This window comes from Mesobacillus zeae (genome assembly GCF_003570705.1).
Classification (GTDB): domain Bacteria; phylum Bacillota; class Bacilli; order Bacillales; family Cytobacillaceae; genus Mesobacillus_C; species Mesobacillus_C zeae.
Genome location: NZ_QWVT01000039.1, coordinates 1 through 45,107 on the forward strand (window position 1 = coordinate 1; position 45,107 = coordinate 45,107).

Sequence of the window (45,107 nt, forward strand, 5' to 3'; positions counted from 1 at the left end):
ATATTCTGGATGACCTTATAATACGATAGGGCGCAAGAATTGAACATTAATGGACTGTTTTAGCAGTCCATTTTCTTGTCCTTAATGACGTTAAAGGGCTGTTGAAAGGAGGAGACGCTGTGGAGCTAATATTTATTAGACATGGGCAAGGCGAACACACCTTGGATTTACCAGCAAGTTTACAACTTATGGACCCTGGTTTGACTAAAGATGGTGTTTCTCAAGCAAAATCACTACAAACTCAATTTACCTTAGCTGAAAGTGATATAGTGATCGTAAGTCCTATTAGACGGACTTTACAGACTGCTTACATTTGGAGCAATGACATTAATTGCAAAAAAATAGTTAGCCCTCTAGTATCACCAAGAATGTTTCCACAAAACCCAAAATGGAAAACACTTCCTTGTGATAGGATTTTAAACAAGAAAGTGATTAAAGGAGCCTATCCTACATTCACTATTGATGAAGGGTTGCCAGAAGAGCTTTGGTCTTCTGGAATAAATACTATGCCTGAACAAGAGTTTAATGTATTGGCAGAAAGTTTTCTTGAATGGTGCAGAAGCCAAAGTGTTGAACGGATATATGTGGTGTCACACGATGGAACGATCACATCATACAGGCAATTCATTAGCGGGAAAAGACTAACTAGAAAAGACTTCCCAAAAGAAACTGGCTGGTTTAAACAATTATGTTAGTCCTCCATTATAGGGCGCTTTCCTGCAGGAGGGAGTGCCTTTTTATTTTTTTTGTTAGATTATTGAACAAGGATCATAGAACTAAATGGAAGATTAGTTGAATATGTGAATACTTTTATATTAATCCATATGGATTTTTTGAATAATTACGAACAAAACTAGTGAGTTTTGCTACAATTATTTGTAGCACCTTAAACAGAGGGATGAACAGTAGGAAGAGGTAAAATTAATGACAAAATTTATGTACATATTTTGCTTGATTGTATGGGGACTTAATTTTATTGCGGTAAAAATTCAAGGAACACCAGTAAGCTTGGAATTATCCTTAACTTATCGTTTAGTAATAACAGCCTTTTTATTTTTGGTTCTTGTTTGGTTCCTTCGCCCAAAGGGGAGACCGACAAGAAAAGATATCCCATTTGTAATGGTGTTTGGTATATGTAACTTTGCATTAAGCTACTTGTGCCTATATTACGCCACAATTTTGAGTTCTGCAGCAATCGTAACACTGGTTTTTTCGTTAAAAGTGATTTTGACCCCGATAGCTCTCCGAATTTTTTTAAAAGAAAAATTACATTCACGGGTTTTAATTGGGGGGACTCTAGGTGTATCGGGCGTATGTATTCTTATCTATCCGACTATGGAAAATTTTCAAGGGTTCAATGACATAAAAGGAATTATGATCGCTTTCCTAGGTACACTTCTGACATCAGTTGGTGACGCCAGCTCGGCAAGAAATGCAAATCGAAAAGTTGATCCAATTTATGCAAATGCAATTGGATTTACAGTGGGCAGTATATTGATGGGGGCAATTGTATTGTTCCAAGGACAAGAATTTATAATTCCAACATCTGTTTCATACTTATCTGCGTTGCTATATTTAACTCTGGTTGCTTCATTTGCGGCATGGTTATTTTATTTGAAGCTTGTAGAAAAAATTGGAGGAGCCCAAAGCGGCTATATGGTCGCTCTTTTCCCAGCTATTGGTGGAGTGGCCTCTGTTTTAATCGGTGAGTCAGATCCATCAGTGTATTTGTTTGTTGGTTGCCTATCTAGCTGTATTGGCGCTGCAATTGCTTTAGGGTTTGGAATAAGAAATCAGAATGTGAAGCTATCCGTGTAGGATTAATTAAGAAGGAATTTACTTATGAATTTAAAAATAGCACTCATTTAATGAATGGGTTCTCAGGTTATTGACAAAGAATTCAGAAGAAAATCTAGCTATTTAACTTAATAAGCTTATTGAGCTAACCAGCTAATAGAAGCTATAGTAATCTTCCACAATCGGGAGCTATTATGAATTAACTAAAGCCTAATTTCTCGGTGTTAAAAGCGAGAAATTAGGCTTTTTGATTTTCTTGGCAGGAAGTGTGAGAAACATCCTTCTTAATAAATAATAACAGGATCGTATTTACTAAGATTATCATACACGGTTTTCATAATACTAGGGGGCGTGTTGACACAGCCGGCTGATCCAGCCGTAAGATAGGCATTACTTGCCCAGTCCTTCCGCCAGCTGGCATCGTGGAATCCTTGTCCATCATTCGTAAAGGGAGCCCAATAAGATACTTTAACGGAATAATTAGGATTACCTACTGCACTGCCCCTAAGAGTATGTGGTGATTGTTTATAAAGAATATACCAAACACCGGGATGTGTATCTTCCATGGTACTGTGTTTGCCTGTAACCACATTAGTTGTGACTACTAATTGTCCATTTTTATAAATCCATATTCGCTGTTGTGCAATGGACACTTCAGCATACGTGTCACCGATGCCATTATTCGTGGTATTTTCGTAACCGATGCCTTCATTGTTCCAGCCCTTTCCGTAAATATTAGAAGCAGAAATTGATTTCTCTCCTTTTTCAAAAGCTTCCTGAATTCTCGATGATTCTTTATCAGTATTTATTGCCCAGCCATAGCCTTGACCTTTTACCGAAATGACCGAGCCTGAATGGCTCTTAAATGTAAAATTCTTATTTAATGTTGATTGGGAACGATTAATTTCATCTATCTTGTTCTTAATGTCATTCGCTGTGATTGTAACCTTCAAATCTTTTGACACAGAGGCATTTTTAATTAATTCACTGGCTTTTAAAGTATGCACTTTGTCCTGTATTGTATAATCTACTGTTTGTTGAAGAAAATCCTGTAGTGTTTTCTCTTCATTTTTTACAATTGGATTGTCTTCTTTAATCGGTTGTAAATATACAGGGTTCAGATGGATGTCACTTTTATAATCCTGTTTATCGTAATCCTTCAATAGACTGGTGACATCATACTGTTCACCATTAATACTATTGGAGATGACAATTTTACCCTGTTCCAATTTCGCCTCCGCATCTTGGGGTGCTTTTAAGCTCTTATTCATGGATAGGAGCTTTTCTTCTACTTGCTTTTTCATCGTTTGACTGCGAAACTGATCCGCCTCTTTGGGTATCAATGAATAATTTTTTCCCTTTGAGGATGGAAAAAATGTCCACTGGCTTTTCAATAATTTCTTAACCTCAGGCAGATCTTTATCCGTAAATACCATCTGCGTATCTTTTTCATCTAAAATTTGTTGGTTTCCGACATAGACTCTGTTTTTTAATTCAGCTGTTTTTAATTTATTTATTACCTGATTAGCAGTCAGTCCACCGACTTTTGTATCATTAATCGTAATTTGCGAATTGAACCTGGTTGCCTGATAATAGCTAATTCCCGCAAATAGGAGTGCAATAATAATGATAATTCCAATTACAATAAAATTACGGTTTGCACGCCGTTTGAATCGGTTACTCCGTTTTGTATTAATTTCTTCAACTGTTTCATTTACCGTATTCATAAATATTCCCTCCGCTACCTGGTAACCCAGATATCAACGTTCTCCAACTTTAAACTTGTGGAATTTCACCAAAGACTTTTAATTAGTTTACCTTACTATAAAGTTTATTACTATTATATTACTAAATGTTACGGTGTGGAATTTGTCACAATTTGTATAAAAGAGGAAATTTTATAGTTGTATCTAATACAGCATACGAAGAAGAACTATTTATAAAATGTCAATATTGAAGAAAAAGAGAATTAAGGATAAGGGGTATTAATTTGAAACATTAAAGAGGATGATAAGCTTTCTTCAACTAAAGGATACAAGAGTTGAAGATCAATTTCGTCGACATACCCTATCGATCTTCCACAATCGGGCGCGATTGTGGAGTAACACAAGTAGAAAATGATTAAACTTTTTTATAAAACCGAAACATAAATCTGCTGGATTCTTTTTATTTACCGTAGAATACGGGTTAACACGATATTATTAATAAAATTTTATTTTAAAGCTACAAAAGAAAAAAGCGCAGATGGCATTAAAGTGCTTTTATACTACGGTGTCGATCAGTCAGTTGAAATTAATGACCAAAAGAAAGCATTCATCGAACGGGTAGGCAGTGAATGTTTGGGAGAAGGACTCCCATTTTTTCTTGAAATCCTGACATCCGACGAAAAAGTAGAAGATACAAAAAGTATCGATTTCGCCAAGGTTAAACCGGAAAGCTCTTAATCCAGTTGGCTTAGGTGATTCTGTCATTGCCGGTTTTGCGGCTGGAATGGGCAGAGGGTATACCTATTCCCAAATGATAAAATATGCATTTGCAATGGGAGCGTCGAATGCTGCAGAGAAAGAAACAGGAAAAATAAGCTTACAATATGTGGAGAAATTGTTGTCCGAAATTGAAATAGAAACTTTTATTCAACTTAATGAAGAGAAAATACAATAACAAAAATTGATTTCCATGCTATCCTCCTGAAGGCGAGTAGTTATTAAAACAACCTGTAAAAGAAGTTCAATAAAAGGACGTAATTATTAACAGAAAGTGGTTGCGAACTATTGTACAGGATGGTAGAGTAAAGCTTCACCGAGTTGACCGGTTAACCGATTAATAAGGGAGGCGAGAAAGGAGGAGTAGCATGGAAATTCCAAAGTACCTGGAAATTAAGAATGATATTAAGGATAAAATCATTAATGGCGTCTTTGTACCTGGAGAGAAGATTTACTCAGAAAATGAATTAAAGAAACAATATGGAGTTAGCAGCACAACAGTTGTAAAAGCAATTCAGGAATTGGTGAACGAAGGATATCTGACAAGACGGCAAGGAACCGGAACGTTCGTCAGAAGGTCAATGATGAATAAGGAAGTCATCCTGGATGAAAATACACATCATCCCAAAGGGGAAAACAGGCTGGAAGAGAGCATCCAGGTCAAATCCATCACTGAAATAACCAGTGAGGAGGTAGCGGAAAAGCTAGGGATTGACAAAGCTGATAAAATCATCCACTTTGTTCGTGTACGGTATATAAACAAAGAACCGTGGAATATCCAAAATACGTATATTGCAAAAAAAAATCTAAAGGATATTGACCTGGACAATCACAAACAGTTTAATTCCATTTCAAATACAGTTAAATCGCTTCTGAAAATTGATACTCTGAATGAGTCAATGAAGGAACGGATTTCGATTGCATATCCTCCTCCGGGTATAGTGAAACAACATTTCGGTCTCGAAAAGGACCTACCGGTTTATCATATTAAGAGAATCACGTACTATCCGGAGAAAACACCTTTTGAGTATGTTGAAACCTTCATTCATTATGAATATTATTCTTTAGGCATCACGAGAAATAAAAAATAAGAAAGGACCTGAGACATTGATTAAAACGGAACAGCTTCAATAGTTACATCTATTCAGCAAAATTGATAGACTCACAAAGGAAGAGGTGAAAACAGCGCTTGATGAGGCGATAAACAAAATCGATAGAAACACGGAGATTCTTGGAGAGGAGTTCCCAGTACCCGCAACCAGAAACAATCTCTATGCTGCCATGGACAATACCGAATGGACAAATGGCTTCTGGACAGGTGTCCAATTTGTCATTAAAGAAAATTGAATCTGTTGAAAGTGTCAAATTCCACAAGAATCAAATGGAATTAATGGTGGGAGAAACTAGGCAGCTAGAATTTGACATTGTTCCTACCGATTCAACAGAAATGATTTAGTCTGGGAATCCAACAATGAACAGGCAGTTTCGGTAGACAAAGGTATCGTTCAGGAGACGAAGCCAGGGACGGCAGTAATCACGGTCAATTCTCCCGACAGAAAAGTGAGCGCAAGCATGACTGCTACAGTACAACCTAACGAAAACCAGATATCTGTCCTTCCAGGTTATGAAAAAGACTAGCAAGTAAAAAAAGGTGAAATCCACTTGCTGTTCAACCGGACATTACTCGATGATTTCACAACAATGTCGGATATAATGACGATATTGCTTACTATAAAAATGGCGTTTTAGTTGGGCAATCACCGGGTGCAACAACTATCAGGATTTTTGATTCAAACTGCAGTCCAGCAGGGGAAATTCATGTCCAGGTGTAGGAAGCGGAAGAAGATCAGTACGATATAATGCGTCATCGATGGGAACAGTTGCTAACCGGGAATACGTATTTTAATAATAATAATCCAGTGAGGGTTTCCCTTCAACAGGATAAAGACAAAATCGCTGAAAGAGGTCTTTCAGAGGACAGCCTATAACCGGTTCCATAGATGCTAAGGAAGAATTGTGCGTTGTAAAGCAACATTTCTCCTGTTATGGGATATGTTCTTTCTATCTACTTTAACAGTAATTATTTTCTAAATAAGTGCTGGTGGATTCGTATTTTCTGTTTGAATTCGGAGCAATCCTGTCTAGATCTGAATGAAGTACTCTTACATTCTGGTCATTTAGTTTCTCGGAGGGAGAACAGTCTCTTTATATAGGCTCTAGTTCACGCTTGATTTTTTCTTCCTGAGTTTGTACCTCCACCATTACCCAATTTTCTTTCAAAGGAAAAAATGTAAAATTTAGTCCCTGTAGTAAAAAACCTTGTTCTGCTACAACGAAGGAAAGAACGATTGCAAATACCCCAGTAGCTACCAGTATTAATACCCATTGCACTTTCCACAACACCTCCTTTTTTGTTTTAAGATAAAATGAAGTAACATTAAAGATATATTTACGAGAAGTAATCCATCATCCGAGAGGGGGAGATTTTTGAAAAAACCATTTAACCGGTGTGAACACACATCGTTCAAAATGGAAGGGGACTTTTGCGCCGATCCTTTTTGGTGCAGGGATTGCGGGGAAAATCTTGACTTGGAAGATTTCCCTTTTTCGAGGGAGCTTCACGAGGAACTGGATTCTTGGAGTTCTGCATACGGCCAATGGATGGATATGGAAAGAGAAACATTAAAAAAAATGGTCTTGAACTAGAGGAGAATTACAATAAAAGGGGATTGCAGCTTTTTGAAGAAGTGAAGAAGCAGTTTGGCAATGATTGCATCATCACTTTTCAGCCTTCTCAATCAGGACAATGGTACAAGTTAAAATAATAGAACTATAAAAGCCCCTCTTGATTCCAGCTTTGGAGGGGCTTTTTGTGTTTAGTTAGCGCACGATCTTCTCATGCTTCTTGGTTGCATCAATTGGGGCAGGGGCCGTGCTTTGGTCATTGGCAGTCAAGTCGATGCCGTAATCCTTGGCGAACACCATATGGGTCTCAACAAGGACGTTTTCTGTATTCTCATCAAGGTTAAATACTCGGGCTCCCCGCAGTCTGTTGCGGTCGGCACCCGGGAGGCCGTACGCGCCGAATCCGGTACTCCCTGCGTATCCCAGCAGTACACCGTAATAGTTGCCCGAATACGTATTTACATGGTCATGTCCGCAAAAGACTCCCTTTACATCGCCCCTGTCCAGTATGGCAGAGAACATGCCGCTATTCACCGGTCCAAGACATTCATCTTCGTTTCTTTCGCCAGTGATTCCATGCTTCTTCACTGCGTTTTCATGGTGGGCAGCAGTCCGGCCGTCAACGCTTCCAAACCACATGTAGCGATGCTCCCAAAGGGGAATATGGACATACATGAGTGAAGGAATTTTCCTGCCGAATTGTTTTTCAATCTTCTTTGAAGTTTCGGCGTACCAGTTCACCTGATTGAAGCGCAGCCAGTCCCACGTAGGATAACCCTTGAAATCTTGTCCGCCAATCGTTTGCGGTGCATATCGTCCGCCGTCCATGAGCCATAGGTTGAAAGCTGCATCGTTGCCTTTTGAGTTTCTAATCAATAGATTCATATTGCCCGTTCCCGTTACACCCTTTGAGCTTGGCTGGTTCATATTATACTTGTACGACATATAAAGCTTAAGCATGTCCTCTTCATTAAGTCCGCTTTTCGGAGTGGAATCCTCATCATGGTTTCCGTATGTAATCGCCCACTTGATGCTCCTTTTCTCCATAGGCTGAGCCACATTATTAATTGCTTGCTTCATTTCATTTGGCGTATCGCAGCCGCCGGTAATATTATCGCCGTTCAGGACAACAAAGTCCGGCTTTTCAGTATCCAGTACTTTTTCCATCAATTGGACTGTCCGTCTGTCAATATTCTCGTCATCCTGTGTGTCATTGAACTGGACAATCTTAAACTTTCCGTCTTTCTTAAATTGAAGCTTCATATCCATGTTTTCAAATGCATGCGCCTCCTTGCTTAGAAAATCAACCGGGAGTCCGGCTGATCCCAACGTTAATGCCAGTGTACTCATACCGCCGATTTTAATAAATTTACGCCTATTAATTGATGGGGAAACTTCTTTATTGTCCAAAATGCCTCGCCTCCATAATTGTTTAATCTTTAATAGATTAGCAAAGCAAATTTAACGGGCTGTTGAACTTTTGTAAATAAACGATAATCTATCATTAAGTTTTCAAGTTTTAGATACGCTTGAAAGGTAGGAAAAGTTAATGACGGCAAAAGTGTAGTATAACCTGCAGAAAACTGCCAAGACAAAAAAATCGCCGTTACCAAGTTTAGTAATGACGATCTTTACCAAAATTTGCTCGTTAAGCCACTTCGGATTCTTTGGAGTGCACCCGCTTCATAAATTCATTGACGTCCGCAGGTACTTTCCGGTCAAGCTTTGAAACGATATAGACTGACAGGAAGCCGATTGGAACGGTAATCAGGCCAGGAACCCGGAACTGCAGGAATTCCGGAAGGGTGGTTGGCAGGAAAATCATGTACATGGATGCAAGCAGCCCTAAGACCAGACCGGCAATTGCGCCTTTTTCCGTCATCCCTCTCCACCAGATACCCAGGATGAAAATCGGGGTAAAAGTACTCGCAGCAACCGTAAAGGCGAGCGCAACGAGATGCCCAATCGACGCTTCTTTTACCATCAGTCCCAAAACTCCGTAAAGGATGCCGAGAATCAGAATAGAAATCTTACCGGCAATGACCCGTTGCTTCTGGGTGATATTCTTCTTGAAAAATGACGCATATAAATCATGGGCAAGCGCCCCTGAACTTGCAATGAACAACCCTGAAAGATTGGAGAAAATAGCCGCAAAGGCACCTGCGATGACAAGTCCCAGCAGCCATTCGCCGCCAAGCGCCTGGGCAGTTGACGGTACTACCATGTTATTTCCGCCAGCAACAAGATCCTTCACTACCTGCGGATCAGCTGATCCTGCAAGGAAAATAGATCTGCCCACAGCGCCAAGGTATACAGCGAATAAGAAGAACACGCTGGCAATCGCAATCGCCATTAAAGCCGATTTTCTCGCCGCTTTGGCACTCGGATTTGTGTAAAACCTTAACAGAATGTGTGGAAGCCCGATGGTTCCAAGGGACAATCCGATTGTCATGGATATAGTCTGCCAGAAGGATGGGAAGTAGTTGCCTGTTCCTGTCCAGGAATTTCCGTCGAACGGTACATCCTTTCCGTCGGGAGCAAATTGGGCAGTATTCGCAATCGTTCCGGAAAACTCGTTAATGGCCGCAAGGATTTTATGATAGTGAAGGCCCCCATAAACTGCTGCTACAACCATTAAGATAAAAGCACCGAGACGGATCCACAGCTCAAGTGCTTGGTTAATAGTAGTGCCTTTCATTCCGCCAATCCCCACATAGAAAATCATGACGGTACAGGTAAAAATGATTCCAAACTCATAGCTCGTTCCAAAAAACATGCTTAAAATCTGCGCAGCGCCTAAAAGCTGGGGAGCGGCATAAAAACCGGAAATGGCGAGGACGACAATGACCGCCACAATCCTTGCTCTTTTACTATGGAAGCGATAGGCCAGAAAGTCTGCAACCGTGAATGCTCCAAAGCGACGAAGCGGTCCGGCGACGAAGATGGCCAGCAGCGTCAGTCCAATCGAAAAGCAGAAAGCATAATACGCACCGTCATATCCAAGCTGGAAGGTTAGGCCAGCAATCCCGAGGAAGGTGGCGGCACTAAGATAATCTCCGCCAATAGCCGAACCGTTTGTGAACCATCCGAAGCTTCGTCCGCCGACAAAGTAATCGGATGCTGTTGCACTTCTTTTTGTTAAATACGTAATATACACAATTGTGCCCATCAGGAAGATGGTCATTAACATTTTCGGTTCAAGTAATGTTTGCATCATCCAGCACTCCTTCCGTCTACCGAACCGTCCGGTTTAATGGTATGACCCGTTTCATATTTTGCCAGACGCTTCTCATAACGGTTTGTATGGATGTATGCGATAATAAATGCTATTGCCATGGCAACTATGCCTGTTAAGAACCAGGCGTAGGTCATGCCTCCGAACATACTTGAAAACATAAACTCAGGTGCGAACCAATTTAGTACAGGAATGGTAAAAATGAATAAATAATACAGTATGCTGAGTTTAAAACCTGTGCTAAACTCGCCTTTCATGATCTTTTCCGTTTCAGAATCCAGTGGCGGCAAATCCTTCACGTCAATCTTTCCGGCTTCTACATATTCATAATCTGAATACTCTCCTGCCATTTTTTTATTCCCCCTTTTTTGCGTTTAACCATGAAACAATGGTTGATATTAATTTTACTTTATAAAAATACAGGATACCTTGCAGTAAATTGTCCGAAATATACAAATATTTGTTATTTTCAGTTTAGTATATGGTAAAATAGTAGTTAGGAACTCTTAGGTGAATGTTTTGGGGGGATAGCTTTGTATAGCATTCAGCTAATCATAGATAAAGAAGAAAAAGAAAAGCTTTCAGAATGGATAGAAGATGAATTCCATGCTACCTGCAAAATCGTATCCGATTTAGGCGGCAATGACCGTCAGGTTCTTTTTGTTGAAATTAACCGGCTGCTGGACTGGATGATCATTCATCGGATGAGAAAACAGAATAAAGATATTGTGGTATTCCCGGTGATAGACAAAGAAATGCTCCATACCGCGCCGATTGCCATGCAGTTGAATGCAAGCTACCTTTTTGTTAAGCCGCTAAAGAAAAACTGCTTTGTCCGGAATGTAAAACGGGTGCTGGCTTACGAGAAAAATGTGGCTTCCGGGACAGAGGACAGCCTCGTCCCGTTGCAGGAAGTTTTTTTGCGAAGTGTTCTCCGTGGGGAAGTAATCTCCGAGAGGGAATTTACCGAAACAAATCTGTTTCCTGATGGCAATGCCATTCCAAATACCGTTTTTTTCATTCAAGGCTTCGTAAAGGATGAGGAGCGTGAGGAGCGGGATGGCTGGCAGGCACCACAGCTCATTCAGCAAGCATTGAAACGACAACTATTGAATGAAGCGGGGCAAGTTTTTTTTGTCCCTTATCGGAAGCATCTGCTTATGCTGCTTCGTCTGCCGTCCGTTTATGTTTCTCCCCGGTTCTGGAAACAGGGGGAGACTGCAATCCTCAAAGTCATTGGGGAACTGGAGGAAAAGTACGGGATTCACCTTTACATTGGTGCGGGGTCCATCTACAGTGAACCGCAAATGCTTCACCATTCTTACAAAGAAGCGGGAAGCGCGAGAAGGACGCCTCCTTACCAAAGACTCCAGCTTCGTTATTTCGAGGAAACAGCGAAAGATCCGCAAATTCAAAAAAGCATCGAGTACATTACAAAGTATTATGGAGAAGGATTAACGGCCACAGAAGTGGCAGCGCATATTAACTTTAGCCCGACCTATTTCAGCAGACTGTTTAAAAAGGAGACAGGCAGAAGCTTTGTTGAATATGTCACCTTTGTCCGCCTGCAGCGGGCCATTTACCGACTTCGGCATACCGACCTCACCATCGAACAAATTGCGGACGAAACCGGCTTTAATACACCTAATTACTTTAGCAATATTTTTAAAAGATACGCAGGGCTAGCGCCAACAGAGTATCGGGCAACGAAGGAAATATTGTTTGTTTGAGCAGGAGAACAAGTAAATTCCGCTTTTTTTCTCTTGAAATCCCGTACCTGCTCTCCTGTTCTCTCGATTCATACCGAATCGTCTTTTTCAAAGACGGCTGTACCCTCGTCCATGGAACAAATGAACCAGCAAAAGAATTTATGACAGGATTGTTAGATAAGATATTGATGAGTTAATAAAGCACATTTATCCAAGTACTCTTCACTGGGTACCTGGATAATGTTTTTTTTTCACTATATATCGCCACCCACATCTTTGTTGAATTACGCTGGAATGATCTGCTCTGTGAATTCTAGATTCATTGAAGATCTAGTTAAAAGGTTAAAGGGAAATACGATATTGCGGATTGAAGTGCACTTTAGTGTATTTCGTACTTTTCTAATAGCTTGTAATAGAATATACCGGGTATTCCTCTGTTTTTTCAAAACCTAATTTAGCCGCAACTCTTTGAGATGGTAAATTATTATTGGTAGTCTCCCATAAAGGCAATAACCCTTTTCTTAGTAGATTACTGATTAAGCTATATGAAACAAGCGTCCCATAACCTTTATTTCTTTCCTCATTAGTAAAGGTATCAAGATCAATGAAGTAGTTATTTTTATAAACAAATCCATTGTTTACGCATTGAGATACAATTTCACCATTTTTCTTTATTGCTATACCAAAGGTTTTCTTCTCATATTGATTAGATTCAACGAATCGTCGGTAATCTTTGGGAATAATAGGGTAAGCATTCTCACAAATTTCAATGTCTTTTTGGATTTCTATATTAGAAGAAAGTGTCTTGAATTTTTCTTGGTTCAAAACAAATGTGTTTTCATAGTGCTTATCAAGTTTGTACTCGCTAAATGATTCATTTAACATTCGGTCCCATTCAATATTATGATCAGTGTATATTTCGAAGTGCTTTTCACCAGTAGACAGTAGTATAGGGAGAATCTTGCTATTAAAGACACTTTCCATAAAGCTTTTATGTTTTGGTAATAGTTTTTTAAAGGAAATATACGACCATCTGGAAATAGCCCAAACAAGAGCAATTTCTGGTTTCTCCTTATTGTCTACAAATACCTTTCCAGGAAAATTCCTATTTAAAACTGCGAGTGCGGGAATTTGATATCTATTTTTATTGAAAAGAGTTTCTACAATGCTAAACTCGTCATACTTTAATTCAACAAACATCTTTATCACCCTGCTTTCTTTTGTTTAATACTTCCTAATGACTTTCATCTTTTTTATATATGATAGTCCATCGGAGAATCATTTACAATTATTTCTGGTAGGATTTGAAAAGCATCCCTAACTTTTTATACCGGCATGTCGGTTGAAAAGGGAATAGCTCTGTCAGCTGGCAACTTATACAGAAGTGTTGGTTTCAGCGATCGAATGGTACATCGGACACCGAATGGATATCATCAATCAAAGCCTTGGTGTGAAAAAAGACCTTACAGGTTTGCGGGAAATTTGCGATGAGGCCACCAATCGCGGTATCATCATCGTATCTTCGCATGATGAAAATCGCGGCTTATTATGGCCCGGCCACTATCCATCCGTCTTTGCCTCAGCGTCAGTGGAAAACGGTAGCCCGGACCAGCTCTACTATAACAAGGATGGAGAAATCAATTTCAAAGCCTGCGGGCTGTCACGCCACCTTGAAGGACCGATGCAAAAATTCAACCTCCAAGGTCACAGCTTCGCAGCAGCATATGTCACAAGCTTCATCGCCCAGCTCATGGAAATGCACCAGGAGAAAGGATACGAGGAAGTATGTAAACTCCTTTTGAAAAAAGCATCGTAAAAAAGAAACAGGAATTTCTAGGAAAAGAGAGATTCCTGTTTTTGTATCTAAAAATACATAGCAGAAAAATATGTATAGACATGAATCCTGTCTCGTTAAACCGAGATAGATCTATTATACTGGAAATAGGTGGATTACATACTGACAAAACTTAGCAGAGATTGACAGGATTCCAGAATCGGTCCTTGATAATATGGCATTAAGGGAGTGGAGTATATGAAGTGGATAGAATCAATGCAGAGAGCAATTGACTACATGGAGGACCATCTATTGGAGGATATCACAATTGACGATATCTCAGCTGTTGCGAATTCATCTCCTTTCCATTTTCAGCGTATCTTTACGGTTTTGACGGAAATGCCGGTCGGTGAATATCTTAGACGTCGGCGGTTGACACTGGCAGCACACGAACTGAGCAGGACTAACGACAAAATCATCGAGATTGCGATGAAGTATGGGTACGACACTCCTGAGGCTTTCTCAAAAGCTTTCCGCAGACAGCACGGAATTTCGCCAAGTGAAGCACGAAAGTATACGGGAAAGCTGAAGTCATATAACCACCTGGTGATCCAGGTGAGTCTGAAGGGAGCGGAACCAATGCAATATAAAGTAGTAGAGCTTGAAGGCTTTCACGTAGTAGGAGTAAAACGGGAATTTTCACTAGTAAACGAGGAGAATATGTTGGGCATCCCAAAAATGTGGGAAGAAGTTAACGGCGGTGGGACGAGTGACCTATTAGTACGTTTTAACAATGGACAGGTAAAGGGTTTGCTTGGTGTATGCGTGGATAAAAGTAATGATCAATCTAAAACCATGGAGTATTGGATTGCGGCCGCACATGAAGGGGAAACGCCAGAAAATTTATTAAAGCTAGATATCCCCGCATCCAAATGGGCAATCTTTGAAGTACACGGTCCCATGCCAACTGCAATGACAAAAATGTGGAAACAAATTTTTACTGAATGGTTTCCGTCCAGCGGCTATGAACCCGCCGGAACACCCGAATTGGAACTATATACGGGAAGTAACGTGTCAGCGTCCGACTATTACTCCGAGATTTGGATTCCGGTAAAATAAGAGGTGATTTTTTCATAAGGGATGGTTCTCGTGTGTTGAGAACCATCTTATTCGTTGATGCATAGATGCTTTTTTAGCAACGAAAAAGTATTTAGTCAAGGGAACCTATTATTAATTCACTTAACCTTAAGAATCCAAATCAACTTTTTTCGCTTTGCTGATCCCATAAGAATAGTACTTACAATCAAACCGATAAAAAGAGAAATCGGAATGGCTGCAATAAATCCATAGACAATCAAAAAACCTATTCCATCCGCTTCTGAGGGGTCATCAATCGGAATAGTCTGTGACCATATTATTAAAGCTGACATTAGGACAATAATAGTGACGGCTGTTGGAGCAATTAGTATTAACAAACTTTTTAGCATTGGCAATTATTCTCCTTTTTCGTTAACTTTACCATAAATTGTAATATAGGGAGTTGAAAGTTAATCGCAAAAGGTTGTTTCTATAAATCAACAGGATATTTAAATAAAAGGAGACTGACTGAGGTATCTTTCTTTCGGTCTTTTTTTCTGTTATTTTGGGCGTGTTCTTTTCTTCAGTCTTTTTTGTGATCAATTCTCAGACTCTTTGGTAAATCTTTAGGCTATTAGTAAGATAATTTCGTTTTAGTGGAAACTTTATACTGATATGATATGTAATATGAATGATGAAGCAAAATAATTTAAGTGGGGGAGCTCCTAGTTCCATACAGGTTGATAATAGGCTTCCGCGTAGCAAATTTATCTCGTATTCCGGAAAAACAGAAGGGAGTGAACGAAATGCATATATTCCGCAGGTTGATTACAAAAATAACGAAGCTGAATAATGTATATTTGCTTGTTGGTACAGTTCTTATCGTTTCATTAAGTATGTTTATCATGCGGAAAATTGAACCAGAAACATTTCCAACAGCTTTTGACTCGTTGTGGTGGGTGATGACAACGATGGCAACTGTGGGGTATGGAGATTTTTATCCAGTAACGGTACTGGGCAGAAGCTTTGCGATGGTTTTGTACATATTAGGTATTGGTGTCTTAGGTGTCGTGATCGGGAAACTGGTAGATTCATTCGGCAACTTCAGAAGGATGAAGGAGGAAGGCAGATTGAAATACAAAGGACAGAACCACATTACCATTATTGGCTGGTCCAAAAAAGCGGAATATGCGATAAAAGAACTTTTAAAAGACGGGAAAACTCATATTGTTCTCATCGACCGGCTTGAAAAACAACCGCTGGTTCACGATCGGTTCCATTTTGTATCGGGAGATGCAGCTGCAAGTGAGACAATGGAGGCAGCCAATATAAAAAAAGCGAAGTCAGTCATCATCTTCGCAGATGATAAAATTGATGATCCGTTGCTGGTTGACGGCAAAACGCTGCTCCTTACAGCTTCTGTAGAGCAATACGCGCCAAAGGTTAAAACTATCATTGAAGTGATTAAAGAAGAACACCTCAGAAGCTTTGCTCATGTGAAGGTTGATGAGTACATACTATCAAATGAAGTGGTGTCAAAAATCGCGGTGGGACATACGTTGTAGATGGTATTTTAGAGCATGAGTCTTAACATTTCTTAAACAGCTTTTTACGTTAATCAAACGGGAATCATATATTCATCTCGTACTATTTAATAGAAATAGTAACTTAAAGGGGATGGATCTAAGATGAAAAGCAGCAGAGCGAGAAGTTTAAAAACACTAAGCCTGTCCGTAGGATTCTGCATTCTTTCCTTTGCTGGGGCCCAAACAAGCGCCATGGCAGATGAAGTGGTAAATGGACGTGGTCAACCTGTTGATGTTGAGGTGATGTCCTATAACATTCATCATGCAGAAGGAATCGATGGCTCACTAGATGTTGAGCGAATCGCTAAGGTAATAGCAGATTCAGGAGCAGATATTATCGGACTGCAGGAAGTGGATAACCACTGGTCAACCCGGAGTGACTTTCAGGACCAGGCTAGGCTCCTCGCCATGCGCCTCGGAATGTTTTACGAGTATGCAGCAAATCTTGACCTCGACCCAGCTAATTCAGGTGAGCCGCGCCGCCAATACGGTACAGCAGTTTTGAGCAAATACCCGATACTGGATGCTGACAACCATTCCCTAGCAAAAATCGGCACTACGGAACAGCGGGGCCTGCTTGAGGCAACCATCAATGTAAAAGGAAATCAACTACACTTTTATAATACTCATCTTGCTTTAACTACAGCAGAACGGACACTTCAGATTCAGGAAATCCTGAACATATCAGGGAAGTCAGAAGGTCCCAAGGTCATTATGGGCGATCTAAATGCATTGCCTGAGAGCGTTGAGATGGTTCCTTTGAATGAAATGTATTACGACGTATTCGCCGGCCAGCCGGGTGACTATACTTATCCTGCGACCAATCCAACAAAGCGAATCGACTATATATTCACTTCGGACGATATCGAAATAGAAAAAACTGAAGTAATCCGATCCCTTGCCTCAGATCACCTGCCATTAACCGCAGAGCTGGAATTGGATCGAGATGATCCTTTCCATAACGGAGAGGAATGAAGATATAAATCAAAACCTGCTGATGGAAAACAATCGGCGGGTTTTGATTTTTACCTTTTACTGAAATTTCAAATAATTTTTACCTCTACGTGATAAAATGGAAATATTACGGAGGAGGGGGATTTGTGAAAAAAGTTTCATTCTTCATCATTGTATTCAGTATGTTGTTTGGGATGGCTGCATGCACATCAAGTAAAGCAGCAAAAGAGAAATTAATCCTGCCTGACAATGTTCCTACGTTTGTACAAGAAAAGGAATTTGAAAAGGTTAATTGGGAGAGAAAAGCTGTTGAATTTGGGGAAAGAGGCATCGTCGGGAATAAAAACAAGTCAGGTGTCATCGCACCGGAAGAAATGAAAAGTGAACGAACTGAAAAATGGATGTGGCATTTTTGGGGAGTGGAAAAACCAGAAGACACCAGCTTAACAGTAGTTGGTTACCATAAAGAAACGGAGACAGTCCACCAGATTGTCACAGAAGGTTGGACAAGAGGGATTGGTGGAGGATCGGTAAACGGAGCCGATTCACATGCTGTTTCTCATGTAGTAATTCCTAAGCCAGGAGAATGGGCAATACTGCTGTACACCAATGAAAAGTTGTTTGATACGCTGGTTTTTGATATTAAGAAATGAAGATATAGCCTAATTCCATAGACATTAATTTGTCGATTGTTCAAAGATGCCAATTAGAAAAACGCGGATTTTTATCAAAGGTCAATAGAGGATATTCTGTAAAGTGAATGATCTGAATTTCCTCTTATTTTAAAATTAGGCAGGTAAAAATAAATATCGAGAGGGATGGGGACAGAATGAGCAAAGCTAAAATCAAAGTAATATTCCGGTTCGGGGTAGTGGAGGTAGAAAAAGATCCTGAAGTAAAAGAAATGATGAAAGACCTGAACCTCGATGGTTTTGTCAGCGAAATCGAAAGTACCATTAATGATGTTATCGGTACAACAGAGGATAATAAAAAGAAATAGGAGTTTCTTAAAATAGAATCATGATATAAATAATTTTTTTCGCCAGTGTTCTTTAATACTGAGCCCGACCATACCGGAACTTTTTTCGGTTTGATTTTATGTGCACTGTCATGATGAATCTAATTGAAAAACAAAAGAAATAGAAAGCTAGAAAAGGGAATCCTTTCTAGCTTTAATGACGTATCTTCACCCATAAAACCCAATGGCGTCCAGAACGAGGACACATACGAATGTAAAACTTAGACCAGCTAGTACAGCAATGCCAAGAGTTTTTGGTTTCTTTGTGTTTATACCACACGGTGGCTGCCATAATGATGGTGAAAATAATTCCGAAAAAGGCTGCAGCATAGGGAGTCGTTGGGGTAAGCACGTCATACCAATTTAGAAAGCTCATAAGCGCCCTCCTTAATAAACAATATTTTCTTAATTTTCAACTATTTAGCAAGTGCTGTCAAGGGAATGTATATGACTAATCACTTCAAAATCCAGCGATATCAGCTTGGATTTTTTTATTTCCAGATTTTTTATGTTCAGTTCAATCCTCAGGATGATTTAAGAAATATTTAAGAAATAATTAAGTACGTAATAGTTAAAATCGAGTTTCTATACTAGAACCATAAGCATACAAGAAAGCGGGTTTTTCGATATGAGCGCAATCATTAAAACCACGAATCTCACGAAGATTTATGGTGATCAAAAATCAGTAGACAATCTTAACATTACGGTCAACCAGGGGGATATTTACGGTTTTTTGGGCCGAAACGGTGCAGGAAAAACAACGACGTTCAGGATGCTACTGAGCTTGATCAAATCAACCCATGGAAAGATTGAAATCTTCGAAGAAAACTTATTTAATAACTAAAAAGAAATCTTAAAAAGGATTGGCTCGATCGTTGAGGTACCTGGGTTTTATGGAAACCTCACAGCAAGGGAAAATCTTATGATTAATGCGAAAATAATTGGGATTCAGAAGAAAAATGCCATTGAGGAAGCATTGGAAATCGTTAGGGCTGGAAAATGAAACGAAAAAGCTTGTAGGGAAATATTCTTTAGGTATGAAACAAAGATTGGGAATCGCAAGAGCACTGCTTCAGGGGAATGTAACCGCTATCCTGCAACTGATTTACTGGGATATCAACCAACCTTCTCCATATATCAGTCAACTTTATTAGGATATCGATGATCATTTACGGGGAATCAATTAGCTCCATTATGGCCAAGCGTAGGACATTAGTTTAATAAAAACCAAACACAAAAACAATAATGTCAATAAATTCTACTAATTATCATGCTGTCTATGTTGTTTTTTTCGTTATATTGGAAGTAAGAGAATATAATTGGGGAGATTTTCCGGTATGAAAATGAAATGGTACTTTTTTTTTGTGACGATATTGGCGGTTTCTGTACTGCTGTATGGGCTTTTTGAATTCAGTGATGAAAAGACTCCTGAGATTGGCGTACTGATGGTCGGGGAGAATCGATACCAGAAATTCACCGGGCTGAAAAAAGGGTTGGAAGATCTGGGATTTGAAGATAAAAAGATTCACTTCACAGTAAAAAATGCAAAGGATGACCAAGGGAGACTGAAAAGGCAAATAAAAAGCCTGCTTAAGTCTGAACCGGATATCATTGTGACTCTTGGAGGCATTGAGACCATTGAGCTCAAAAAGGAAATAGACAAAACAAACAAAAGTATACCAGTCGTCTTTGCCGGTCTTGCCGCTCCAAAAGAACTGGGTCTGATTGAGGACTACCGGAACCCTGGCAGTTTATTTACTGGAATTAACAATTACCATACAAGTATTTCCGGTAAGCGTCTTGAAATGCTCAAGAATCTCGTTCCCTCCATTGAACGGGTGTTTGTTATTTATGACAGTACAATTGACACAAGCCGCCTTAGCCTTGAAGAAATTCAAGATGCTTCTGGCAAACTGAAGGTGCCGGTTGTACCAAGCGATGTCAGTTCAAAGGACTTTCATTCTTCCTTGGAAACCAAAATAACAAAAGAAGACGCAATCCTAGTCATGCCAGGTTTTCGGCTGGAATCAATGACAGATGAAATCGCTGAACTTGCGAAGAGAAAGCGTGTTCCTGCGATGGGCATCTATGAATATGAAGCGGAAAAAGGTTTGCTGGCAAGCTATGGGGCAAGCTTCTATTCCCAAGGATACCAAGCATCCAGATTTGTAAGCCTTATTTTACAGGGGAACGAACCTGCAACTTTGCCGGTGGAGCTTCCAGATGAAATGAAGTTTGTGATTAACCAGGAAACAAAGGAAACCTTGAAATTGACTTATAATGAAGACCTTCTTTCAATCGCAGACGTGATCCATCAGGAGGAGGCAGATGAATGAAAACAATGATAGGTATCCTTAGAAGCTGGCTCCTGACACAGCCAATTCGGAACAAAGTCTTGGTGTTCGGTGTCGTCATGTCGTCCATTCCTTTAATTTTGATCAGCTTGTACTATTACTCTTTTGTAAAGTCAGACCTTGAGGAAAGAATCATTGAAAAACAAAGCTTGATATTAAAGAATTTATCACGGGAAATAGAAGTAGACTTTGACCAGACGTGGCGGCTAATCAACGAACGAGCTGGAGTAAACCAGCTATACGATCATACAGAAAGCAATTACTATAATCTTCTCCACGAAAGTGGCTCCATTGAAGAAGTGGTTGTAACAAATGAGCAGGGCTATGTGGAAAAGAGAGTCTCACGCTATGAATTAAACCTCCCTGGAAAAGAAAAGTGGCTTCCCGAGAGCATGATGTTAAAACTTCAAACAAATGACCAGGCGTATGGAAAGGTCGAATTCAACCCGTATGGACAGCCGGTCATAAAGCTGGCAGTGCCTTTTACCGAAAATGGTAGGCAAAAGACGCTCGGTGTCGTGTTACAGCTTCAGAAAATCATTGGTAAAATCTCATCTCTACGGCAAGACCACTCTTCCTATATTTATCTTGTAGACAGCAACGAAAGGATCATCGCCCATCAAGACTACAGCAGACTCTGGAGAAAACAGCCTAATGAAAAGTCTGATGATGTTGTTGGTGTAAAATCTAAATTGGATGACCTCGGGTGGACACTCGTAATGGAGCAGCCAGAGTCAACAGCCTATGCGCCTATTAAACAAATGGTGCAAAACGGAATGAGTGCTGCCGTACTTGTCATCCTGGTTGTCAGCTTGATCAGCGTCTCGGCCGGTTTGTATTTTACTAACCCTATTGTGAAAATTGACCAGGCCATGAATTTGCTCAAACAAGGGAGAGGCAGCACCCGGATTTCAATCAATCGAAAGGACGAACTCGGAAAGCTAGCCAATTCGTTCAATGAGATGAGCAATGAATTAGTTTTGAAATCACGGCAGCTGGAACAGGAAAAAGAAAGGCTTGAGGTTGTGGTGAATGGTAACGGAGCGGGAATGGCGCTTGTCACAAAAGACTATAAAATTACCTGGATGAATCCAGTCCTACGGAATTGGTTCAAAAATGACAGCCTTTCCCTGCCGTGCTATGCATTGATTGGCGGCGAAAGTGCACCATGCGAGGATTGTCCGATTTATGACCCCAACAGTAAAAGCCTGCAGGATAAGCGGTTAAAATTCAAAACAAATAATGATGAAGATAAAACTTTTAGACATCGTGTTTTCCCACTGAACCATGCCATCGAGGGAGAGGGGGAGTTTTTAGTTGTCGTGGAGGATATCACTGAGCAGCAGCTCGTTGAAGAGAAAATGGTACAGACAGACAAGTTATCGGCCTTAGGAATCATGGCTTCAAGCTTTGCACATGAAGTAAACAATCCGCTTGCTACGATCAATGCTTATGCAGAAGATTTGCTTGACAGGATAGATGTGGAAGATGAGACCATGAGTGAAGGAGAAACAGAACATTATCTCCGCGTCATTCAACAAAATATTGAACGGTGCAAGAGAATCACAGGAAACCTGCTCAACTTCTCACGGAAACAGGAATGGAATGCTGAGGTCTTTGACATTCAAGAAATTATCGATAGCAGCATCAGTCTTGTGGACTATCAGTTAAAAAAGAATAAGATACATCTTACACTCAGTATCGAAGAAAATTTGCCCGGGATAAGGGGAGACGGACTTAAGCTGATGCAGGTTATGGTAAACCTTATCAACAATGCTGTTGATGCAATGGAAGAGGAAGAAGAAAGAAAGCTGATAATATCCGCATTAAAAAGTAAAGGTGGAATTTTGCTTAAAGTAGAAGATAGCGGAAATGGCATTTCTCCTGAAATTATACCGAGGTTATTTGATCCCTTCTTTACTACCAAGTCTGCTGGAAAAGGAACCGGTCTTGGGCTGTCTGTTTGCTACGGCATAATCCAGCAGTTTGGCGGCTCGATTGAGGTGGAAAGTAAGTGCGAAGAAGGATCTGTTTTTAAGTTATTCCTGCCTTTATCTGAAGGCAAAGGGAGGTAAAGGTATGGGAAGTGTAAGGCTTTTGGTTGTAGACGATGAAAAGGATCTGCTTGAACTGCTGGGAAAAAGGCTGCAGCGCAAAGGTTTCAAAGTCGATGTTGCCAGTACGGCTGAAGAAGCAATAGGTCTCTTGAACAGTGAGGAATATGACGTTGGGGTCTACGATATCAGGCTGCCTGGCATGGACGGAATCTCATTGTTAAAAGAAACGAAATCAATTCAGGTCGACATGGAAGTCATTATGCTGACAGGACATGGCACCATTGATACGGCTATTGAAGCAATGAAGGTGGGAGCATTTGACTATCTCACTAAACCTTATAATCTATCAGAACTGGAATTGACCATTGCTAAGTCCTCGGAAAACAAACTTTTAAAAGAAAAAAATGAAACAATGAAGAAGATTATCCGGAAACACGATGAATTCAAAATCATTGGAGAAAGCCCCAAATTAAAAGACATGCTTCAAATAACGAGAAGGGTAGCGCCAAGCGAAGTTCCAGTCCTGATTGATGGGGAAAGCGGAACAGGAAAAGAACTGGTTGCCAAAGCGCTTCATTATTGGAGTCAAAGAGCGGGCGAGCCATTTGTCCCTGTCAATTCTGCGGCACTGCCAGAACAACTTTTGGAAAGCGAATTATTTGGCCATATTCAGGGAGCCTTCACGGGTGCAAACAAGGAAAAGAAAGGCCTCGTGGAAGCCGCTAAAGGAGGCACTTTGTTTCTTGACGAAATTGGTGAGATGTCCCTGGCCGTCCAGGTAAAATTGTTAAGGTTCCTTGAAACTGGTGAGTTTCGCCGGATCGGGGATGTCCGAGTCCGGCAAGCAGATGTCAGGGTAGTTGCAGCAACAAACAGGGATATGGAAAAAGAGGTGGCGCAAGGGCGGTTTAGGGAAGATCTTTACTACAGGCTAAATGTGGTGAAAATTACCGTTCCGCCGCTAAGGGAGCGAAAAGAAGATCTTCCTTTATTGGTCCAATACTTTATGGGGAGGACAAAAGCTCCTGAAAAAAAACTATCAGCCGACGCAGCAGCAGCTCTCTCTCGGTATGACTTTCCGGGAAACGTCAGGGAACTCGGCCACCTGCTTGAAAGAGGCGCCCTCTTTTCAAGAGGAGAAATCATAGAACAAGGAGACTTATTTTTACTAGTTGCAGGAAGAGAAGCGGATTTGAAAAATGATGGTGAATCCGCGGACAGCCACAAGACTCTTGAACAGCTGGAAAAAGAACATATAGAGAAAAGCTTGGAGAAACTTAACTGGAATAAAACTAAGACTGCCGAGGTACTGGGGATCAGCCTACGCAATCTTTACCGTAAAATAGAACAGTTTAACCTTCAGAAATGATAGGATAGTGCCATTTTGTCATTGTGCCAAAATGGCACACTGGTTAATATGACAAAATGACAAAAAATGTGATGGACGATGGAGGCACACTCTCTCGTTCATCGCTTTTTTTGTTCACAGAACTGTAAAAACCTCTTGCAAACCTTGCTAGATCTAACTTTGCTCGACTCAGCCAGGAAGAAATGAAGCTGCCCAGTTGGAAAAGAAAAAAAGTGGCACGCAACATGCATCTATAAAAGTATCAAAGCTCAGAAAGGGTGGTAGAGATGTTAACCAATATCGGGATTCCAGGGCTCATTCTTGTACTAGTTCTTGCACTCATTATTTTTGGCCCTAAAAAGCTTCCGGAAATCGGCAAGGCTGTGGGACAGACATTAAAGGAGTTCAAAAAGTCTGCAAGAGAACTTGCAAGCGATCACGAACATGATTCAAAAGCGAACGATCCTGAAAAGGTTTAGGCAGTAAATTGAAAAGATGAGGTGAAAACGCATGGCACTATTTTCGAACAATGAAAACAAACCGAAGGATTATGAGAAAATGTTGGACCACATTTTGCCCGACCCGAAAACGGAACTTGACGATTCACCGTATAGTACTGGGCTTGGGATGAATATGGCAAGGGATGCACGAAAAGTCATCAACGGGAAAATGAAAATTGATGAGTTCCACAAGGTCTATTCAAGCTCCCTGACTAAGGAATTTGGAAACAGCTACGCTGGGGGGGAAACTGAAAATAAGAAAAAAGGAGACGGACCGAAATGGGTGATGGTCATTGACCTTAGGAAATGTGTGGGCTGCGATACATGTACGGTTAGCTGTAAAGCGGAGAACCGGACACCGCCCGGGATATCCTACAATGTAGTGATGGAATCGCTTGAAGGCGATTTCCCTAATATTAAGGCGGTGAACCTTCCGAGGCCATGCATGCAATGTGACAAACCAGCATGCGCACAAGTTTGTCCGACTAGGGCTACTTACAAGATGGAAAATGGTATCGTCGCTGTGGACCATGACCGCTGTATTGGCTGTAGGTATTGCATTGTGGCTTGCCCGTATGGTGCGCGTTCATATGATTTTGGGGATAGCTACGAACAGGAAATGATCGGCTACAACGATGTGACAAGCCCGGAATATGGGAAGGAAAGAGGTCCTCGTGAAAAAGGAAAGACGCCGATCGGAACTGTGCGAAAGTGCAGTTTTTGTTTTCATCGCCTGCAACGGGGCGAAGAGCCGGCGTGTGTGGAAACGTGTATAGGGGATGCACGCTTTTTCGGAGATATCAATGACCCGAACAGTACCGTTTCGAAACTCGCTTCAAGTCCAAGAGCCTTTCGCCTGAAGGAAGAGCTAGGGACGCAGCCAAGTGTCATTTATTTGAGATAGGGAGGGCTATTTTATGGGCAACCTTGCCATGAATGCTAAACATGAGATCAAGCCAGGAACTTCCAGTACCTTGAAGCTATGGATTTTTGCATTACTGGCTGCTTTTATGGTTGGCGGTTATTTTATCATTGAAAGATTATTCACCGGTTTGTCTGCGACAAATCTTTCAAGCATTACACCATGGGGAGCATGGATCGCTTTTTACATCTTTTTCGTAGGCTTAAGCGCAGGTTCCTTTCTATTGTCGACTCTGATCTACGTATTCGGAATGGAAGAATACGAACGGATCGGTAAGGCAGCGCTTTTTACCGCTATTGTCTGCATGATTGTAGCGTTGACTTTCGTGCTCATGGATCTTGGCAGGCCTGAACGTTTGCTGAATGCAATCATTTACTGGAACGTCACATCACCGCTTGCATGGGAGGTCCACTTTTATCTTGTCTATATTGTGTTGCTAACGGCTGAGCTTTATATCGCGATGAGGGAAGATCTCGTCAGGGCCGCTAAAAAAAATTCGATGAAAGGAATTGTAGCAAGGCTTATCACGTTTAAGAATTCCACCATAAATGCTGCAACGAAGAAGCGTGATCACACTTTGATGAAGGTGCTTGGAACACTGGGCATACCGATTGCGATTCTTGGCGTGCATGGAGGTACTGGGACGATTTTCGCTTTGGTTAAAGCGCGACCAGGCTGGAACACTGCGTTGTTTCCAATCATATTTGTTATTTCCGCAATGGTCTCGGGTACCGCACTACTGCTGGCGATGTATATCATCAAGAAAAAAGCCGCAAAGCAGCCGATCGATAAAGAAATGGTCCAGTCACTATCAAAGATGATGGCGGGATTCCTGATCATCGACCTTGGACTACAATTTTATGAATACCTTGTAGGTTGGTACGGGCTTGAGACTGAGCACCTTGATACTCTAGCGACCATGATGGCAAGCGACGTTTCCTGGTCCTTCTGGGGAGTTCAAATGTTTTTTGGAGCGTTCATCCCCCTTATAATCGTCTTCTGGAAAAAAACAAACCAGAATATCAATGCATTGCTTGCTGCCGCAGTGTTAATCGTAATTGGGATCATTGGCGTCCGATTTAATATTGTGGTTCCGCCTTTGGTCGTCCCTGTTTTCCATGAATTGCCGTGGGGGCAATATTTCCCTTCTGTCAAAGAGTGGATGGTCAGCATTGGCGTAGTGGCGATGGGATTGCTGATCTATACGTTTGGTGAAATGATTCTTCCAATTGAAGATATTTCTGACGAGGTGAATGAACATGCAAAATAAACCTATGAAACGGCGTGGATTTTTAAAAGCCCTGGGTACATTGGGGGCAGTCGCGTTTGTGGGTCCTGCTTTTATCGGACCTGTAAAACAGATAATGGATGGTGTCTGGATTGATGTGGCTCATGGGGCAGGTACGGATTATCAGGATTACTCAGCCGAAAATGTGATTTTTACATCGTGTCAGCAATGTAACACCTCTTGTACTATTAAAGCCTATATCACGGCAGGAAGCGCTGCTGGAGCCTATTCCTCCATCGTTAGGAAAATCGCCGGAAACCAGTACAGTCCCATGAACATGATTCCTTATGGACACATCAACTACGATACGCCAGTCGCGGTAGCAGTTAAAGGGACAGGGGATGTGGCCAAAACCGGGCGCGGTAACAGGGGCGGCCGTACTTGCCTAAAAGGACAGGCTGGTATCCAAACAAACTATGATGCTTTTAGGATTCAGCATCCGTTAAGGCGGGTCGGGGAACGGGGAAGCGGAATGTGGAAGACAATTACTTGGGAAGAAGCCTATAAAGAAATCTTAGAAGGAAACTCTACACTCGGCACACCTGGTTTGAAGGCAATTTGGAAGTACGCACCTGAAGCGGCAGTCATGGGAGATTGGGAAAAAGTAAAAGCAGGCGAAATGCCAAAAACGGAATTTAATAAAAAGTATGATGAGGTATTAATTGATACGGATCATCCTGACTTAGGACCGAAAGCCAACCAGATTGCCATCATGGCAGGACACCGCCGTGAATTCATTGAGCGCCTTGCCATGGGAAGTATTGGAACCGCGAACTTTTATGATCACGGAGGCTACTGCGGAATCACTAGTGTGATGGGGAACTCAAGGTCCCATGATTCGGAAAAACCTAAGAAAAGGATGGTCCCAGACTATGACAATGCAGAGTTTGTCATCATCTGGGGCACCAATCCTATGGTGGCAAACCGCGGACCGACAGTATTTGCACCACAAATCACAAACGCTATCGAACGAGGAATGAAAGTCGTGGTTATCGATCCACGCTACAGCAAGACCGCTGAAAAGGCGGATCTTTGGGTGCCAGTCAAGCCTGGTGGGGATGGGGCACTTGCGATGGCGATGTGTCGGTGGATTTTAGAAAACAACCGCCATGACGAGATTTATTTATCCAATCCAAGCAAAAATGCAGCCGAACTTGATGGTGAAACAACATGGAGCGACGCCTCTTTCCTTGTCAACGTTAGTGACAAGAAACGCCCTTTCCTCCGGGCTAGTGACCTAGGCATCGGGAATCAAGAAGAATTCATAGTCCTGGAAAACGGTAAACCAACTGTCAGCGCTAAGGCATTGTCGGGAGAACTTAGTGTAGATACAACGATTAATGGTTTTAAAGTAAAATCCGTTTTTAAGATTTTCCAAGAAAAAGTGATGGAAAAGACAATGGAAGAGTACGCAAAAATGGCTGGTGTTCCTACAGATGTTATGATCAAGATCGCCCGCGACTTCACTTCTCACGGCAAGAAGGTGGGAATTCATGCATACCGGGGCCCCGCAATGCATGCTAACGGCTATTACAGCGTAAGGGCGATCAATATGCTTAACCATCTTGTCGGGAACCATGACTGGAAAGGCGGTGATACGGTACTGAATGCAAAGTTTGCTGCAACAGAGGGTCGGTACGATCTCCTCACAGTCCCGAATGCAAACGTTGCCTGGGGAATTCCGGTTACCCGGCATAAAATTCCATACGAAAAAACCTCTTTCTTTGAAAAAGACGGTTATCCAGCAAAACGTCCGTGGTACCCGCTTGGAAATAAATTAATCAATGATGTGCTGCCAAGCTCAGCCGAAGGTTATCCCTATAAGATCAGGGCACTTCTTATTAACCGGACATCTCCTGTTATGTCAGGTCCTCGTTCAGATATGCAGGCGAAGTTTATTCGTGATCCAAAAGTCGTTGAATTAGTCGTTTCTTCCGATGTGGTGATCGGCGAAACAACAAAGTATGCGGATTTTGTTCTCCCAGATCTTTCTTATCTGGAAAGCTGGAATTCAGAAGACATTTTTCCTATTTTAAAATACAAGTTTGCAGGTGTGATCCAGCCTGTTACCAGGATTGTTCCAGATGCACGCCAGACAGAACAAGTCTACATTGATCTCCTAAAAGAAATGGGGCTTCCAGGTGTCGGTGAAAAGGGATTTATCGACGGTTTTGATTTGAACACACCGGAAGACTACTATTTGAAACGAGTGGCCAATATCGCGTTTGACGGACTGAAGCCTGTTAAAAATGCCAACGCGGAGGAACTCGCGATTTTTGAAAAAGCGAGAAAAAACGCACTGGGAAAATACTTTGACATTGCAAGCCTGAAGAATGCTGTAAAGGAAGAAGAATGGAAAAAGGTTGTATACGTATTAAATCGGGGAGGACGTTTTGAACCTGTTGGAGATGAATATCTCGGGAACAAGCTGAAGTATCAGTGGGCCAAGCAAGTATATTTTTATGATGAGAAAGCAGCGGGTTTTAAAAGTGCATATAGTGGAACGTTTTTTGAAGGAGTTCCGGTAGCTGAAGAAATCAAAACGTATGACGGTAAGGTGTATAAACCAGATAAGCCGCTGCAATTCATCAATTGGAAATCAAGGAACATGGCAACACACCGTACGGAAGGGAGTGCCTGGCTGAGGGAAATACGGTCTGAGAATTACTTATGGATCAATCCTTCTGATGCGAAAAAGAAAGGCGTCTCGACGGATGATGATATTTATATCGTATCCAATAATCACAAAGAAAAAGGAAAAGCGTATGTCACTCCTGGAATTAGGCCAGGTGTGGTTGGAGCCAACTTCAGCTTTGGCCATGATGCCTATGGATCTAAGGATGTGAAGATTGACGGCAAAACGCTGAAAGCATCTGGGGGATACGGTCATACCGGATATGAATTCAATCAGCCGCTACACGAGGAATCCGGCTATTCACAACCGAGAGGGAAAGGATTTTCGGTGAATGCACTTACAGACAAGGACAGCAGCTATTTTGAAGGATACCTCGCTGACCTGCTGGTCGGCGGCCCGGCACAGCAGGATGTGTTTGTTGATATCGAGAAAGCGTAAGTTTAAAAAGAGGTGTTGCCGTGTTTTCAGTAAAATGCACTTACAACGATCGAGAGGGTGAACATTATGGTGGAAGAAAGATACGGAAAACTAGCCGCTGCAAACATCCTGACAAGTATTTGGATTGGAGACTGGGAACGATATCATAAGATTTTTGAAGAAGTCTCCGATGAGGCAAAAGAAGGTCTTTATTTTCATAGATATTACAAGGGTGAAGATGTACAGTTATGGCATGATAATCATTTTTCCATACCTGGTGAACATTTTATTCCTCCCTATATTTCTTCCTATTCTTCGGGTGCTGATCATGAAGACAGCAGGAGAAATGATTTACTATGTCTTGTTGGGCTATATGAGAAAATGCAATTCTATTATCCGCTTGAAATCAACATGTATCCTGACCACTTTGGCTGTCTGACGGCATTTTTGGGTGCGTTGCTCCAAGAGGAAATCAAAGCTGAGGAAGCGGGGGAAAAAGAGTATTTGGAAAAGCTTGAAAACATGGAAGAAGAGTTTGTCCAAAAATATCTTAAGCCTGTGCTTCCGTCGCTGTTAAAGCTGACAGACCTTAGAGTAAAGCATCTGTTTTTTCGCGAGTTCCTAAAATTTTATGAGGAATTCGTCGAGCTGGCAGGTCATACAACTGCTGTTCGGTGACATGATTGACGTGTGCTCATATCAATAATTAGTTAGGAAAAGGCATTCCAAGGCGGATGCCTTTTTTAGATGTAAGGGTTTTATAAAGGAAACCTTTATATTAAATCAGAACACTGACCGTCAATGATTTTTTAAAAACAAAAGGGTTGAAAAATATTCTGAAAGATTATATAGTATGTTCAAGGTTCAATATACCCTATTGGGTATAAAAATCCGTTGCTTCACTAAATTATTTAACGAAGAAGAAAACACCATCTGCCACTAAGTACTGAAAGGCAGGTAATAAAAAATGTTCATAAAGGCATTCAGCCGATAAAATTTTGGGAGGAAATAGAATGTATTTTAAATCTTTTTACGATGAACAGCTCGCGCATATGTCTTATCTCGTTGGCTGCCAAAGAACAGGGGAAGCAATTGTCATTGATCCGGCGAGGAATATTGAGCCATACCTGGAGACGGCCAAAAAGGAAAACCTGTACATTACAGCAGCAACGGAAACTCATATTCATGCAGACTATCTTTCAGGCGCAAGGGAGCTTGCCTACCAGCTTGGGGCCAAGCTTTACGTGTCCGACGAAGGGGACGGGAACTGGAAGTATCTTTATTTGTCCGGCTACGACCATGAGCTGTTGAAAGAAGGTTCCGTGTTCTCAGTTGGAAATGTTGATTTCGAAGTTATCCACACGCCAGGACATACGCCAGAGAGTATCTCCTTCCTTCTGACTGACAAGGGTGGAGGTGCGAATGAGCCGATGGGGATTTTTACCGGCGACTTTATTTTTGTCGGTGATATAGGCCGTCCGGATTTACTTGAAAAAGCAGCGGGTGCAGTTGGAACAGCCCAAAGTGGCGCAAAGCAGATGTTCCAGTCACTTAAGAAAATGGATGACCTGCCTGACTTTTTACAGGTATGGCCGGCGCACGGAGCGGGAAGCGCGTGTGGCAAATCTTTAGGTGCGGTTCCGGCAACAACCCTCGGCTATGAAAAAAGATTCAATTGGGCATTTCAGATTAAAGACGAAGAGCTGTTTATTGAAGAACTGCTCAAAGGCCAGCCTGAGCCGCCAAAGTATTTTGAGATGATGAAAAAGCTGAACAAAACCGGACCCGAGCTGTTAAAGCGGGGAAAAACACCAAAAGCAGCTTTTCCTGTCAACGGAGATTCCGTAATCGTGGATACAAGGCCGGCTGAGGAGTTTGCTGTTGCACACGTCAATGGATCGCTTAATCTACCTTACAATCGCTCATTTCCAAATTGGGCCGGCTGGCTGTTGAGCTATGAGGAAGATATTGTCCTGATTACAACCGAACAGGAATTGCCACTTGTGAAAAAATCATTGGAGTCTATCGGCCTGGATCAGGTTGTCAGCTTTATTGAGCCCGATGAACTTGCTGATGAGCTAATACAGTACGAGTCGATATCACCAATAGAGGCAAAAAAAATGCTTGAAAATGAACAGTATTATTTGCTCGACATCCGCAATCAAAGTGAATGGGATAACGGCCACATTCCAGGCGCCCATCATATTATGCTCGGAACTCTTGCGGATAGGCTGGAATTTATTCCTAGAGACAAGACAATCATTGTACAATGCCAATCAGGCGCACGCTCTGCAATTGGAACGAGCCTGCTGCAGGCAAAAGGTTTTGATGCTCTCGTTAACCTTTCTGGCGGTTATTCAGCGTGGGAAAATGAAGGACTCCCTGTGAAAAGTGAGTAATGGCGGCACCCCTGCTTCAAGCAGGGGGTCATTCTTAACAAAGTTATTACGCAAGCAGATTGACCATTATACCCCGTGTGGTATAATGAGTTGGGAAATAGCATATTCCCAGTAGGAGGCTGGCAAGGTGGAATACGATGATCGAATTAAGAACAGGGTTAAGCGCATTGAAGGGCAGGTAAGAGGGGTACTTCGGATGATGGAAGAGAATAAAGACTGCAAGGATTTAATCACACAGTTATCTGCAGTTAGGTCTGCAGTCGACAGATCGATCGGAGTCATCGTAAGTTCGAATTTAATGGATTGTATGTTAAATGCCAAATCGAACGGAGATCCTAGTGAAGATGAACAATTGAAGGAAGCCGTCAACCTGCTTGTAAAAAGCAAATAATATAACCTATAAAAATACAGTTTTATTTTTTGGATTATTTTATACCCTAGCAGGTAAAAAGTCTTGAGAGGTGCATAAATAAATGGAATTTATGACGTATATGCTGCTGGCATTGGGAGCTCTGTTATTTATACGGAGAATGATGCCTGCTAAAGGAATCAGGAATATTTCAACAGAGCAGCTTAAAGCTGAGTTGAAAGACAAGAACAAGCAGTTTGTCGATGTGCGCACGCCTGGTGAGTTTAAAGGGAACCATATTAGAGGATTTAAAAATATACCGCTTCATCAGCTGGCGGCAAAAGCAGCAAGCCTTTTGAAAGACAAGGAAATCGTTGTCATTTGCCAAAGCGGTATGAGAAGCCAAAAAGCAAGCCGGGAATTGAAAAAACTAGGATTTGAACAGATTACAAATGTTAAAGGCGGAGTAAGCGCCTGGAGACCTTAAGGAGGAACGGATATAGTTGAAACAGTTTACAGCAAAAGAAGTTGAAAATTTATTAAAAAAAGGCAAAGCCTTAAATGTGATAGATGTCCGTGAAACGGATGAAGTGGCAGCCGGTAAAATTCAAGGGGCTGTTAATATCCCGCTTGGCCTGCTGGAATTTCGGATGAATGAATTGGACAAATCAAAAGAATATATCATGGTATGCCGTTCAGGCGGCAGAAGTGGGCGTGCGACACAATTTCTAAACAGCTATGGATATAAGACAATCAATATGGCTGGCGGAATGATTGCATGGGAAGGATCTGTGGATTAATAAGAAAGAACGCTTTTAACTTTTTTGAAATAGGTGATCATAAGGGAGGATAAACAACGTCAAGACTGCCGCTCAGGCTCCTGAGGAATGAAACCTCAAACCCCTGGCAAGAAAGGCCTTCCGCCGATATGACCTGGGGTATGGGTCTGGCTCCTGGCAGGAGTCATTATGCTGATAGCGAAATTGTTTTAACAAACGGGGGCTGAGAATCAGCTCCTTTTGTTGTGTAAGTCCTATGGGAAAAGTGTTGCATCAGTTATGATTTTATGTTTTTAATGGATGCAGGGAAAGGAGTGGTCAAATGGGCGGAGTAAAGAGAGAAAAAATCAGCGTGACCGAGGATTCAAAATACATTCAGCAGCATCTTGCAAACGAACGGACATACCTCGCCTGGATTCGGACCGCGATTGCAATCATCGGAGTCGGATTCCTCGTCACAAACCTTCATTATAATATGAAAGAATCCCTGTCGGAAGTCGTGGACTTTATCGCCAATATTATCGGCATTGCTTCTGTCGGCCTAGGCATCATCACCATCATTATTGCCACCATCGTTTATTTGAAGAAAATCTCCAGCATCAATCACCAAACATTTATTTCATCAAAAGTTTCGATTATCACATTAAGTGTCTTTATCATCTTAATCGCCGTCTTGTTCGGGGCTTATTTTATTCTTGCTTGAGGCGGTTCGATTTTTTCTCTTAAGTTTGTAAAAGCAGTGAAACGACTCATTCTATGAAGTAAACAGACTCCAAACATCTTCAATGAGAGGAGCGGTACCCCTGGAATTCCTGCAAATTAAACTCCCGAAACACCGTCACCACGCAGTTGCTTTTCGCCGCGACTCGTTCATTGCCAGCTTTGGAAGCGATCAAGATTTTGGTGCTGAGGACGAGTACCTAAATTGGCTGAAAGAACAGTGTGAATTATTCCCGAGCGGCTTTGTCCTAGTATATGAAAACGGAATACCCATAGGCCAGCTCGAACTGACTTTACGAGAATTCGAAGGTAAGAAGGTTGGCTATGTGAACCTGTATTACCTGATTCCAGAAAAAAGAGGGCTAGGAATTGGCCAGATGCTACACCGGTACGCACTTGAGTTTTTTAAACAAAATCACATGAAGGAATACCATCTTCGAGTCTCACCCTCTAACGAAAAAGCGATGTCTTTCTACATGAAAAATGGGATGAAAAAAATACGGTCAGAGTTGGAGGGTAAGGTGATCAGGATGTCGGGGTATATAGAATGAAGGAAGATGATTAGGAAAGGACTTCTCGTAGGTCCTTTTTTCTGTTTATCCACTATTATCATATGAAGCAGTGAAATCCGTTCAATTAAGGTGCACTGTTTTTTAAATTTGTATAATATCGGGAGAAAACGTTTATGGTCTTTTTTAAGAATTCAAGTTTTTAAATAAAGGTTTTATTGCGATGGTGTTGAAATAAAAACATTAGGATATTACAAAGGAGGAGTTAGGGTGAATCAAGCCTTGCTTGTAGTTGATGCCCAACAGGAATTAATGGAAGGCGGAACGGAAGAGAAAGGTGTTTTTGAGAAAAAGGGACTAATAGAAACCATTAATGTTGTTGTTGAAAAGGCCATAAAAGCCAATGCAAACATCATTTTTATGAGAGATCTGGATGTTTCAAATGGAGAAGGACCTGGGTTTCAAATACACAAGAATATTAACGTACCTGCCACAGCCATAATTTTTGATAAATTAGCAACCAATTCATTTTATAAGACACCATTGAACACCTATTTAAATGATAACAAGATAGCACATCTTGTCATAATGGGATGTAAAACAGAATATTGTATTGATACAGCGGTCAGGACGGCAACCGTAAATCATTACGATGTGACATTGGTCGGAGATGGACATTCTACTTCAGATTCAGAAATATTATCTGCCGAAAAAATTATACAGCACCATAATGCAACCCTTCATGGACACTATAATGTAGACAATTTTTCCATGGTCAGAAGGTCGGATGAAGATTTGTTCAACCCTATTCACGATAGTTATCGATAAATATAATTATGTTTCGTTATTATACTAACTGGTTCCATTTAAGTCCGGTTAAATGACTTTGCAGAAAATCAAAATATAGAAATATATAGAAAACGGGTTTTGGTATATGGAATGTTACCATGCTCTCAAGATATAAAGTGTGGATTTGAAATAAAGTCACGAAGTTTATAAAAAAGATGCGATGTTTTGAATAAAGACGAGATGTTTATAAAAAAGTTACGATGTTTTACCCCTTTGGATATTTTTGTCTGAAGGGGTGTTTTTATGACTAAAAGAAAAAGAACATCTGAATAAAAGGTGGATTAAGGAATTATTGAGTGACATAGAGTTGTTCCGTTAAAGGGCCATATTGTTGAGTAATCTAAATGGAGAATGAACCCTAAAACAGCCCCATCATCTAACGCATTCTTAATGGTATAAGTGTATAAAACTTCTCCATATTGATCACGAGTGGTCCGAGCTAATTTGCCTTTAGCTTGTTTTTTATTTTCATTAAATATCGGTGTACCTGTAAAATCAAATCATGTAGAGTTTGGAAAGAATCCCTTAATCACTTCCATCCCTTCTGCACTTATCGCACGATAGTATTCATCTACGACAAACACAATATATTGCCCCATTAGTTTTTTAAAGCGCTGAGTGCCTAATACTTGGCAAGAAGAAGTTTACCGATAAGGTCTTGGCTGTCGGAGCTATGCTGGTGGTCATCTTGGGGGTAAGCATGTTCAACTGCGGTCTGGGGCTTTCTAGAATCGCTTTATTTACGCCGTCCAGCGTAGTAGTTGCCCAGATCAGCGATGACGCCCAGCATGTGAAGACTCATTTGGAACCGTTCACATACGAGACCATTGTGCTCGAAGTGGGCACACGATGGTGTGGAACGTGCAGGCGACTCCCGAACATTTGAATGGCTGCAACAACCGCCTCTTTTTAAATGAGTATGGGATTGAGAAGTCACTGGAAGTAGAAGAAAACCTCATCGTTTTCACACCAGAGAAACCGGGAACCTACATGTACAGCTGTTGGATGGGAATGATCCACGGTGTAATCATTGTGAAAGAAGCATAGGAGGAAGTAAAAGCTCCATAAAGAAACTCGGCTGTATCCAATGGGGATAGCTGGTTTTAAAAATATTTAGAAAATCCAGTTGACAATCCGTCTACTACGTATTACGATATACCTGTAATATGTCACACTGGATACCGACATCACTGAATAGTGAGGTTGCAAAAATATTTTTAAGAAAAATATTTGACCACCCCTACTACTCGGTGATACAATGTACACGTAATAAGCAATACTTAATAGCGTGATTTTCCAAAAGCTATTAAGTAAAAATTCCCCTTAGGACTAAGTTATACTGAATATAAGTCAGACGAAATAGAGGAGGCTCTGAACATGGAAAATTTAACTGAAATGCTGAAGGGTTCGCTGGAAGGCTGCGTGCTGGAAATCATCAGCCGCCATGAAACCTATGGCTACGAGATTACCCGCCGCCTGAACGAGCTTGGGTTTACCGAAGTCGTGGAAGGAACGGTCTACACCATCCTCGTGCGATTAGAAAAGAAAAAACTGGTGAACATGGAAAAGAAACCGTCAGATATGGGGCCGCCCCGCAAGTTTTACTCACTTAATGAGGCTGGCCGCCAGGAACTTGAATTGTTTTGGAAAAAATGGGATTTTGTATCATCAAAAATCAACGTCTTAAAGTCAATCTAGCTTCATAAGATATTCCGTCCGATATTTTTGGAGTGTCTTGTTCAGCTTTATAAAAAAGGAGGAAAAATAACATGATGGAAATGTTCAAAAAAATGATTGGTGATAAAAAAGAGTACAAAATGAATATGGCACGGGTTGAAGCCCTGCCAGAGGATTACCAGTTTGTATTTAAGAAAATTCAAAACTACATGTGGAATTTCTCAGCGGGCAGCGGGATGGATATGCTGCACATGCAGTATGAATTAATCGAGTTGTTCGAAGCCGGTGCGGCCGAAGGCAGACAAGTGCTGGAAATCACTGGGGACGACGTGGCGTCCTTTGCCGACGAACTAGTAGCAAACGCTAAAACCTATGTCGCCAAGTATCGTGAAGATTTGAATCAGAGTATCATGGAGCGATTGGGAAAAAAATAAATTCAATAGATAATACCGACTGAATAGCTGGTTACAAATGTGAATTGCCACCTTTACTATTCAGTTATATTTTTAACCTGGTAATAAGTTATACAGATTATCAGTCAGACTAAATAGCGCTTTTTATAAGGAGGAAAAAAGTATGAGCAATGCATCGATTTCTGTAAAAGGGTTAAAAAAATCCTTTAAAGACAAGGAAGTCTTAAAGGGGGTGGATTTTGAGGTGCGGCGTGGCGAAATTTTCGCTCTGCTGGGCTCAAATGGAGCGGGTAAGACGACGACGGTCAACATCCTCTCGACGCTGATGAAGCCTGATGGCGGCGAAATAGGTATTTGCGGCTATGACGTTCAGCGTCAACCGGATCATATTCGCCAGAGCATCAGTCTGACAGGGCAGTTCGCAGCTTTAGACGGCATGCACACAGGAAGGGAAAACCTGGTGATGATCGCCAAGTTGCGGGGAGTTTCCAATCCCGCTCAAGTTGCCGACAATCTGCTTGCAAAATTCAGCCTGACCGATGCGGCCAACCGCCGGGCTGACCAATATTCCGGCGGGATGAAGCGCCGGCTTGACATCGCCATGAGCCTGATCGGGACGCCGGCAGTCATTTTTCTCGACGAACCGACGACAGGTCTTGACCCTGAAGCGCGGCTTGAAGTCTGGGATACCGTCAAAGAGCTTGCCGGCAGCGGCACGACCATCTTGCTGACGACCCAGCACTTGGAGGAAGCCGAACAACTGGCGGACCGTATCGCCATCCTGCATGGCGGAAAAATCATCACGACCGGTACCCTTACCGAACTCAAAGAGATGTTCCCGCCAGCGAAAGTGGAGTATATCGAGAAGCAGCCGACATTAGAGGAAATTTTCCTTGCTATCATCGGCAAAAAGGAGGAAATGTAAAATGAAAAGCAGAACAGGGGTATTACTAGGGCGTTTAATGCGCAACATCATGCGCAGCCCGGATACGATTATTACGGTGGCGATTACGCCGATTGCGATGATGCTGCTGTTTGTCTACGTATTTGGCGGCGCCATAAAGACAGGAACGGAAAACTACGTCAATTATTTATTGCCGGGAATCTTGCTGATGGCTATCGCATCCGGAATCTCTTACACTGCCTTTCGGCTGTTTGGGGATGTAAAGAGCGGGCTGATGGCGCGTTTCATTACCATGCCGATCAAGCGCTCATCGATATTGTGGGCTCATGTGTTGACATCGCTTGTTTCTAATGGGCTTACTGTCGTGGTGGTTATCCTCGTCGCGCTCATAATGGGTTTCCGTTCCAGCGCTGGTATCCTGGAATGGCTCGCGGTAGCTGGAATACTCGGGCTGTTTACGCTGGCACTGACATGGCTGGCGGTCATTCCCGGTTTGAAAGCGAAGTCTATGGAAGGGGCGACAGCCTTCTCGTACCCGCTGATTTTCCTGCCGTTTATCAGCTCGGCCTTTGTCCCAACCGAAACCATGCCTAAAATTGTCCGTGCGTTCGCTGAGAATCAGCCCGTGACTTCAATCGTGAATGCCATTCGTGCTCTCTTGTATGGAGGGACTGTTGGCAACGATATCTGGGTCGCGCTTGCCTGGTGCGTCGGCATCATGGTCATCACTTACTTCTTCGCCATTAAAGCATTTAAACGCCAGTTAGGGTAAGTAAACAAACCATTATGGGATTAGCCATATCGATAGGTGGTAATGACGGATTGGTGTAGTTTTATAAAAAAGATTGATAATTTAAAACAAAGTTCGATTATTTAAAATAAAGATTGATAATTTATGCAAGAACAAATTTCAAAAACATGGGCTTGGTAAATATCTGTTAAATAAAACTATGGAAATCGCGCTGGAATGTAATAAAAAGAAAATCTGGTTAGGTGTATGGGAAAAGAATGAAAATGCTATTGCTTTTTATAAGAAAATGGGGTTTGTTCAAACTGGAGCCCACTCTTTTTATATGGGTGATGAAGAACAAATTGACTTTATAATGACCAAAACACTCATATAACTTTTTTGAAAAGGGGATTATTATGTATATTCCAAAATATTTTAAGATCACAAATGTTGATGAAATTTGGGGTTTTGTTCAAAAAAACTCTTTTGGCACGATTGTCACAACAGAACAAGGGAAACCAATTGCCACTCATTTGCCTTTGGGGTTAAATAAAAAAGGTGATGATTACTATATTACTGGACATATGGCTTATGGGAATCCTCAGTGGAGAACATTTGAAACCTGTGAAGATGTGCTTATTATGTTTCAGGGATCACACGCTTACATCTCTTCGTCTTGGTATGGGCATGAAGAAGTTCCAACATGGAATTATCAAGCCGTCCATGTATATGGTAAAGCAAGCATTTTAGAGAAAGATGAATTAATAGAAGAATTAACAACAATGCTGAAAAAATATGAAGAAGATCGGGAAAATCCAGTTTTATGGGATAAACTTTCTCCTGATCTTTTAGAAAGAGAATTGAAAGGTATAGTTGGATTTAAGATTAAGGTGGGAGAAATTCAGGCTGCATATAAATTAAGCCAGAATCGAAATGAAACGGATTATATCAACATCATTGATAAATTACAAAATGAAGGAAATCCAGATTCGAAACAAATGGCAGAAATAATGGAAAAGAGATTGAAGAACATTGCACAAAAATGATCAAACTTTTTTATAAAATCGAAACATAAACCTGCTGGATAAGAATCCATTTTGATCAATCTTTTTTCAAAATGGATTCTTTTTATTTACCATAGAATGTGGGTTTGTATGATGTTTTTGATCAAACTTTATTTCTAAGCTACATAAAGCTGAGTGAAAAAGAGACAAGCCGGCGTAGCTTGTCTCTTTACAGTTCTAGCTCACGTATTTTCCTGTCCGTCTACGAGTCCGTTGGAGGAATAGTATTGGAATTCGCGGGTTACGGTTTCCAAAATATTCAGTGCTAGAATAAAAGGCGGGAACACGAGGGCCCATTTTTTATCGGGTAGGCCCGGAATGAACCTTAAAGCAAGGAAGCCTAGCGCTCCAGCAAGGGCAGAATAGACTTTCGCCCAATGGAACCATGTACCGACACTGCTGTCAGCTCCGGCTGTCTGAGGCCAGACGACAAAAGACAGAACGAGAGGAAGGGCAAGAAAGATTGCAAGTGAAAACCACTTATTGATCCTTGCCAATTCATTGACCAGTATGAGGCCTCCGAGAACTACTAAAAAGGCCTACAGCTTGATCCTAGGCTAAAGAATCCCATAAGAACATAATGATTGCCTCCTTTTCATTTGAAGTAAGTTAAACCTTTCCTTCGCATAAAGTATAGGAAATCAGTTTCACAACGAGGCAACACTTTTTTAACAATCCTGTAACATACCAGGACAATAAAAAACCGTACAGCCGTTATTCTCTCCTGATTAAATAGAAGGAAAACGTTGCTGCTTATTTTCCCAAAAAACAACCCCCTTATCATCACCTTGTAGTTTATAGGCGGTTGCTTCTAAATCAAAATGATCTTCATAGTAACCCAAGTGCAAATGTTGAGTCGAATCAAAGTCATCGGCACTCACTTCCTTTATTTTTGAATAAACGAACCATTGAAAAATAGGCACAAGCCAGCTTGATATCCGTTAAGCCTCTAATTTTATCATTGCACCAAAGTATTGTGATGCTGTGGTGAACGCAATGAAAGCGCATAGCTCGCTAATTTCCTCTTCTGTAAAAGAGTCCTTTAGCAATTCGAAAACCGAGTTTGGTATTTCTCCTTTTACCTGTAAAAATACTTCGGCGAAACCAACCGCGAAAGATGTTTTATTGTTGAATTGATCAGGCTCGGGTTTTCCTTTTGCCTTACAATACTCGCATCCGTTTTGCTGAGCCAATGTTCTTCTTACTTGTTCTTTTAATTCAGAAGAAAGCTGTCCGCTTTTTTCGAGTACTTTTCCTAAATGACTCCACCCATTGAGTAATTCTGGGTTATGCCCCAGTAGCCTTTCAAATGGTGTGGTACCTATAATTGATTCTTTGATTCTTGCCAAACATAACGCCTCCCTGTATAAATATAATATATTGTTAAAGAATAAATTTACATTTCGTTTTTAAAGAATTGTATTCTAATGATTTACGTATGAAACGAATTTCAGGAGGATTTTTGCACAAATGAAAATCGACGAGATTGATAGAAAGATTATAGATGAATTAAGTAAAGATAGTCGTTTATCCATGAGGGAGCTGGGAAGAAGAGTGAATTTGTCGTCGCCTTCGGTCACTGAAAGGGTAAGGCAGATGGAGTCATTCGGAATGATTAAAGGATATAACATCAAGGTTGATTATGAGAAATTAGGTTTACCAATTCAATGCATAATAGAAGCAACGGTTAAAAACGGGGACTATAAATCTTTTCGGAAATACATAGAGGGACTTCACAATGTGGAGTTTTGTTACCGTATTGCCGGAAACGCCTGTTATATGCTTAAATTGCAGTTTGAATCCTTTGCCAAAGCAGAAGAGTTTATCAATGCTGTCAGCCCGTTTGCTTCCACGGTTACGCATTTTATTTTTTCTGAAGTACCGACCAATCTTATGTTGAATGTGGACCGTCTAAAATAAGATGAGGGGCAGTAAACGTTCTTATTACAGGAAGGCTGTTGAAATGTTGAAATTTTGCAGGCGGCGATACTATAATCGCCGCCTGTTATACATATTAGTGGATCAAGTCTGCTCCTCCGTAATATACGTTTTTACAGTGGGTGGTACATATGTATTGAATAGATCCAGCAGTTTGCCTGGGTCTTCATCCACTATTGCCATTGACCTGTATTTTTCATTCAGGAATTCCTCATCAGTCATATGGTTAAATAGTGCGACGAGGGGATCGTAATAGCCATTGATGTTTAGGAGTCCGCATGGCTTTTGATGTAGTCCCAGCTGGGCCCAGGTAAAAATCTCGAAAAATTCTTCCAGTGTTCCCGGACCGCCCGGCAAAGCCATGAATCCTTCTGACAGTTCTTCCATCTTAGCCTTTCTTTCGTGCATGGAATCAACAATAATAAGTTCTGTCAAATTTTTATGCGAGATTTCTCTTTTATCAAGAAAACCAGGCATGACGCCAATCACTTTCCCGCCTTCATGCAGAACTGAATTTGCGACTGCACCCATAACACCGACGCTTGCGCCGCCATATACAAGCGTAATATTTCGTTGAGCCAATTCTTTCCCGAGAAGCTGTGCACTTTTAATATAAATATCCGACGCCCCGTTACTCGATCCGCAAAATACAGCCAAAGATTTCACCTTAACTCCTCCTATTGTAGTTACTATTTAATAAGTATATAAAACTTTCTGTACTTTGTTAAATGATGGGCAGAGAGAAAAAAAGAAGCCGCTCATGTGAGAGCAGCTCTGCCGCAGTTTATCTGCGATATTCTTTTTCTGTTCCGTTAGCATAAGTGATCTCCACTTCAACCGACTTTGCATCCGCAGGCACGCTGAAGGCTTTTTCCACTTCTTCGAGTACTTCTGCATCAGGAGTCATTTCATCGAATATAAAGTCTTTAAACTTCTTGTCAAGCTCTTTCATCGCCTCGTCACCATTCAGGTTAATATTTTGCTCCTTATCTTGAATTGAGGCCTCGGTTGTTTTTTTCTCCACATCATAGCCTGCATCAATCGCGTCATTTGTGTCAGAAAGGTCAACGTCCAGGCCGAAATCGGTGAATTTATATTCTGCCTTTGCCTGTTCGTCCGTCTTCGGCGCCTCTTTTGGAGGGTTCTTCACTTCCTCTTTGTCTGAACAGCCTGCCAAGCGATAGCCAGAACGAAAAAACAAGGAGGAAGATACTATGAAAAAGCCTCTATTAGTCTCTCCGGGAAACTTGTTCATGAATCAGTTGGGGGAAAGACGATTTACCAAAAATAATATTGTCAGTTTTAATGCCGATTTTTGAAGGGAATTTTCAAAATTGGCTTTTCTTCATTGATAAAAAAGTTCAAAAATTAACCGAATGATGATTGTGTTTGCTGTTAATAGTGTGTATTATATACATATACAGTCAAAAAGAGAGAGGTGATTCAATGAAAATAATTATTAAAAATGTGTCTAATAAGCCTCTTTATCAACAAATAAAGGAACAAATCAAATCGGCAATTCTGCGCCAGGAAATAAAAGAAGGTGAACAGCTTCCCTCAATTCGCTCGTTAGCCACTGATTTACATGTCAGTGTCCTTACGACAAAGAGAGTGTACGAAGAACTGGAGAAGGAAGGATTTATCGTTACACAAGTAGGAAAGGGCTCTTTTGTAGCACCAGAAAATTTTGATATGTTGATGGAATCAAAAAAACAAATGGTTGAGCAAAAACTGACTGAAGCATGGCAAATGGCAACCAACCTAGGAATTACCAAGAAAGAGCTTTATTCAATGATGGATATACTTTTTGAAGAGGAGGAAGAGAGTTGAACTCACTGCTGGAAGTAAAAGAATTAAAAAAGAAGCTCGGCGGTTTTCATATTGAACATATGAACTTTACTTTAGAAGAGGGATGTATAACGGGACTAATTGGAGTGAATGGATCTGGAAAAACAACTACAATAAAAACACTTCTTGGTTTGTATTTAAAAGATGGTGGCACTATTACTTTTCACGGAAAAGAAATCGATACAAACGAAGGAATGGTAAAAAATCGTATAGGTGTAGTGTTGGATGAAGGGTACTTTTACGAGGAATTGACACTGAAGGAAATGAAAAGTGTGATCGCGCCTGCTTATTCTAACTGGGATGAATTGGCTTTTATAAACTATATAAATCGATTTAATTTAAAGCTGGAACAAAAAATTGCTGATTTATCAAAAGGAATGCGGATGAAGTTTGCTATTGCACTCGCGCTTTCCCACCATGCAGATTTATTGATCATGGACGAACCGACAAGCGGCCTTGATCCATTAATTAGAAACGAATTGATGGAAATACTTTTGGAATTTATGCAAGAGGAAGGAAAAAGCGTATTCTTTTCGACACATATTACATCTGATTTGGACAAAGTAGCGGACATTCTTATCTTGATTGATAATGGGAAAATCTTATTAAATGAAAGTAAAGATGAATTGTTGGATCGGCATGCTCTCGTTAAAGGTGATCATAGCCTCTTAAACGAATACACAAGAGAACTATTTATCAGCTTGCAGGAAACCCCCTTTGGATTCGAAGGTATCACAGATAAGAAAGAGATTTTATGTGAACAAATGAGCAATGTGGTCGTGGAGAGGCCATCCATAGAAAATGTAATGCTTGCGTATGTGGGAGGGGACAGACATGATTTTTAATCTTGTTAAAAAAGATTTCTTGTTAGCAAAGAAGAATTTGGTTTACATGATTATTTTTGCGGTCATTGCCCCAATACTAATCTTTTCAAAATTAGGGATAAGTGATTTCGGGAGCTTTATCAGCTTTCTTATTACTATTATATTTGTTGAATATATATTGTTCAATATGGTTTCGATGTCTGAAAATAAATATAAAGGGACTGCACTATTAGGGAGCGTCAATAATTTTGTGTAAATGACGAAA

At 41.1% G+C, this 45,107-nt stretch carries 50 protein-coding genes and 4 pseudogenes; 40 read left to right on the forward strand and 14 right to left on the reverse strand.

The window, feature by feature from the left end:
* Positions 1-119: 119 nt before the first annotated feature.
* Both D1970_RS19225 and D1970_RS19230 read left to right on the forward strand, forming a co-directional pair.
* Positions 120-695 (forward strand): histidine phosphatase family protein, encoded by a 576-nt coding sequence (locus tag D1970_RS19225; protein ID WP_119114479.1) that lies wholly within the window; start codon positions 120-122, stop codon positions 693-695.
* 229 nt (positions 696-924) lie between these two features.
* A complete protein-coding gene (locus tag D1970_RS19230; RefSeq protein WP_119114480.1) occupies positions 925-1,818 on the forward strand; it encodes a DMT family transporter in 894 nt (297 codons plus the stop codon).
* Between the two features lie 263 nt (positions 1,819-2,081).
* Here D1970_RS19230 and D1970_RS19235 read toward each other — a convergent pair whose 3' ends face one another.
* Positions 2,082-3,524 (reverse strand): L,D-transpeptidase family protein, encoded by a 1,443-nt coding sequence (locus tag D1970_RS19235; protein ID WP_119114481.1) that lies wholly within the window; start codon positions 3,522-3,524, stop codon positions 2,082-2,084.
* Between the two features lie 477 nt (positions 3,525-4,001).
* Between D1970_RS19235 and D1970_RS19240 the strand changes: the two genes are divergently transcribed.
* The 4 genes from D1970_RS19240 to D1970_RS22530 all read left to right on the forward strand — a co-directional run bounded on the left by D1970_RS19240 (position 4,002) and on the right by D1970_RS22530 (position 5,627).
* Positions 4,002-4,241: a beta/alpha barrel domain-containing protein gene (locus D1970_RS19240; protein ID WP_445641290.1), complete on the forward strand. Its 240-nt coding sequence runs from the start codon at positions 4,002-4,004 to the stop codon at positions 4,239-4,241.
* Between the two features lie 25 nt (positions 4,242-4,266).
* Positions 4,267-4,458: a hypothetical protein gene (locus D1970_RS23485; protein ID WP_374978568.1), complete on the forward strand. Its 192-nt coding sequence runs from the start codon at positions 4,267-4,269 to the stop codon at positions 4,456-4,458.
* A gap of 190 nt (positions 4,459-4,648) precedes the next feature.
* Positions 4,649-5,371 carry a GntR family transcriptional regulator gene (locus D1970_RS19250; RefSeq protein ID WP_119114484.1) on the forward strand — a complete coding sequence of 241 codons (723 nt, stop codon included), beginning with the start codon at positions 4,649-4,651 and terminating at the stop codon, positions 5,369-5,371.
* An 85-nt stretch (positions 5,372-5,456) separates the two neighbouring features.
* On the forward strand, positions 5,457-5,627 hold the full coding sequence (locus D1970_RS22530) for a hypothetical protein (protein WP_181213484.1): 171 nt from the start codon (positions 5,457-5,459) through the stop codon (positions 5,625-5,627).
* Between the two features lie 858 nt (positions 5,628-6,485).
* Here D1970_RS22530 and D1970_RS19255 read toward each other — a convergent pair.
* Positions 6,486-6,680: a hypothetical protein gene (locus D1970_RS19255; protein ID WP_142921038.1), complete on the reverse strand. Its 195-nt coding sequence runs from the start codon at positions 6,678-6,680 to the stop codon at positions 6,486-6,488.
* A gap of 87 nt (positions 6,681-6,767) precedes the next feature.
* Between D1970_RS19255 and D1970_RS23145 the strand changes: the two genes are divergently transcribed.
* The gene (locus D1970_RS23145; protein WP_246370337.1) at positions 6,768-6,986 is read left to right on the forward strand and encodes an immunity protein CdiI family protein; all 219 of its coding nucleotides are present in this window, start codon (positions 6,768-6,770) and stop codon (positions 6,984-6,986) included.
* A 174-nt stretch (positions 6,987-7,160) separates the two neighbouring features.
* Here the strand turns inward: D1970_RS23145 and D1970_RS19265 are convergent, their stop codons facing one another.
* The 3 genes from D1970_RS19265 to D1970_RS19275 all read right to left on the reverse strand — a co-directional run bounded on the left by D1970_RS19265 (position 7,161) and on the right by D1970_RS19275 (position 10,550).
* Positions 7,161-8,375, reverse strand: coding sequence for a metallophosphoesterase family protein (locus tag D1970_RS19265; RefSeq protein WP_246370338.1), 1,215 nt, complete (start codon positions 8,373-8,375; stop codon positions 7,161-7,163).
* 238 nt (positions 8,376-8,613) lie between these two features.
* Entirely contained in the window at positions 8,614-10,182 is a 1,569-nt protein-coding gene (locus D1970_RS19270; protein WP_119114486.1) for a sodium/solute symporter, read from the reverse strand.
* Positions 10,179-10,550: a DUF485 domain-containing protein gene (locus D1970_RS19275; RefSeq protein ID WP_119114487.1), complete on the reverse strand. Its 372-nt coding sequence runs from the start codon at positions 10,548-10,550 to the stop codon at positions 10,179-10,181. The genes D1970_RS19270 and D1970_RS19275 overlap by 4 nt, the downstream gene beginning before the upstream one ends.
* A gap of 183 nt (positions 10,551-10,733) precedes the next feature.
* Between D1970_RS19275 and D1970_RS19280 the strand changes: the two genes are divergently transcribed.
* Positions 10,734-11,930: a helix-turn-helix domain-containing protein gene (locus D1970_RS19280; protein WP_119114488.1), complete on the forward strand. Its 1,197-nt coding sequence runs from the start codon at positions 10,734-10,736 to the stop codon at positions 11,928-11,930.
* 378 nt (positions 11,931-12,308) lie between these two features.
* On the opposite strand, the gene D1970_RS19290 is transcribed toward D1970_RS19280, so the two are convergent.
* Complete coding sequence (locus D1970_RS19290; protein ID WP_119114490.1) at positions 12,309-13,109, reverse strand: GNAT family N-acetyltransferase; 801 nt, start codon at positions 13,107-13,109, stop codon at positions 12,309-12,311.
* 184 nt (positions 13,110-13,293) lie between these two features.
* Here D1970_RS19290 and D1970_RS19295 point away from each other — a divergent pair, with 184 nt between their 5' ends.
* Together D1970_RS19295 and D1970_RS19300 are read left to right on the forward strand one after the other, a co-directional pair.
* Entirely contained in the window at positions 13,294-13,725 is a 432-nt protein-coding gene (locus D1970_RS19295; RefSeq protein ID WP_259339719.1) for a S8 family serine peptidase, read from the forward strand.
* 216 nt (positions 13,726-13,941) lie between these two features.
* Complete coding sequence (locus tag D1970_RS19300) at positions 13,942-14,802, forward strand: AraC family transcriptional regulator (protein WP_119114492.1); 861 nt, start codon at positions 13,942-13,944, stop codon at positions 14,800-14,802.
* A 116-nt stretch (positions 14,803-14,918) separates the two neighbouring features.
* Here the strand turns inward: D1970_RS19300 and D1970_RS19305 are convergent, their stop codons facing one another.
* Positions 14,919-15,170, reverse strand: coding sequence for a hypothetical protein (locus D1970_RS19305; RefSeq protein WP_119114493.1), 252 nt, complete (start codon positions 15,168-15,170; stop codon positions 14,919-14,921).
* A gap of 303 nt (positions 15,171-15,473) precedes the next feature.
* Here D1970_RS19305 and D1970_RS19310 point away from each other — a divergent pair, with 303 nt between their 5' ends.
* From D1970_RS19310 to D1970_RS19405, 20 genes and pseudogenes are all read left to right on the forward strand, one after another.
* Complete coding sequence (locus tag D1970_RS19310; RefSeq protein ID WP_119114494.1) at positions 15,474-16,325, forward strand: ion channel; 852 nt, start codon at positions 15,474-15,476, stop codon at positions 16,323-16,325.
* 123 nt (positions 16,326-16,448) lie between these two features.
* A complete protein-coding gene (locus D1970_RS19315; protein WP_119114495.1) occupies positions 16,449-17,321 on the forward strand; it encodes an endonuclease/exonuclease/phosphatase family protein in 873 nt (290 codons plus the stop codon).
* A gap of 125 nt (positions 17,322-17,446) precedes the next feature.
* The gene (locus D1970_RS19320; RefSeq protein ID WP_259339720.1) at positions 17,447-17,953 is read left to right on the forward strand and encodes a DUF4871 domain-containing protein; all 507 of its coding nucleotides are present in this window, start codon (positions 17,447-17,449) and stop codon (positions 17,951-17,953) included.
* A 176-nt stretch (positions 17,954-18,129) separates the two neighbouring features.
* Positions 18,130-18,300, forward strand: a complete 171-nt coding sequence (locus D1970_RS22535; RefSeq protein WP_181213485.1) for a hypothetical protein — start codon at positions 18,130-18,132, stop codon at positions 18,298-18,300.
* A 646-nt stretch (positions 18,301-18,946) separates the two neighbouring features.
* Positions 18,947-19,391, forward strand: a pseudogene (locus D1970_RS19330) (ATP-binding cassette domain-containing protein); the annotation flags it as partial.
* A 264-nt stretch (positions 19,392-19,655) separates the two neighbouring features.
* A complete protein-coding gene (locus tag D1970_RS19335) occupies positions 19,656-20,654 on the forward strand; it encodes an ABC transporter substrate-binding protein (protein WP_119114497.1) in 999 nt (332 codons plus the stop codon).
* Positions 20,651-22,747 (forward strand): ATP-binding protein, encoded by a 2,097-nt coding sequence (locus D1970_RS19340; RefSeq protein WP_246370342.1) that lies wholly within the window; start codon positions 20,651-20,653, stop codon positions 22,745-22,747. Before D1970_RS19335 ends, D1970_RS19340 begins: the two co-directional genes overlap by 4 nt.
* A gap of 4 nt (positions 22,748-22,751) precedes the next feature.
* Positions 22,752-24,098, forward strand: coding sequence for a sigma-54-dependent transcriptional regulator (locus D1970_RS19345; protein WP_119114498.1), 1,347 nt, complete (start codon positions 22,752-22,754; stop codon positions 24,096-24,098).
* A 266-nt stretch (positions 24,099-24,364) separates the two neighbouring features.
* On the forward strand, positions 24,365-24,556 hold the full coding sequence (gene tatA / locus D1970_RS19350; protein WP_119114499.1) for a twin-arginine translocase TatA/TatE family subunit: 192 nt from the start codon (positions 24,365-24,367) through the stop codon (positions 24,554-24,556).
* Between the two features lie 31 nt (positions 24,557-24,587).
* The gene (locus D1970_RS19355; protein ID WP_119114500.1) at positions 24,588-25,481 is read left to right on the forward strand and encodes a 4Fe-4S dicluster domain-containing protein; all 894 of its coding nucleotides are present in this window, start codon (positions 24,588-24,590) and stop codon (positions 25,479-25,481) included.
* A 13-nt stretch (positions 25,482-25,494) separates the two neighbouring features.
* Complete coding sequence (gene nrfD, locus D1970_RS19360) at positions 25,495-26,769, forward strand: NrfD/PsrC family molybdoenzyme membrane anchor subunit (RefSeq protein ID WP_119114501.1); 1,275 nt, start codon at positions 25,495-25,497, stop codon at positions 26,767-26,769.
* Positions 26,759-29,860 (forward strand): molybdopterin-dependent oxidoreductase, encoded by a 3,102-nt coding sequence (locus D1970_RS19365; protein WP_119114502.1) that lies wholly within the window; start codon positions 26,759-26,761, stop codon positions 29,858-29,860. Before nrfD ends, D1970_RS19365 begins: the two co-directional genes overlap by 11 nt.
* 66 nt (positions 29,861-29,926) lie before the next feature.
* A complete protein-coding gene (locus D1970_RS19370) occupies positions 29,927-30,517 on the forward strand; it encodes a molecular chaperone TorD family protein (RefSeq protein WP_119114503.1) in 591 nt (196 codons plus the stop codon).
* Between the two features lie 335 nt (positions 30,518-30,852).
* Positions 30,853-32,238 (forward strand): MBL fold metallo-hydrolase, encoded by a 1,386-nt coding sequence (locus tag D1970_RS19375; protein WP_119114504.1) that lies wholly within the window; start codon positions 30,853-30,855, stop codon positions 32,236-32,238.
* Between the two features lie 127 nt (positions 32,239-32,365).
* On the forward strand, positions 32,366-32,629 hold the full coding sequence (locus D1970_RS19380) for a metal-sensitive transcriptional regulator (protein ID WP_119114505.1): 264 nt from the start codon (positions 32,366-32,368) through the stop codon (positions 32,627-32,629).
* A gap of 82 nt (positions 32,630-32,711) precedes the next feature.
* Positions 32,712-33,074, forward strand: a complete 363-nt coding sequence (locus D1970_RS19385; protein WP_119114506.1) for a rhodanese-like domain-containing protein — start codon at positions 32,712-32,714, stop codon at positions 33,072-33,074.
* Positions 33,075-33,090: 16 nt separating this feature from the next.
* Positions 33,091-33,387: a rhodanese-like domain-containing protein gene (locus tag D1970_RS19390; protein WP_119114507.1), complete on the forward strand. Its 297-nt coding sequence runs from the start codon at positions 33,091-33,093 to the stop codon at positions 33,385-33,387.
* A gap of 301 nt (positions 33,388-33,688) precedes the next feature.
* Positions 33,689-34,069: a YidH family protein gene (locus D1970_RS19395; RefSeq protein WP_119114508.1), complete on the forward strand. Its 381-nt coding sequence runs from the start codon at positions 33,689-33,691 to the stop codon at positions 34,067-34,069.
* Between the two features lie 82 nt (positions 34,070-34,151).
* Complete coding sequence (locus D1970_RS19400) at positions 34,152-34,637, forward strand: GNAT family N-acetyltransferase (RefSeq protein ID WP_246370344.1); 486 nt, start codon at positions 34,152-34,154, stop codon at positions 34,635-34,637.
* A 228-nt stretch (positions 34,638-34,865) separates the two neighbouring features.
* The gene (locus D1970_RS19405; RefSeq protein ID WP_119114509.1) at positions 34,866-35,423 is read left to right on the forward strand and encodes an isochorismatase family protein; all 558 of its coding nucleotides are present in this window, start codon (positions 34,866-34,868) and stop codon (positions 35,421-35,423) included.
* 374 nt (positions 35,424-35,797) lie between these two features.
* On the opposite strand, the pseudogene D1970_RS19410 reads toward D1970_RS19405, so the two are convergent.
* Positions 35,798-36,067 (reverse strand): annotated as a pseudogene (locus D1970_RS19410) (hypothetical protein); the annotation flags it as partial.
* A 226-nt stretch (positions 36,068-36,293) separates the two neighbouring features.
* Here D1970_RS19410 and D1970_RS19415 point away from each other — a divergent pair.
* The 7 genes and pseudogenes from D1970_RS19415 (at position 36,294) to D1970_RS19445 (ending at position 40,214) form a co-directional block, all read left to right on the forward strand.
* The gene (locus D1970_RS19415) at positions 36,294-36,491 is read left to right on the forward strand and encodes a cupredoxin domain-containing protein (protein WP_119114510.1); all 198 of its coding nucleotides are present in this window, start codon (positions 36,294-36,296) and stop codon (positions 36,489-36,491) included.
* Between the two features lie 330 nt (positions 36,492-36,821).
* On the forward strand, positions 36,822-37,142 hold the full coding sequence (locus D1970_RS19420) for a PadR family transcriptional regulator (protein WP_018768018.1): 321 nt from the start codon (positions 36,822-36,824) through the stop codon (positions 37,140-37,142).
* Between the two features lie 71 nt (positions 37,143-37,213).
* Positions 37,214-37,555, forward strand: a complete 342-nt coding sequence (locus tag D1970_RS19425; RefSeq protein ID WP_119114511.1) for a DUF1048 domain-containing protein — start codon at positions 37,214-37,216, stop codon at positions 37,553-37,555.
* Between the two features lie 142 nt (positions 37,556-37,697).
* Entirely contained in the window at positions 37,698-38,459 is a 762-nt protein-coding gene (locus D1970_RS19430; RefSeq protein WP_119114512.1) for an ABC transporter ATP-binding protein, read from the forward strand.
* 1 nt (position 38,460) lies between these two features.
* Complete coding sequence (locus tag D1970_RS19435) at positions 38,461-39,210, forward strand: ABC transporter permease (RefSeq protein ID WP_119114513.1); 750 nt, start codon at positions 38,461-38,463, stop codon at positions 39,208-39,210.
* A gap of 127 nt (positions 39,211-39,337) precedes the next feature.
* Positions 39,338-39,562: pseudogene (locus tag D1970_RS19440) on the forward strand (GNAT family N-acetyltransferase); the annotation flags it as partial.
* Positions 39,563-39,584: 22 nt separating this feature from the next.
* A complete protein-coding gene (locus D1970_RS19445) occupies positions 39,585-40,214 on the forward strand; it encodes an FMN-binding negative transcriptional regulator (RefSeq protein ID WP_119114514.1) in 630 nt (209 codons plus the stop codon).
* Between the two features lie 200 nt (positions 40,215-40,414).
* Here D1970_RS19445 and D1970_RS19455 read toward each other — a convergent pair.
* The 3 genes and pseudogenes from D1970_RS19455 to D1970_RS19465 form a co-directional block, all read right to left on the reverse strand.
* Positions 40,415-40,756: pseudogene (locus D1970_RS19455) on the reverse strand (DUF5692 family protein); the annotation flags it as partial.
* Positions 40,757-40,960: 204 nt separating this feature from the next.
* Entirely contained in the window at positions 40,961-41,155 is a 195-nt protein-coding gene (locus D1970_RS19460) for a DUF3986 family protein (RefSeq protein ID WP_259339721.1), read from the reverse strand.
* Positions 41,156-41,173: 18 nt separating this feature from the next.
* On the reverse strand, positions 41,174-41,581 hold the full coding sequence (locus D1970_RS19465; RefSeq protein WP_119114516.1) for a carboxymuconolactone decarboxylase family protein: 408 nt from the start codon (positions 41,579-41,581) through the stop codon (positions 41,174-41,176).
* Positions 41,582-41,702: 121 nt separating this feature from the next.
* Here D1970_RS19465 and D1970_RS19470 point away from each other — a divergent pair, with 121 nt between their 5' ends.
* On the forward strand, positions 41,703-42,152 hold the full coding sequence (locus tag D1970_RS19470) for an Lrp/AsnC family transcriptional regulator (RefSeq protein ID WP_119114517.1): 450 nt from the start codon (positions 41,703-41,705) through the stop codon (positions 42,150-42,152).
* A gap of 102 nt (positions 42,153-42,254) precedes the next feature.
* Here the strand turns inward: D1970_RS19470 and D1970_RS19475 are convergent, their stop codons facing one another.
* Positions 42,255-42,836, reverse strand: coding sequence for an LOG family protein (locus D1970_RS19475; protein WP_119114518.1), 582 nt, complete (start codon positions 42,834-42,836; stop codon positions 42,255-42,257).
* Positions 42,837-42,954: 118 nt separating this feature from the next.
* Positions 42,955-43,320, reverse strand: coding sequence for a YusW family protein (locus D1970_RS19480; RefSeq protein ID WP_181213486.1), 366 nt, complete (start codon positions 43,318-43,320; stop codon positions 42,955-42,957).
* A 296-nt stretch (positions 43,321-43,616) separates the two neighbouring features.
* Here D1970_RS19480 and D1970_RS19485 point away from each other — a divergent pair, with 296 nt between their 5' ends.
* Together D1970_RS19485 and D1970_RS19490 are read left to right on the forward strand one after the other, a co-directional pair.
* Entirely contained in the window at positions 43,617-44,000 is a 384-nt protein-coding gene (locus D1970_RS19485; protein ID WP_119114520.1) for a GntR family transcriptional regulator, read from the forward strand.
* Complete coding sequence (locus D1970_RS19490; RefSeq protein ID WP_119114521.1) at positions 43,997-44,863, forward strand: ABC transporter ATP-binding protein; 867 nt, start codon at positions 43,997-43,999, stop codon at positions 44,861-44,863. Before D1970_RS19485 ends, D1970_RS19490 begins: the two co-directional genes overlap by 4 nt.
* Positions 44,864-44,905: 42 nt before the next feature.
* Here the strand turns inward: D1970_RS19490 and D1970_RS22630 are convergent.
* The coding region (locus D1970_RS22630) for a hypothetical protein (RefSeq protein ID WP_220453206.1) at positions 44,906-45,107 on the reverse strand (202 nt) is incomplete at its 5' end.

What these genes read in the sequence shown, in the direction of transcription:
- D1970_RS19230 (WP_119114480.1), top strand. Translation starts at nt 925, where the DNA reads ATGACAAAATTTATGTACATATTTTGCTTGATTGTATGGGGACTTAAT.
- D1970_RS19235 (WP_119114481.1), bottom strand. Translation starts at nt 3,524, where the DNA reads ATGAATACGGTAAATGAAACAGTTGAAGAAATTAATACAAAACGGAGT.
- D1970_RS19250 (WP_119114484.1), top strand. Translation starts at nt 4,649, where the DNA reads ATGGAAATTCCAAAGTACCTGGAAATTAAGAATGATATTAAGGATAAA.
- D1970_RS19270 (WP_119114486.1), bottom strand. Translation starts at nt 10,182, where the DNA reads ATGATGCAAACATTACTTGAACCGAAAATGTTAATGACCATCTTCCTG.
- D1970_RS19275 (WP_119114487.1), bottom strand. Translation starts at nt 10,550, where the DNA reads ATGGCAGGAGAGTATTCAGATTATGAATATGTAGAAGCCGGAAAGATT.
- D1970_RS19290 (WP_119114490.1), bottom strand. Translation starts at nt 13,109, where the DNA reads ATGTTTGTTGAATTAAAGTATGACGAGTTTAGCATTGTAGAAACTCTT.
- D1970_RS19300 (WP_119114492.1), top strand. Translation starts at nt 13,942, where the DNA reads ATGAAGTGGATAGAATCAATGCAGAGAGCAATTGACTACATGGAGGAC.
- D1970_RS19305 (WP_119114493.1), bottom strand. Translation starts at nt 15,170, where the DNA reads ATGCTAAAAAGTTTGTTAATACTAATTGCTCCAACAGCCGTCACTATT.
- D1970_RS19315 (WP_119114495.1), top strand. Translation starts at nt 16,449, where the DNA reads ATGAAAAGCAGCAGAGCGAGAAGTTTAAAAACACTAAGCCTGTCCGTA.
- D1970_RS22535 (WP_181213485.1), top strand. Translation starts at nt 18,130, where the DNA reads ATGAGCAAAGCTAAAATCAAAGTAATATTCCGGTTCGGGGTAGTGGAG.
- D1970_RS19335 (WP_119114497.1), top strand. Translation starts at nt 19,656, where the DNA reads ATGAAAATGAAATGGTACTTTTTTTTTGTGACGATATTGGCGGTTTCT.
- D1970_RS19340 (WP_246370342.1), top strand. Translation starts at nt 20,651, where the DNA reads ATGAAAACAATGATAGGTATCCTTAGAAGCTGGCTCCTGACACAGCCA.
- D1970_RS19345 (WP_119114498.1), top strand. Translation starts at nt 22,752, where the DNA reads ATGGGAAGTGTAAGGCTTTTGGTTGTAGACGATGAAAAGGATCTGCTT.
- tatA (WP_119114499.1), top strand. Translation starts at nt 24,365, where the DNA reads ATGTTAACCAATATCGGGATTCCAGGGCTCATTCTTGTACTAGTTCTT.
- D1970_RS19355 (WP_119114500.1), top strand. Translation starts at nt 24,588, where the DNA reads ATGGCACTATTTTCGAACAATGAAAACAAACCGAAGGATTATGAGAAA.
- nrfD (WP_119114501.1), top strand. Translation starts at nt 25,495, where the DNA reads ATGGGCAACCTTGCCATGAATGCTAAACATGAGATCAAGCCAGGAACT.
- D1970_RS19365 (WP_119114502.1), top strand. Translation starts at nt 26,759, where the DNA reads ATGCAAAATAAACCTATGAAACGGCGTGGATTTTTAAAAGCCCTGGGT.
- D1970_RS19370 (WP_119114503.1), top strand. Translation starts at nt 29,927, where the DNA reads ATGGTGGAAGAAAGATACGGAAAACTAGCCGCTGCAAACATCCTGACA.
- D1970_RS19375 (WP_119114504.1), top strand. Translation starts at nt 30,853, where the DNA reads ATGTATTTTAAATCTTTTTACGATGAACAGCTCGCGCATATGTCTTAT.
- D1970_RS19385 (WP_119114506.1), top strand. Translation starts at nt 32,712, where the DNA reads ATGGAATTTATGACGTATATGCTGCTGGCATTGGGAGCTCTGTTATTT.
- D1970_RS19395 (WP_119114508.1), top strand. Translation starts at nt 33,689, where the DNA reads ATGGGCGGAGTAAAGAGAGAAAAAATCAGCGTGACCGAGGATTCAAAA.
- D1970_RS19400 (WP_246370344.1), top strand. Translation starts at nt 34,152, where the DNA reads ATGAGAGGAGCGGTACCCCTGGAATTCCTGCAAATTAAACTCCCGAAA.
- D1970_RS19415 (WP_119114510.1), top strand. Translation starts at nt 36,294, where the DNA reads ATGGTGTGGAACGTGCAGGCGACTCCCGAACATTTGAATGGCTGCAAC.
- D1970_RS19420 (WP_018768018.1), top strand. Translation starts at nt 36,822, where the DNA reads ATGGAAAATTTAACTGAAATGCTGAAGGGTTCGCTGGAAGGCTGCGTG.
- D1970_RS19425 (WP_119114511.1), top strand. Translation starts at nt 37,214, where the DNA reads ATGATGGAAATGTTCAAAAAAATGATTGGTGATAAAAAAGAGTACAAA.
- D1970_RS19430 (WP_119114512.1), top strand. Translation starts at nt 37,698, where the DNA reads ATGAGCAATGCATCGATTTCTGTAAAAGGGTTAAAAAAATCCTTTAAA.
- D1970_RS19435 (WP_119114513.1), top strand. Translation starts at nt 38,461, where the DNA reads ATGAAAAGCAGAACAGGGGTATTACTAGGGCGTTTAATGCGCAACATC.
- D1970_RS19445 (WP_119114514.1), top strand. Translation starts at nt 39,585, where the DNA reads ATGTATATTCCAAAATATTTTAAGATCACAAATGTTGATGAAATTTGG.
- D1970_RS19470 (WP_119114517.1), top strand. Translation starts at nt 41,703, where the DNA reads ATGAAAATCGACGAGATTGATAGAAAGATTATAGATGAATTAAGTAAA.
- D1970_RS19485 (WP_119114520.1), top strand. Translation starts at nt 43,617, where the DNA reads ATGAAAATAATTATTAAAAATGTGTCTAATAAGCCTCTTTATCAACAA.